The following is a 55198-nucleotide window of genomic DNA, read 5'->3' on the forward strand; positions in this document are numbered from 1 at the left end:
GTACTGGTGACGAATGGCGTGGCTGCCGTCGCGCAGGGTCACGTCGGAGATGTAGATTTTCTTGGTTTGCGTCATGGTGTGTCGTCTCCTCAGGCTGCCACGGCGAGCGTCGCCAGCATGCGCTCGGCCATATGCTCGGCGGTGCGCAGTCCGGCGCTGGTCATGATGTCGAGGTTGCCGGCATAAGCGGGCAGATAGTGGGCCGCCCCCTCAACCTCCAGAAAGATCGAGGTTTTCAGGCCCGTGAGGGCGTTGCCCACGCCGGGGATGCGGATCGGAGTGTCGATACGGTCGAACTGCACCTGCTGCTTGAGGCGGTAGCCCGGCACATAGGACTGAACGGCAGCGGCCATCTGTTCTACCGATGCAGCAATGGCGGCCTCGTCGGCCAGCTCGCTCAGGGTGTAGACCGTGTCGCGCATGATCAGGGGCGGCTCGGCCGGGTTCATGATGATGATGGCCTTGCCCTTGGTGGCGCCGCCCACGACTTCGATCGCCTTGGACGTGGTCTCGGTGAACTCGTCGATATTGGCGCGGGTGCCGGGGCCGGCACTCTTGCTGGCGATCGAGGCAATGATTTCGCCGTAGTGCACCTTGGCCACACGAGAGACGGCCGCCACCATGGGGATGGTGGCCTGGCCGCCGCAGGTGACCATGTTCACATTCGGCGCATCCAGATGCATGTCGCCGTTGACCACGGGAATGCAGTACGGGCCGATGGCTGCCGGCGTCAGGTCGATCATGCGGATGCCGGGCTTGAGGCTGCGCAGGAAGGCGTCGTTCTTCACATGTGCGCCCGCGCTGGTGGCATCGAACACAAAGTCGATGTCGGCGAACCCGGGCATGCGCGTGAGGCCTTCCACGCCTTCGTGGGTGGTAGCCACACCCATGCGGGAGGCGCGGGCAAGGCCGTCGGAGTGGGGATCGATGCCGACCATGGCGCCCATCTCGATGTTTTTGCCATGGCGCAGGATCTTGATCATCAGATCCGTGCCGATATTGCCGCTGCCGATGATGGCGGCCTTGAGTTTGCGCGTCATAGCGTTTACCTTCAGAGAAAAATCAGTCGATACCGGCTCCGCTGGACTGGATCAGCGGTGCCCAGCGTGCGATCTCGCTGTGGATGAATTGCTTGAATTGCTCCGGGGTTTGCGGATAGGCCTGCATGCCCTGGCTTTCGAAGCGTTTCTGTATGTCCGGCTCCCGCAAGGCTGCGACCAGCGCACGGTTCAATGTCTGGACCACCGTGGCAGGAGTTCCGCTTCGCACGGCTGCACCGAACCAGACGCCTGCATCGACACCGGACACTCCCAGCTCGGCCAGGGTGGGAACGTCGGGCAGTTGGGGACTGCGTCTTTCAGAGGCAATCGCCAGCGCGCGCAGCTTTTTGCTGCGGATCAGCGCTTCGGTCGAGCTCGTGGGATCGAACATGAAGTCGACCCGGTTTGTCATCACGTCCTGCAGTGCCGGCACCGAGCCTTTGTAGGCCACATGAGACATGCCGCCACCGGTTTTGCTGCGAAACAGCTCCCCCAGCAGGTGGCCGATGGAGCCCAGGCCTTGTGATGCAAATGTCAGGCCTTGCTTGCTGCTGCGGGAAAGCGCCACCAGCTCGCTCAGCGTCCTGACAGGACTGGCGGCCGAAACCACGAGCACCAAAGGAGAGGTGACCAGAGACGTTACCGGCTCGAAGTCCTTGACGGGGTCGTAGGAAAACTTGCGAAACAGCGTTGGGTTGATGGCAAACATGGCCGTGCCAGCCACATACACGGTGTGACCATCGGCGGCCTGTTGAAGCACTGCGCTGGCCGCAATCTGCCCTCCTGCACCAGGCTTGTTGTCAACAATCACGGGCTTGCCCAGCTGTTGAGCCACATGCTGACCGATGGCACGGGCCATGACGTCGCTGATGCCGCCGGCGGAAAACGGCAGCACGAGTGTGATGGGCTTGCCGGGAAAGGCCTGCGCTGAGCCGAGGCCGCCGATCGACAGGCTGCCCAAGCCCAGAGCCGACTGCAAAAGAGTTCGACGATGCAACATTGGCAGCCTGCTCACTCGATCGAAGCGCCGCTGGCCTTGACCAGAGGACCCCATTTGGTCATCTCCGACTGCATGAAGCTGCCAAACTGGGCCGGGGTTGACGGGAACGCCTGCATGCCTTGATCGGCAAAACGCTTGACCACTTCAGGGTCCTTCATGGCCTGGTGGATGGCATCGTTCAGACGTTCAACCGCAGCTGCCGGGGTGCCTGTCTTGACCACGGCACCGAACCACACGCCGGCATTCACACCGGGCACGCCAAGCTCGGCCAGGGTGGGTACGTCCGGCATTTGTGGCGAACGCTTGTCGGCCGCAATCGCCAGGGGCTTGAGTTTCTTGCCGGCCACCAGGGGGGCTGTGGTGATGACCGGGTCGAACATGAAGTCCACCTGTCCACCCATCACGTCCTGCAGTGCGGGTGCGGAGCCTTTATAGGCAACATGGTTGAACTTTCCGCCAACCTTGCCACGGAAGGTCTCTCCGAGAAGATGGCCGATGGAGCCCATACCCTGCGAGGCGAAGTTCAGTCCGTCCTTGCGGCTCTTGGCCTGGGCTATGAGTTCCTTGACGCTGGTCAGTGAACTATTGGCAGGCACGACCAGCACCAACGGCGAAGCGATCAGCGAAGTGACGGGACTGAAATCCTTCAGCGGGTCATATGAAAAATTTCGAAACAACGAGGGGTTGATGGCAAACATCTCGGTGGCACCGACATACAGGGTATGACCGTCCGCCGCTTGCTGGCGCACATAGGCCGCCGCAATCTGGCCGCCTCCGCCGGGCCGGTTGTCAACGATGACAGGCTTGCCAAGCTGCTCCCCCATCTTGCTTGCCAGTGCACGCGCCACGGCATCGGTGATGCCTCCGGCCGGGAAGGGAACGACCATGGTCACGGCACGGTTGGGGAAATTCTGCGCGATGGCGGGTGTACCCAGGCAGGCAGCGAGCGAGGCAGCACCGGCTGCGAACAATTGACGTCGATTCCACATGATTTGTCTCCTGAATAATCGTTATGAGCAATGGAAAACGGGGCCGGGAATGCTTTCGAGAAGATTCACCGTTCAAACTGCGCGTACACGGAGCCGACGCCGCTGATGTGGGCTTCGAAGCGATCGCCGGCATTCACTGCGACCATGGGCCCCAGGGCACCGGTCAGCACGAGGTCGCCGGCTCGCAGCGCCTGGCCGAGGCTGGCGAGTCGGCGGGCCAGCCAAACGGCGGCATTCAGGGGGTGGCCCAGGCAGGCTCCACCGGAGCCGGTGGAGACGACATCGCCATTGCGTGTCATCTGCATCTCGCACAGCTTCAGATCCAGTGCGTTGAGCGCAGTCGGTACGGCACCCAGCACGACCAGACCGCTGGACGCGTTGTCGGCCACGGTGTCAATGAAGCGGATGTTCCAGTCGGCAATGCGGCTGCCCACGATCTCGATGGCCGGAAGCACATAGGCGGTGGCGCTGATGACATCCACCAGCGTGGTGTCGGGCCGCTCCAGATCCTTGGCCAGCACCAGCGCCACCTCGGCCTCGACCTTGGGCTGAAGCGTCCGCGACAGGGGCACGACCTCATCGTCGCCGTAGAGCATGTCGGCGAACAGCGTGCCGAAGTCGGGTTGGTCCACGCCCAGCTGCTTTTGCACGGCAAGGGATGTCAGCCCGATCTTGCGACCCACAATCCGGCGGCCCTGACTCTGTGCATACAGCACATTGGCCAGTTGCACGGCATAGGCGCTGTCGTTGTCGGCGATCTCCTCGCGCAGGGGAGCAATGGGGGTGGCGGTGGCTTCCGCGTGGCGCAGGCGTTCGGCCCAGACCTGTATTTGCTTGGTGGTCGGCATGGCAGTCATGAAAGGATGAGGATCAGTGGTGCATGAACATCACGCCATAGCCCGCAATGAGCGATGGAATGGCGCGGTAGGTCCGTACAGGGCAGGGCAGACGGGTGTTGGCAGGCAGGGCGGAGCGCGCCACCAGCCAGGTCTTGGACTCATGGGCAGAGTTGCCGGCCATGGCGCCGATCGAGGCTTCGCTCATTGCACATAAGCCGTCCAGCTGGCCGCTGGCCATGGCGTCCATCCATTGCAGATCCCACTCGGGGTTGAGCGGCTTCATCCAGCTGTCGCCATTGGCCAGAGCCAGACCGGCAGCCTTGACGCGCTCGGTCTTGAGCTCGCGCTCCTGCTCTGTGGGCGTGGAGCGGACGGTGATGCGCTCGCGCACGGCTGGGTCAGGATGGGCCAGTGTCGGCACGGGAGGCTCGTGCGACAGCCCGCCCGAACCAATCAGCAGTGTGCGCTGTGGCAACCGGTCGAGAAAGCTGCCAATGCCTTCTCCCAGTGCCTTGCATCGGGCCATGCGCGCAATACCGGGTTGGGCTACTGCATTCATGAAGATGGGAATGACAGGCGGCGTGTCCATCTCGTCCCCCCACAGAAACTGCAGGGCCTGCGAAAAGCCGTGATCGACCCACATGCGCCGCGACACCGCGATATCGAAATGTTTATCCATCAGGTGCTCGGCCAGCGCTATGGCCAGTTCTCCAGCCACATTGAGAGGACCGGCTGGAGACAGATAGTCGCCCACGGCCGTTGCCTGGCTGCCGATGCAAAACGGCGGCATCAGCTCATTGAAGAAGCCGTTGTAGTGGTCCGGACCCAGCAGCACGATGAGCTCTGGCGAGAACTCGTGAACGGCCGCGCGCGCCGCAGCAATCGCCTTGTCGATGGCGATCTGATCGTCTGCAGCAACAGGATTGAGACCGAGCAAAGGCGAGTGCGACATGCCAAGAAATGCCCGGCGCGCAGTGGCGATGGCGCTACCACTCATCTTCATGCCTCCAGTGGGGAATGCAGTACCCGGGCCATCTGACGGGTGACAGTGCTGACCTCCTGCGGAGATGCCAGCGCCGCGACAAAGCGGTCCGGGCGCACGAACACCACCGACTTTCCCTGGGCGCTGAACCAGTCCTTGAGGCGGCCTTGTTCGTCGCCAACGGTCAGCACGCCATCGCGCGTGGGCGTTGGATGAAGCAGCTGGCCAGAGGGCATGGCACGAATGAAGCGAGCGCCAAGGCGCTGCCAGAAGTTCAGAGCCTCTTCGTCCATGCCATAGCTGGGGTCCGTACCCCAGGCCAGAATGCAGAAATTCAGTCCGACAAAGTCGTCCAGCAGGCCAGAGTGGCCGTTTGCAGTGGCAACACGAGGCTGAATGAACATCCGGCCTACGGGACTGGACGCCGCCGTCTCCAGGCCATGCACCAGACGCCCCACCAGAGACTCCTTCTTTTCCGCCATCAGGCCCAGAAGGCGGCTCAAGGGAGTGTTGCCCGAGCGGTCCAGCAGACCGGCGAACGGTGTCCTGGCTCCTTGATTGCCGGTGCCCGTGTGGTGCAGCACCACGCCCTGCTCGTAGCGCGGCATGGGTTTGAAGCGCATCTCGGCGAAGTACTGCTTGACGGGCGGCACAGCGTTCAGGGCCAGCATCACCGTGTCGCGTACTTTGGCGGCGGTATGGCTTTCAGGGGCAAAGATGTCGCCTGCCACTTCGGACAAATGGATCATGCTGCGGGCATGGTCGCGGCGTTCCTGTTCGTAGCTATCAAGCAGGCCGCTGCTGGCCTCTCCCCTGATGACCATGGCCAGCTTCCAGGCGAGATTGCTGGCATCTCGCATGCCGCTGTTGTAGCCCTGGCCCTGCCAGACCGGCATGATGTGCGCGGCATCGCCTGCCAGCAAGACTCGTCCGACCCGAAACTGCGCCGCCAGTCGTGCGTTGTGCGTATACACGCGCTTGCGGATGTAGTCGACCTTGTCCGGATCTGCCACGACCTTGCGCATCAGCTGGGCAAGATTCTCCGGCTTTGAGAGCTGCTCTTCGGTCTCCCCAGGCATGACCATGAATTCAAAGCGGCGAATGCCATGCGGCAGGGCTGCAGAGACGTAGGGGCGCTCCGGGTCGCAATGCATGTCGATATGAGGGGTTCCCAGGGGGTCATTGCGTACATCAACCACAATCCATTGATTGGGTTTGGTACGGCCCTCAAAGGGCACGTTCAGCGTGCGACGCACCAGACTATTGCCGCCATCGCTGGCGACCAGGTACTTGGCGCGCAGTGTGCGCTCTACGCCCTCGGAACTCCTGATTGTGGCGGTGACGCCTGCATCGTCCTGGGTAAAGCCGTGAAGCTCCTGACCCAGCAGTACCTGGACCTGTTCAAAGCGCTGTAGCCCCCGGTACAGGATGTCGTCTACCTGAGGCTGGATGAAGGCATTGCGGCGAGACCAACCGTACTCATCGGTGCGAGGCTCGATCGAGGCAAAGCACTGGCCGCTGGCGGTGTAGAAGCGCATCCAGTGATGAGGGGTGATGTGTGCCTGTACTTGATCGGACAGACCTGCTGCCTGCAGCGTGCGCAGCGATTCGTCGTCAATGCCGATGGCTCGGGGGTAGTCAATAATCTGTGGCAGCTTCTCTGCCACGATGACGCGTACACCAGCCAGCCCCAGAGTGTTTGCCAGTGTCAGCCCTACCGGGCCAGCGCCAATGATCAGGACATCGGCATCGTCTTGACTCGCTTGGTTTTCTTGGGGGGCGTTCATTTTCAGTCTCCGTATTGGGTGAGCGCATCGAGTGCTGTTTTGATAATTGTCAAAACACTCGAGGAGTCTGAAAACACTGTGCACCTGGTGCACCTATTGCTAGGTGCATACCCTTGCTGTCACCGCTTGCACCGTCTTCCAATCAGTTGACGCGAGACTCGTAAGGTGGGCGTCGGGATGGTGCAGGGCAAAGCTGCGCGCGGTTGCGCATCGAGTCGGGAATATTCATTGAGCGCAGCAGCACAGCACCCTGCGATTGCGCCGTATGGCCTGCGGTATTCATACTTGGGCATTCCCAGGAAATCTTCACTTTTGAGCACAGTCCCATGAATGACTACAAGGATGTACGCAGCTTGTCGCGAGGGCTGGCTCTGCTGCAGGCCATGAATAGAGCCCCTGGCGGCATCGCTTCAACCACGGCACTGGCACAGGCATGCGATATTCATCGCACCACCGTCAAGCGATTGATGGAGACCTTGCGGGCGGAGGGTTTCGTGCGCAGGGGTGAGAAAGACGGACAGTACTACCTGACTTTTGCAGTGCGCAGCCTTAGCGAAGGGCTTGTCGATGATGCCTGGGTTGAGCAGGTCGCACTACCGCTGATGCGTGCTGCTGTGCCCGAGCTGCTTTGGCCTTGCGATCTGGGGACCGTGGAAGGCGGCTTTATGGTGGTGCGTGAAAGCACGCACCGTTTCAGCCGGTTGTCTCAGCATCGCGGCATGATTGGAGAAAAATTGCCGCTGTTCTTCACGGCGATGGGACGAGCCTATCTGGCGTCTTGCACCAAAGATGAGAAGGAAGGCTTGCTCTCGTTGCTCGCTCAGCGTGACGATGCCACTGGTGCCATGGCAAGGGATAGAGCATCGGTAGAGCGTTTGATTGAAGAGACGCGCCAGCGAGGATATGGCATCAGCGATGGTGATTGGCATCAGCAAGCGCCGTTTGGAGCAGTCGCAGTGCCCTTGAAGTGTGGACGTCGTTTGATCGGAGGTCTGAATCTGGTCTTCCCGAAGTCTGCTGTCGCCAGGGAGGAGTTGCTTGCCCGCTATCTTCCCCGATTGAAGAAGCTGGCTGTGCGCATGGGCAAGGATGTGGCGCCTTGGCTGGACTAGATGTTCAACCGGGAAGGTCTGGTTTTCGTGGGACTTCATATCTTTTCAGGCCGCTCTCGAGTCTTCGTGCGAAGCAACTGCCTGCTTCGGGTATCCCTATAGTTGTTGTACCTTCATCCAGAACCAGTCATCCCGCAGATATTCACGGCTGACCGCTTCAGGCAGGTTGAAGCGTCAAAGCGAATGGCAGCTGATGTTGACATCAGACATTGAGCGCAGCAAAGACAGATTCGACAGTCGATAGATGACGAGCGATCTACGAAAAGCGGCTCAGTTTCAAGTGCGTCGAAGTCCCGAGTAGAAGCAGGTCTACCGAGGCGCTGTCTCTTTGGCGGCGCGAGAGAAAAAATTCCGAGGGACTGTCGCCATCTAGAACATCAGCTTCGGGGAGTAGTCTGTGCTGCTCGCAAGGCGTAGGCTTCATTGTTTCACGAATGAGATTCATTCTCAATCATGGATACAATCCACGTCTTCATCATGTCCAGCGATCCTCAAAGTATCTTCATTGCCCACCGCCGGGAATTGCTGGCCTGGCTTACCTACCGCGTGCACGATATGCATGTGGCTCAGGACATGCTGCAGGAGATTTTCCTGCGCTTCATCGAGGTCACGGCGGTTGCGCCTGTGCAGGATGCCCGGGCGTATCTGTTCCAGATGGCGCGCAATATGCTCGTCGACATGGCTCGCCAGCAGGAGGCGCGCAAGACCGCAGCGGTTGCGCCAGAGGAGCTGGTGCACATAGCGGACACCGCGCCCGGCCCGGATCAGTCGGTGGCTGGCCGCCAGCGTCTGCTACAACTGGCTGAGGCTCTGCAGGAGCTGTCGCCGCTTACTCAGGACATCTTCATGCGCGTGCGGGTGCAGGAGCAAAGTTATCAGCAGGTGGCGGATGCGCTGGAGATCTCCACCAGCTCGGTGCAGAAGCATCTGGCGCGGGCCTTGGCCCATGCCATGGCGCGCTTGCCGCTTCACTGAAGCTTTGCAGTGTGTCAGAGCTCCAGATGCTTGTCTTGGATGAAAATTACTGGTTTGCCAATGCTTGAACGTCTTCCCATCATGCACTCCAATCGTTTGCATTCAGACAGCAGTTTTTTGTGAATCCTTCATCTCAATCCACATCCCTGCACGATGCAGCTGAAGACATCCGCCTGCAGGCTGCCGCCTGGCTGGTACGTCGTGCGGACGAGGGCTGGCTGCCTGAGGATGAACAGGCCTTGCAGCTTTGGCTGAATGCGGATGCTTCAAATCGCCAGGCTTATGCCCATGCCCAGCGCATCTGGGCCGAACTGGGGGCGCTGGGACAGTCGGGGCTGCTTCCAGAGCAGGGCGCAGAAATGGTTTCGGAGACAAAGCCGTTGCTGCAAGGAACCGTGCAGCGACGCATGCTGTGGAAAGGTGCCGGGGCAGCAGTACTTGCTGCAGGCGCCTTGTGGGTGGGGGCCGGCAGCCAGATCATGCTGGCTTTTGAGGCTGACTACCGCACCGGGGTGGGAGAGCGTCGCGAAGTAGCGCTGCCCGATGGCAGCCGCGTGCACCTGGGTGGCGACAGCGCCGTGGCCGTGCGATACGACACGCGGCAGCGACATGTGGCTTTGCTTCGCGGCGAAGCCTTGTTCGATGCGAAGCCCGTGGATGTGTCCGGTGGGCGCGATGCGGAGAAGCGATCTTTTGTGGTTGCCGCGGCCGACGGGCGTACTCGTGCTCTGGGCACCCGCTTCATCGTCGAGCGATTGGACGAAAGAACTCAAGTGACCGGTGTGTTCCACCAGGTGGAGGTGTCGCTGGACCATGCGCCACAGGATGCCGTGGTGCTATCGCCAGGCCAACGCGTCATTTATGACGGGCGGGGCATGACGCCTGTGCAGGATTTGAGCGAGGATGCCGGCCAGTCCTGGGAGCGTGGACTGCTGGTCTTCGAGCGCATGACGCTGGCCGATGTGGTGGATCGTCTCAATCGCTATCACTCGAGCCGCATTGTGGTGCGTGACCAGGTGCTGGCGCAGCGGCGCGTCAGCGGCGTCTTTCTGCAATCCGATGCGCCAGGGGCCGTGCAGGCCATCGCTCAGGAACTGGGGGCGCAGCTGTTGCAACTGCCAGGGTTGGTAGTGCTCTTTTGATTTATTGAAAATAATTTTGATTCGTATTTACTGAATCTTGCGCATCAACCGTCTTCTCTGAAGAGAGGCATCGCAGGCTGCATCCAGGAATTGGGTGCTGCGTCTGCCATGCGGTCACAGAACTTCAGAGGACGCCATGAACCGATGGGCAACAGGGGCCGAAAGTGCTCTGCCGAAGACATACAGTCGCCAATTCAATGAATGTGCCAAGGGACGCCGTACGTCCATAGCCATAGCCATAAGCATGGCCTTGATGGGGCAGGCCTGGGCTGACGAAAATCCGGCCCTGCCTGCTGCGTCAGCACAGGACAATGCCGCTCAGGCGCGCGTGGATTTCGATCTTCCCAGAGGAGACCTTGGTCAGGCGCTGGTGGCTCTCGGGGCGGCGGCCGGACTGCGTCTGGTCTTCGATCCGCAAAAGTTGCAAGGTCTGTCTGCTCCGGCCGTACGGGGTGTGATGACGCCGGGCGAGGCACTGACCCGATTATTGCGCGACAGCGGTTTTGCGCCGGTGTTTGCGGGCAATGGGGTGGTAAGGCTGAAGCCTGTGTCTGGAACCAAGGCAGACGCAGCTGCTGCACTGGATGCAGAGGAGGGGGAGCCACCAGGCCGCGTCATGCCAACCGTGCTGGTTCTGGCCGATGCCGAACGGGATGAGAAGGACCGGCAGTACCGCACGGCAGGATCCAGCAATGTGCTCAAGCGCGAAGACATCGAACGCTTTCGCGGAACCTCGGTGGGCGATATCTTCCAGGGCACTCCCGGTGTGCTGATTGGCGAGAACCGCAACAGCGGCGGCCTGGATGTGAACATCCGCGGCATGCAGGGGCAGGGGCGTGTGCCTGTGCTCGTCGATGGTGCACGCCAGGAAACGACGGTCTACCGTGGCTATGCGGGCGTCGCTTCGCGCTCCTATATCGACCCTGATCTGATCGGCGGAATACAGATCGAAAAAGGGCCTGTCATGGGCGCGCAGGGAACCGGTGCGGTGGGGGGACTGGTCAGCGCCCGCACCCTGAATGCCGATGACATCGTGCGCCCCGGCCAGACCTTTGGCATTCGTCTGCGCGGCAGCCTGATCGGTAACAACAGCGGCTCGGCACCTGCGCCGGGGACCAAGGCAGGCTTCAATACCGGGGGCAGTTCCAGCAACGGAACGGGAGGCGTCTATCGCACCAACTGCGTGATTGCCAGCCTGTGTGACGGCCCCTTCAACATTGCCAATGTGGTGCCACCTGCCGAGAGCATGAACCGGCCCGGTCTGATGCAGCCCAAGAGCTGGGCGGGAAGCATTGCGCTGGCCAAGCGTTTCGAGAAGGCCGATATCGTCGCGGCCTACGCCCGCCGCAGTCAGGGCAATTATTACGCGGGTACCAAGGGGCCAGTGCCCTCGCTGGATCTTTCGGAAACCTATAACCGCGGCTTCTATACCGAGGTCGTTCCCAAGGTGGTAGGGGCCACGCGTTTTCGTGGTGGCGAGCGCATTGTCAACACCAATCACGAGAACGAGTCGGTCCTGCTCAAGACGCGCTTGTACCTGCCCAACGATCAGGAGCTTGAAGTCGGCTATATGCGCTACACCAGCACCTATGGCGAGCTGATGCCGTCCCAGCTGCTGTGGCTGGGTCAGGTGGCCCAGACTTCCAACAGCAAGGTGACCGCAGACACCTATACCCTGCGTCACCGCTGGAACCCCGAGAACAATGACTGGCTGAACCTGACCAGCAATCTCTGGCACACCAACACGGACAGCCTGAATCAGAACTACTCGGAAGAGACCGTCAACGAGATGTTCGGCGCCGGCTCCGAAAACTACAAGCGCTGGGGCTTCGACGTCAGCAACAGCATGCGCTTTGCCAGCGCCGGCGGCATCAAGCTGGACTACGGACTTGCCGCGCAGCTGGAGAAAGTCAACGGCGTTGCCACTGGCAATATGCTTAGCTCCGGGGGACGTCTGGGGCGGCGCACCGAATGGAGCCTGTTCACCGATCTTCAGTGGAAGCCTCTGCCCAGCCTGACACTGGGAGCAGGGCTGCGCCATACCCGCTTCGAGTCGCGCGATGACAAGCCCATGCTGGTCAGCCCCGACAGCGCTTACTGCGTGGACAGCAAGGGCACGGGCAGCTGTGATCCGCTGATGATGAACAGCCGCAACAACGGCACATCGCCCATGTTCAGCGCCCTATGGGATGTCACGCCCAGCGTGCAGCTGTATGCACGCCATGCACGTGCCATGCGCATGCCCAGCCTGTTCGAGACCACGGCGGGCTACTCCGTCTCTCCCTCGCAGGACATCCACCTCAAGCCGGAGCGCACGCTCAATCGCGAGATCGGCATCAACTTCCTCAAGGATGGGGTCTGGCGCAGCAGCGACAAGCTGCGCGCCAAGCTGGCTTACTTCAGCAACACCACCAAGGACTATCTCACCCGCACCTTCCCCAACACCTGGGAAGAAGGCTCCGGCCGCCAGTTCTTCACCCTGCGCAATATCGAAAGCGTGAGCTTCGAAGGTTTCGAGGTCTCGGGCTCCTACGACATGGGGCCGGTCTTCATGGAGGCCAGCGGCACGCGCTATACCTTCATCGAGACCTGCCACTTTGGCAGTTTCCGGCGCTACACCTGCACCGACTACGGCATCGCCAACAGCTATGTCAACAACATGATTCCGCCCAAATGGCACGCCAGTGCCCTGCTGGGTGCGCGTCTGCTCGAGCGCAAGCTCACCGTCGGAGTGCGCGGCACCTTCATGGGCAAGCGCAATCCGACACCGGAGTTCAACAACGAAACCGCCCAGGGCTTCAACCAGGTCGTGCCGTGGCACTCGTATGTGCTCTGGGATGTCTTTGCCAGCTACAAGCTCAGCGACCGCGTGAACGTGGACTTCAACGTGGACAACGTGACGGATCGCTATTACCTGGATGCCCTGAGCCTGGGCATGGTTCCGGCGCCCGGGCGCACGGCACGCCTGAGCGTGACCCTGCAGTTCTGAGCGCGCATGGCACGCCTGTCGGCGTGCCTGCCTTCGATTCTTTCGCAGCATCAGCCTGCTTTATTGCAAAGGAAATTTCAGCCATGAAATTCTTGTCTCGCCATGTCCTTTGGGGTCTTGGCCTTTCCATGTTCCTGGCCGCCTGTGGCGGCGGAGGAGGCGGAGGTGATGACGGCGGCGGCACGGGTAGCCTCAACCGTCCCACGGCCCGTATCACGGCCTCCGCTGCCACGGCAAGCGCAGGCGACACAGTCACTTTCGACGGCTCTGCGAGCACGCCAGCCAATGGCAGCACACTGACCTATCAATGGAAAGTCACGGAGCGCCCTGCTGGCAGCACGGCCGCGCTGGCGACACCGACCGCCGCTAGCACCAGCTTCACGCCCGATCTGCCTGGCAACTACAGTATCAGCCTCGGTGTGAGCGATGTCGTGACCTCGAGCAACGAGGTCAGCGTCAAGCTGGAAGTGCGCAACCCCAACCCGGTGGCCGTGGTGCTGCCCGAGCTCGCGCAGCTGGTCAACACCACGGTGCAGCTTGACGGCACGGCCAGCCAGCCGCCCGCAGGAGGTAGCGCCGCTGACCTTCGCTTCAACTGGACGCTGGTGGAGAAGCCGGATGGCAGCAAGGCCGCACTGGACAACCCTCATCTGTCCCAGCCGCGCTTTTTGCCCGATGTGGTGGGCCTTTATCGCGCCACGCTGGTGGTCACGCATGGCAGCAAGAGCAGCCAGCCGGTGACGGTCAGGATCAACGCCAACCAGATGCACACGGCTCCGGTGGCCAAGGCCGGCTCCAATATCGACAATGCGGTGCGCGGTCAGCGCGTGCAGCTCGACGGCTCGGCCAGCACCCATGCGGAGGGCAGCAGCCTGCAATACCGCTGGTTCTTCGCTCCTGCCGGCCGGCCCTGGGGCTCGCAGGCCGTAATCGAGGGCAGCAATACGGCCAGGCCGACGCTGACGCCTGATTTCGCCGGCACCTACCGCTTGACGCTGGTGGTGTATGACGGCACGACCACGGCTTTCAGCGGGATTCAGATCAAGGTCAAGAAGCCGGACGGCGCGCCCAACACCAAGCCGGTAGCCGTCATTTCCCGTCCTTTCGGCAAGTCTTTCGAAGCGGAACTGGGCACCTCCATCATCCCCACCGGGGCCTATTCGCAGGACAAGGACGAGGACACGCTGACGCGTGAATGGACGCTGGTGTCTGCCCCGGCCGGCTTTGATGCCGCCAGCAAATTCAACCCTACCTGGGGCAATTTCACCGGCACGCATTACGGCAACTACGTGGTGCAGCTGCGCGTGAACGACGGCAAGGAGTGGAGCGAGCCGGTGACGCAGGTATTTACCGTGCTCAATGGTGCCAATCGTCCGCCGGTGGCCAAGGCCGCAGTCATGGGAGGTGCGAGCGCCATTGGCGTGGGCACCACGGTCACGTTGACAGGCGAGGCCAGTACCGACCCCGACAACAACCGCATGAGCTATGCCTGGACCCTGCTGGACAAGCCCGATGGCAGCATGGCCAAGCTCAGCAATGCGGCAGCCATGAACCCCAGCTTCGTCGCCGACAAACCAGGTCCGTACTCCTTCTCGCTGGTCGTGACCGATGAGCATGGGGCGCCCAGCTCTGATGGCGTCTCCACCCTGGACACGCAGCTCAGCGTGATCGTCAAGACCAGGAACAATGCGCCCATCGCGCGTCTGGCAGCAGATGCGCTCTACACCCTGGAGCAGCCTCTGGTCATCGGGCAGACCGGCAGGCAGCTGCGCTTTGGCGATTCGCCGGACGCTGCCGATATCTGGAACAGCTTCCTGTTCAACGGCAATGGCTATGACCCGGATGGCGACACGCTGACCTATCTGTGGACTCTGTCGCGTGAACCTGCCGGCAGCAAGCTGCAGGCGCCTGAAGGCATCTATATGTGCGGAAACACCGGCAGCAACCAGTGGCCTGGCGCGACTGTCTCCACGTTTGCCAGCTGGATCGAGAAGGGACTGGCCCTGCGTCAATGGACCTGCCCTGACCGTATCGGCATTGCGCCCACAGTGGCTGGTGCCTATGAGCTGCAGCTGGCGATCAGCGACGGCATGGCCTTTGCCGGTCCTTTTGCCATGACGCTGCACGCCGCGGAGCGTCAGAACTATCCCAGCCTGCTGCTTGAATACCTGGGTTCGCCCACAAATTCGGGCACGCTGGGCGAGCAATCGCATCCCAACCGCCTGCCACAGCAATTGTTCCCCTATGCGTCCGTGCAGAACGCCTCATTCCCCATCTGGCCGCATGAGCTGACAGGCGGTGTGCCGATGGCGGTGCAGCGCTATCGCCTGACGGCCTTCGGCGGCGACTACACCATCGCCGATCTGGCTGCGACTTCGGTACAGAGCGGCTATGCACTGAGCTTCCAGGGTCTGAGCAACGCTCAGGTGATTCGCAAGGGCCAGACGGTGGAATTCAGCCTGGTGATGCAGGTGCCGTCTCCCGTGCCTGTTGCGGCCGATCTGAACAAGGCCAGCGAAGGCATGCAATGGTCCTTCCGCATTGCCGAGAAGAGCGGCTGGACCTTCAGCCACAAACCCTTTATTTACCCCTATTGATGAAGGCGCAGGCGGGCACCGGACCTGGAGCAGGCGGTGCCCGCCTTTATGACGGAAAGCGAAATGTCCCATGGATACATCGACGATAGAAGCCGAGGGGCTGAGTGCTCTGCTGCGTTCTGCCTCACACGCCAGCCACGGCACGCTGGACAGGCGCATCATGGCTGCAAAGCCTTTTTCCAGCCGTGAGCGCTATGCGCAATTTCTGCAGGTGCAATATCGCTTTCACCGCGATGTGGCTGCATTGTTTGACCACCCGGAGCTCAATCGCCTACTGCCTGGTCTGGCCGGGCGTCAGCGGCTGAATGCGGTCATCCAGGACCTGAGCGATCTGGAACAGGCCCTGCCGCAGGATCTGGACGCGCCGGTGTTCGCGCCGGGTGCTGCCGTGGACCTTGCCACGGCCCTGGGCTGGCTGTATGTGGAGGAGGGCTCCAACCTGGGGGCGGCCTTTCTGCTCAAGGCGGCTGCAGCGCTGGAGCTGAATGCCGGCTTCGGCGCGCGTCATCTGGCACCGCATGTGCAGGGACGAGCCTTGAGCTGGAAGGCCTTCAGCGCACAACTCGATGCCGTGCCGCTGGACGATACCGCCAAGGGGCGTGCGGCAGAAGCCGCGCGAGCTGCGTTTCTGACGGTGCATGGCTATGTACAAACGCATTGCGAAATTCATGTCTAGGCCGACGCGGCTGCCGTCCTGGACCGTGCTGGTGTCCCTGGTGCCGCTGGCGCTGCTGATCAGCGCGGCTGCAAGCCCGCCATTGCTGGCTCAGACCGCGCAGTGGCAGGGCCTTTACGACAAGGCACTGCGCCAGCAGAACGAAAAAGCGTATGAACCCGCCGAGCAAACTGCGCGCCAGGCACTGGAGCTGGCAGAGCAGCAACGCCAGGGGCAGCGGCCCTATATGGCCAGCAGTCTGAATCTGCTCGGACTGATCCAGCAGGCCCGTGGCCACAACGCCGAAGCCGAGCAGTCTCTGCTCAAGGCGCTGGAGCTGAATCAGGCCAGCCTTGGCACGCATGCCAACACCGCATCCGTGGCCTGGAATCTGGGCAATGTGCAAAAGGCCATGCAGCAACCGCGCGAGGCAGTGCAGAGCTATCGGCGGGCTCTCGAAGTGGCGCAGGCCCTGCCGGCAGATGCCGTCTCGCTGGCGCTGCGCGAAAAAGCGCTGCAGGCCCTGGGTGATCTGCATGCGAGCCTGGGCGAGCATGACCAGGCGCAAGCCTATCTGCAGCAACTGTCGGCCCTGCCGGTCGATGCTGCGGCCCAGGCCGATGTGACGACCCGCGTGCAAGCCCTGTTGGCCCTGGCGCACAGCCAGGAGCAGCAAGGTCGCTTGCAGCCAGCGCAGCAGGCCTTGGACCAGGCAATGGCGCTGCAGCAGCAGTCAGGTGACGGCAGCAGGAGTCTGGTACCGGTGTTGCTGGCCCGGGCCAGGCTGCACCACCGAGAGGGTGACGATGCGAAGGCTGCCGCGCAGTACGAGCATGCCAGGGAAGTGCTGATGCAGCACGATCCGCAAGCCCTGGTTCTGGCCCAGGTGCTGAACGAGCTGGGCCTGTGGCGGGCGCAGAACAAGGACTATGCGCAAGCCCATGCTTTGTTCGAGCAGGCGCAGGCCATTGCCGACCGGCATGCACCCGATGTGCTGTGGCAGGCGCATCTTCTGGCCAGCCGTGCGCGCATGGCCGAAGCCCTTCGCTACGAGGAGCAGGCGCAGACGCTATATGCCCAATCGCTGGCGCTGTACCGACAGCAGGAAAATCCCGAGGCCCGGGTGGGCGAGGCAGGCGTGCTCAACGGCCTTGCCGGCTTGGCATACCGCAAGCGTCGTTTTCAGGAGGCGCAGCCCATGTTCATCAAGGCCTTGGGTTTGATGGAGCAGGCGCTGGGCGGCAGCGATGCACGCCTGCTGCCGCTGCTGGATAACCTTGCCGCCTTGCACCGCAGTCTGGGCCGGCCCGGCGAGTCGGAGCATGCGCGCCGGGCTGCGACATTGCGCCGGGAGCTGGACCTGGACGGCTAGTGCTGCTTCGGGCTTGTATGCGCAGCCCCGAGGCCCGGTGCCGGCCCTTGTTCAGGCTGCTGCATCGTGACGGTGCAGCAGATCCAGGAACATCTGTGCCGAGCGGCTGATGGGCCTGTCCTTGCGCACCAGGCTGCCGTAGGCCTCCAGACTGTGTTTGGTCCGATACGGCAGGATATGCAGCATGCCGTGGGCAGCATGAAGATCTGCCACCGTGCGCGGAATCACGCCCACCATGTTCGAGCTTCGCACCAGATTGATGGTGGTGAGTATGGAGCCGGTTTCGATCAGGCCGCGCGGCAGCGGCAGACTGTGCTCGCGGAACTCCTGCTCGATCAAGCTGCGCATGGGGCTGCCGGGCGGTTGCATCACCCAGCCATGTCCCTGCAAGGCCTGCAGACCGGGCCTCTGCAGCGACAGCAGAGGGTGCTCCTTGCGCACGATAAAGGCCAGTTGCTCGTCGTCGATCGGGCAAAAGCGGCAATCGCTGCCGGCTTCATTGGTCATGCGCCCGACGACCACCTCCAGCACTCCCTCACGCAGCTGCGCCAGCAGGCGATCGCTGGTGTCCACGGCCACTTCCAGCTCCAGCAGGGGCAGTTGCTTTTTCAGCTCCAGCAGGGCCTGGGTGAGCCGCCCGGGCGATGCGGCCATGATGCTGCCCACGGCCAGCCGTCCGGAGCTTCCCTGGCGCAGCTCGCCCAGTTCGCGATTCAGGGCCTCGATATTGCCGCGCAGCGAACGGAAATATTCCAGCACCCGCTCTCCTGCCGCATTGCGCTGCAGCCGCCGGCCCACGCGCTCGAACAGCGGCTGGCCCAGTGCATCTTCGAGCTCCTGCAGCATTTTGGTGGCGGCCGGCTGGGTCAGACCGAGCTCTGCCGCTGCCGCGCGCAAGGTCTGGCGCTCGTCGATGGCCAGTATCAAAGCCACCTGGCGCATGCGTAGCCGGTTCAGCAGCTGTGGCGTGTTGTCGCGTTTGTCGATCGATCCCATGGCATGGCTTCTTATTGCTTCAGGTTATCGATTAATCAATAACTTTCAATTTACGCATATCAGCGCCTTCCCTAGCATCGGGCTGCAATCGAATAAAAAAGCCAAGGAGACAAATGTGCAAAGACGTCATCTACTTTCCATAGCCGCTGTGTGCGGCGCCGCCGTGCTGCCCTGGCAGGTCCAGGCACAGGCACAGGACTCTGCGAACTGGCCCGTCAAGCCCGTGCGCATGCTGGTGGGCTCTGCGCCCGGAGGCGGCACCGATGCCATGGCCCGCGCCGTGGCCGACAGGCTGGGGCCGCTGCTCAAGCAGCCGGTGATCGTGGAGAACCGGCCCGGCGTCTCCAACACGCTGGCCGTGGACATGACGGCCAAGGCCACGGACGGCCACACCATGGTCATGGGCGTGGTCACGGCCCATGCCATCGCGCCGCATCTGCTCAAGCTGGGGTACGACAACAACCGGGATCTGGTTCCCGTGGCCTTTGTCGGCTCCGTGCCCAATGTGCTGGTGGTGGGCAACTCCGTTGCCGCCAACACGGTGGCGGAGCTGGTGGCCATGGCCAAGAAGAATCCCGGTCAGATCAATTTCGCCAGCAGTGGCACGGGCAGCACCCAGCATATCGCTGCCGAGGTGTTCAAGGATGCCGCCGGCATTCAGATCACCCACGTGCCCTACAAGGGCAGCGCCGCGGCCCTGGTCGATCTGGTCAGCGGCCAGGTGCAGATGAGCTTCGACACCATGCCCTCGGTCATAGGTCAGATCAAGGCCGGAAAGCTGCGCGCGCTGGCGGTCACTTCGCCCCAGCGCAACCAGCAGCTGCCCCAGGTGCCGACCATGGCCGAAGCGGGTCTGCGCAATGTGGAAATCAGCGCCTGGTACGGCATCTACATGCCCGCCTCCACGCCCAAGGCAGTGCAGCAAAAAGTGCATGACGAGGTCAACAAGGTCATCGCCATGCCCGAGACCAAGACCCGTCTCGAAGCCGTGGGTGCCGAGCTGCGGCCCATGGCCCAGGCCGACTTCGGCAGTTTTCACCTCGCCGAGTACAAGCGCTTCGGCGACATCATTCGCAAGAACAACATCAAGCTGGACTGAGCATGAGCAAGGCTTCTCTTCCCGTTGTCGCCCTGACCCTTGGCGATCCTTCCGGCATCGGCGCCGAACTCATCGCACGTTTGCTGGCCAGGCCGCAAGCCACCGAGCAGGCGAACCTGGTGCTGGTGGGCGATCCCTGGCTCTGGGAGCAGGGCCAGCGCATCGCCGGTTTGCAAGTGGCAACCGTTCCGCTGACCGGCCTGTCGGCTGCGCGCGAGCGTGCCGATACGCGACTGCCGGCCTTTGTGGCCGTGGACACCGTTGCCCAGGCCGATGTGGTGCAGGGGCAGGTGGGGGCGGCAGGCGGCCGCTCGGTGCTGCAGGTGCTCGACCAGTGCATGGATGCGGCCCTGGCCGGCGATATCGACGCCATCTGCTTTGCACCCTTGAACAAGCAGGCCATGAAGCTGGGCGGCCTGCGCCATGAGGACGAGCTGCACCACTTTGCCGAGTACCTGGGCGTGACCGGCTACTTCTGCGAGTTCAACACGCTGGGCGATCTCTGGACCTCGCGCATTTCCTCGCATGTGCCGCTCAAGGATGTGGCCGGCTATCTGAGTCAGGAGCGCATCAGCCAGGCGGCCGAGCTGATCTACAACGCCTTGCGCGCCAGCGGCCTGGCTGCTCCCAAGGTGGCGATTGCCGGCTTCAATCCACATAACGGCGACGGCGGAACCTGCGGCCGCGAGGAAATCGACATCATCGCGCCCGCCGTGCAGGCCCTGCAGGCGCGCGACTGGCCCAGCGATGCGCCGTTCCACGGCCCGTTCCCGGCCGACACCATCTTCCTCAAGGCCCAGGCCGGCGAGTACCAGGCCATCGTGACCATGTACCACGACCAGGGCCAGATCGCCATCAAGCTGCTGGGCTTCTCGCGCGGGGTGACGGTGCAGGGCGGCCTGCCGATCCCCATCACCACGCCGGCCCACGGCACGGCCTACGACATCGCGGGCCAGGGCAAGGCCAATGTGGAAGCCACCTGGCAGGCGCTGCAGATTGCCGCGCGCATGGGGGCCGCCCACCGCGATCGCCAGGCTGCCCCAGCCGTCTGAGCCCATTTTCCGGGCGGCTTGGGCCGCCTGTCCTACTCACTCTTTGCTTCCGAGGTCTGTATGAAGATCAAGTCCGTCCGCGCCCGTGTCTATGAATGGAAGGGCAAGACCGTTCCGCCCCAGGGCAACTTCTGCTCCAACGCCATGGATCTGGTGTACTCCAACACCGAGTCCATGAGCACCTTCCGCTTCCATTCGTGGACCGTGGTCGAGATCGAAACCGATGACGGCATCATCGGTCTGGGCAATGTGGCCCTGGCACCAAGGATAGCCAAGGCCATCATCGACGAGTACCTGGCGCCCCTGGTCATCGGTCAGGACCCCTGGGACTACGAATACCTGTGGCAGCGCATGTACCGCGCCACCCATGCCTGGGGCCGCAAGGGCGTGACCATGGCCGCCATCTCGGCCGTGGACCTGGCCATCTGGGACATTCTGGGCAAGAGCGTGAACAAGCCCGTGTTCAAGCTGCTGGGCGGGCGCACCAAGGAAAAGATTCCCTGCTACTACAGCAAGCTCTACCGCACCGACCTGAAGGAGATGCAGGACGAGGCACAGAAATTCCTGGATCAGGGTTTCAAGGCCTTCAAGATGCGCTTTGGCTACGGGCCCGCCCATCTGCAAGAAGGTGTGAAGGAGAACCTCAAGTCCGTCGAAGCCATCCGTGAAGTGATCGGCTACGACACCGACCTGATGCTGGAGTGCTATATGGGCTGGAACCTGGAATACGCCAAGCGCATGCTGCCCAAGCTGGCGAAGTTCGAGCCGCGCTGGCTGGAAGAGCCCGTGATCGCCGACGACATCGACGGCTACGCCGAGCTGAGCGCCATGAACATCATCCCCATCTCGGGCGGCGAGCACGAGTTTTCACTCTACGGCTTCAAGCAGCTGCTGGACAGGAAGGCCGTCTCCGTCGTGCAGTACGACACCAACCGCGTGGGCGGCATCACGGCGGCGCACAAGATCAACGCCCTGTGCGAGGCCTATTCGGTGCCCGTGATCCCGCATGCCGGCCAGATGCACAACTACCACCTGACCATGAGCACCCTGGCTTCGCCCATGGCCGAGTACTTCCCCATCTTCGACGTGGAAGTGGGCAACGAGCTGTTCTGGTACATCTTCGACGGCGAACCAGTTGCCGACAACGGCTTCCTGCAGTTGCGCGACGACGTGCCGGGCCTGGGCCTCACGCTCAAGACCGAGTACCTCGACCAGTTCCACATCATCGATTGAGGAGACGCAGCATGCCAGCACTCTCCAATCCCCGTTACCGGGGCATCTTCCCCGTCGTGCCCACCACCTTTCACGAGGACGGCACGCTGAACCTGACCAGCCAGAAGCGCTGTCTGGACTTCATGATCGACTCGGGCGTGGACGGCCTGTGCATCCTTGCCAACTTCTCCGAGCAGTTCCTGGTCTCGGACGATGAGCGCGAAGTCCTCACGCGCACGGCGCTGGAGCATGTGGCCGGCCGGGTGCCCGTGATCGTGACCACGACTCACACCAGTACCAAGGTCTGCGCCGAGCGCAGCCGCCGCGCACAGGACATGGGCGCTGCCATGGTCATGGTCATGCCGCCTTACCACGGTGCCACCTTCCGCTTTGGCGAAGCCCAGGTGCAGGCCTTCTACCAGGGCGTGTCCGACGCCATCGACATCCCCATCATGGTCCAGGACGCACCGGCCGCGGGCACGCCGCTGTCGCCCGCCTTTCTGGCCCGCATGGCCAGGGAGATAGCACAGGTCAGCTACTTCAAGATGGAAACCGCAGGCGCCGCCACCAAGCTGCGCGAGTTGATCGCACTGGGCGGCGAAGCCATCGAAGGCCCCTGGGACGGCGAGGAGGCCATTACCCTGCTGGCCGATCTGGAGGCCGGCGCCACGGGCGCCATGACAGGCGGCGGCTTTGCCGACGGCATTCGCCCCATCATCGAGGCGCACCGCGCAGGCGACAAGGACAAGGCCTTCGAGCAATACCAGCGCTGGCTGCCGCTGATCAACCACGAAAACCGCCAGGCCGGTTTCCTGGCTGCCAAGGCGCTGATGAAGGAGGGCGGTGTCATCACCTGCGATGCACCGCGCTCGCCCTGGCCGCCCATGCATCCCGAGGTGCGGCGCCAGTTGCTGGACATTGCACGCCGGCTGGACCCGCTGGTGCTGCGCTGGGCCCGTTGAGACGACTATGAATACAGGAGCTGGTTGCGCTTGTTTATTCGAGAATTCAGATATTTTTCATGCTGAGTTCTATGAATAGCGAGCGCAACAAGCTCCTCTATCAAGAGCATATCCATGACCCCACATCTCAACCTGATCAACGGCCAGTGGACGGCTGCTGACAGTTATTCCCCCAACACCAACCCCAGCGACCTGTCCGATTTGATCGGCGCGTACGCCCAGGGCGGCGCATCCGACGTGCAGGCCGCCGTGGCGGCCGCTGCTGCCGCGTTTCCCGCCTGGTCCACCTCGGGCATCCAGGCGCGTTCCGACGCTCTGGACAAGATAGGCACGGAAATCCTCGCGCGCAAGGCGGAGCTGGGCGAGCTGCTGGCCCGCGAAGAAGGCAAGACCCTGCCCGAAGCCATTGGCGAAGTCGGCCGCGCCGGCCAGATCTTCAAGTTCTTTGCCGGTGAGTGCCTGCGCCTGACGGGCGAGACCGTGCCTTCGGTGCGCCCCGGCATCGGCGTGGAAATCACGCGCGAGCCCATCGGGGTGGTCGGCCTGATCACGCCCTGGAACTTCCCCATCGCCATCCCGGCCTGGAAGATCGCCCCGGCCCTGGCCTTCGGCAACTGCGTGGTCTTGAAGCCCGCCGACCTGGTGCCCGGCAGCGCCTGGGCCCTGGCCGACATCATCCACCGCTCGGGCATCCCCGCCGGCGTCTTCAACCTGGTCATGGGCCCGGGCCGCGTGATCGGTGAAGCCCTGGTGAACCATGCCGATGTGGCGGCCATCAGCTTCACGGGCTCGACGGGCGTGGGCCGCGGCATCGCGGCAGCCTGCGTGGCTTCGGGCAAGAAGGTGCAGCTGGAGATGGGCGGCAAGAACCCCCAGATCGTGCTGGACGATGCTGATCTCGCCCAGGCGGTGGAGCTGTCGGCCCAGAGCGGCTTCTACTCCACCGGCCAGCGTTGCACGGCCTCCAGCCGCCTGATCGTCACCGACAAGATCTACCCGGCCTTCATCGAGGCCCTGCAGGCGCGCATGGCCCGAATCAAGGTGGGCGATGCACGCGCCGCCGGTACCGACATGGGCCCCGTGGTCAGCCAGGCCCAGCTGGAGCAGGACCTGTCGTACGTGGAAATCGCCAAGGCTGAAGGCGCCCGCCTGGCCGCTGGCGGAGCCCGCGTCGCCTGCCACACGGGCAGCGGCAAGCAGGGCTTTTACATGGCGCCCACGCTGTTCGTGGACACCGAAGCCGGCATGCGCATCAACCGCGAGGAAGTCTTCGGCCCCGTGGCCAGCGTGATCCGCGTCAAGGACTACGAAGAAGCCTTGGCCGTGTCCAACGACACGCCGTTTGGTTTGTCGGCCGGCATTGCCACCACCAGCCTCAAGCACGCCACGCACTTCAAGCGCCACAGCCAGGCCGGCATGGTCATGGTCAACCTGCCCACGGCGGGGGTGGACTACCACGTGCCGTTTGGCGGGCGCAAGGGCTCAAGCTACGGCCCGCGCGAGCAGGGTCGCTATGCTCAGGAGTTCTACACCACGGTGAAGACGGCTTATACGCTGGCGTGAGCGAGATCGTTGATTGCTGCTTCTCTTTGCCGGGCCTGGTGCCCGGCTTTTTCATGGCGCGGTGACGATCAGCCCAGCAGCGCTGCCTTGATGGTCTTGACGCCGTCGGCGTTGTCCCAGACCCCTTCTTCCAGCGCGTCGTGAATGGTCTTGTCCAGAGCGGCAGCCAGTTGCTCGCGCGTCTGGGCGGCCTGGGGGCTGGCGTCCAGCACGATGCGCAAGGCGGTGGACAGTGCCGTGATCTGGGCTGTGAGATTGACGACGGTGGTGTTGGAGCTCATGAATTGGTCCTTGAAATGTCGATGAACAGGGCAGCTGGCATGGCGCGCAGTGCGGGGTGCCCAGCTGTCAACGGCCTTCAGTGTCGCGCGGGTGGATACTGCTGTTAACGTATCAACAATGAGCAGCGGCCGCCGGCTTGGGCGATCAGGAAGTGCCCGAGCGCTTTCGGGCAAAGCGCCGGCAGCTACTGTTTTTTTGATAGTTCTATAAGACAGGAGAGACAAGAGCATGCGTCTGAAGAGAGTCTGTATTTACGGTGCCGGGGCCATTGGCGGCTGGCTGGGCGTGGCGCTGGCCAGGGCGGGCTGCGAGCTGAGCGCCGTGGCGCGAGGCCAGACGCTGGCTGCGCTGCAGCACAACGGCCTGACGCTGGTGCATGGCCAGGAGCGCGAGACCGTGGCCGTCAATGCGCAGCAGGACCCGGCCGCCCTGGGCGTGCAGGATGTGGTGGTGATTGCCGTCAAGGCGCCGTCCATGCCCGATGTGGCGCGTGCCGTCGCACCGCTGCTCGGCCCGCAGACCCTGGTGCTGACCGCCATGAACGGCGTGCCCTGGTGGTTTCTGGCCGGTGGCGTGGATGCCGGCCTGCGCGGCCTGCAGCTCAGGGCCGTGGATCCGCAGGGCGAGATCGCGCGCGCCATTCCCACTGGGCAGGTGCTCGGCTCGGTGGTGCATGCCAGCTGCTCGCTTGACGCGCCGGGTGTGGTGCGCCGGCATTTCGGCAACAGCCTCATCGTTGGTGAGCCAACGGCCCTGCCTGGCGATGCACCCACGCCGCGCCTGCTGGCACTGACCGAGCTGCTGCGCGCGGGCGGCATCGAGGTCAGACTCAGCGACAACATCCAGTGCGATGCCTGGTACAAGCTCTGGGGCAATATGACCATGAACCCCGTCAGTGCGATCACGGGCGCGACCACGGACAGGATTCTGGGCGATGAGCTGGTGCGCAACTTCATCACGGCCGTGATGCTGGAGGCCCGGGAAATCGGCGCGCGCATCGGCCTGCCGATTGCCGACAGCCCGCAGGACCGTCATCAGGTCACGCTCAAGCTCGGCAGCTTCAAGACCTCCATGCTCCAGGATGTGGAAGCCGGCAAGCCGGTGGAGCTGGATGCCCTGGTGGGAGCGGTGCGCGAGATGGGCGCCATGTGCGGCATGAGCACGCCATTCACCGATGCGCTGCTGGGGCTGACGCGGCTGCGCGCCCAGCAACTGGGTTTGTATCCGTTGTAACGCTTGGCGGCTCGTGACGGTCTTGGGCCTAGACTAGCCGGCATGAGCACCACATCTACCCAGACCGCACCTCTCAAGTCCGCCCCTGCGCAGGACAGTCATTGGGCCACGCTGTGCGTGGTGACCACCACAGTGGGGCACTCGGCCGAGGCCGAGGACATGGCGCGGGCTCTGGTCTCGGCCAAGGCTGCGGCCTGCGTGCAGACCGAGCGCATCACCTCGTATTACGAGTGGGACGGCGTGCTGCAGACCGCTCCCGAATGGCGCCTGATCTGCAAGACCCTGCCCGAGGCACTGCCGCGGCTGACCGCGCTGCTGCGCAGCCATCACAGCTATGAGGTGCCCCAGATCACCATGCGCACCGAGCGCTGCCTGAACGACTATGCCAAGTGGATCAAGCAGCAGGTGCAGCTCTGAAGCCTGAATAAAAAAGGAGCGCCTTGCGCGCTCCTTCATTGGGTTTCAGTACTTAATCTATCTGAAATCTTTATAGATAAAGCGCTGACAGCTATGGTTCTTGTGCTTCAGGACAGCAGGGCCTGGGCGAACTCGCGTGCGCTGAAGGTTTCCAGATCCTCGATCTTCTCGCCCACGCCGATGAAGTAGACAGGCACAGGGCGCTCCTGCGCAATCGCGGCCAGCACGCCGCCCTTGGCCGTGCCATCGAGCTTGGTGACGATCAGGCCCGTGAGCTGCAGCGCATCGTCGAAGGCGCGCACCTGGGTCAGTGCGTTCTGGCCGGTATTGCCGTCAATCACCAGCAGTACCTCGTGCGGCGCCGTGCCGTCGGCCTTGCTCACCACGCGCTTGATCTTCTTGAGCTCTTCCATCAGATGCAGCTGTGTGGGCAGGCGTCCGGCCGTATCAACCAGCACCACATCCTTTTTGCGCGCCTTGCCTGCGGAGACGGCATCGAAGCTCACGGCGGCGGGGTCGCCACCGTCCTGGCTGATGATCTCCACGGTGTTGCGATTGGCCCAGACGCCCAGCTGCTCACGCGCGGCGGCGCGGAAGGTGTCGGCGGCGGCCAGCAGCACGGACTGCTCGCCGTCGGCCAGATGCTTGGTCAGCTTGCCGATGGAGGTGGTCTTGCCCGCACCGTTGACGCCAGCCACCATGATGACCGTCGGTGTGTGCTCGCCGATGGTCAGCGGCTTTTCCAGGGGCCTCAGCAAATCGGTCAGCGCATCGGCCAGCAGCGCCTTGACGGCAGCGGGCTCGGTGGTCTTGGTTTCCTTGACGCGGCGCTTCAGGTCTTCCAGCAGATGCTGGGTGGCCTTGACGCCGGTGTCGGCCATCAGCAGCGCGTCCTCCAGCTCTTCGTAGAGCCTGTCGTCGATCTGCGTGCCGGTAAAGACGGTGGCGATGCTGGAGCCGGTCTTGCGCAGACCGGCTTTCAGGCGCTCCATCCAGCTTTGACGGGAATCTGGGGCTTGCGGCTTTGCGGTAGGCTCGGGGGCTGCTACAAAATCCTGAGTGGCAGGCTGATCGTCGCCGGCCTTGGCCGTCGCGCCGCCGCCAAAGGGCTTGCGCCACCAGGAGCTGCTGCCGTTTTCGGCAGGCGTATCCTGTGGAGCTGGCCTGGTTTGAGCAGCAGCAGCGGGCGCCGCAGCTGCCTCGGCAGCGGGCGTGGTGTTCACCGCATCGGGTGAATTGGGCTTTTTCTTGAAAAAACTGAACATTGGCGGGTTTTTAGAATCACATCATTCTATGAAACATGTACGCGCACTCCCTGTACTGGGCTTAATGGCCTGTTTGAGCGCTGGGGCAGCCTTGGCTGCGCCGGGCGCATCGTCGCAACCTGTGCCTGCTGCTGCCACGGCGGCCGCGCCCCAAGTGCAGCAGTTCACGCTGAAGAACGGCATGCAGCTGATCGTGCAGCCCGACCGGCGCGCGCCCACGGCCGTGCACATGGTCTGGGTGCGTGTGGGCTCCATGGACGAGGTCGACGGCACCACGGGCGTGGCCCATGCGCTGGAGCACATGATGTTCAAGGGTTCCAAAAGCGTCAAGCCCGGAGACTTCTCGCGTCGCGTGGCTGCGCTGGGTGGCCAGGAAAACGCGTTCACCTGGCGTGACTACACCGGCTACTACCAGCAGATTCCGTCCAACCGTCTGGAAGATGTGATGAAGCTGGAATCCGACCGTTTTGCCAACAACCAGTGGCCGGACTCCGAATTCAAGAAGGAAATCGAGGTCATCAAGGAAGAGCGCCGCATGCGCACCGACGACCAGCCGCGCGCCATGTTGATGGAGCAGTTGATGGCGGCCACCTTCATGGCCTCGCCCTATCGCCGGCCCGTGGTGGGCTGGATGAGCGATCTGAACTCCATGACGCCCGGCGATGTGCGCGACTTCCACAAGCGCTGGTATGTGCCGGCCAACGCGGCTGTGGTGGTGGTGGGGGACGTGAACGTCAACCAGGTACGTGCCTGGGCCGAGAAGTATTACGGCAGCATTCCCGCGCGTGCCCTGCCACAGCGCAAGCCGCAGACCGAACCCAAGCAGATCGGCGTGCGCCGTATCGAGGTCAAGCAGCCTGCCGAGCAGGCCTTTATCGCCATGGCCTATCGCACGCCCACGCTGAAGAGCGTGGAAAAGCTGCAGCCCGAGGACAAGGACGCGCTGGCGCTGCTGGTGCTGTCTGCAGTGCTCGACGGTTATGACGGCGCTCGCCTGGAGCGCGCCCTGGTGCAGGGCGAAGGCCAGGCCAACGGCCGTGTGGCCGACAGTGCCGGCAGCTCGGCCAGCATTTTGGGGCGCGGGCCCAGCCTGTTCATGCTGACCGGCGTGCCGGCCCAGGGCAAGACCGTGGCCGATGTGGAGGCTGCGCTGCGTGCCCAGATCAAGAAGGTGGCTGATGAGGGCGTGCAGGCTGACGAGCTGGAGCGCGTCAAGACGCAGTGGATGGCCTCCAACGTCTACGAGCGTGATTCCGTCATGGGCCAGGCCCAGAACCTGGGCAACTACTGGATCCAGAACATGCCGCTGGATGCCGAGGACAAGCTGCTGGCCGAACTGCGCAAAGTCACCTCTGACGATGTGAAGGCCGTGGCCGCCAAATATTTTGGCGACGACCAGCTCACTGTCGGCACCCTGGTGCCTCAGCCGCTGCCGGCGGGTAGCAAGCCCCAGCGCCCCATGTCGGGCAAGGCGGATGCAGATAAATCCATGCACTGAGCGCAGCGGAGAAACCTATGAAAACTATGAAAAAGATAGCTGCTGGCGCCTTTGTGGTAAGCGCTGGAATGGGTTTTTTAACCCAATCTGCCTGGGCCTTGCTGCCGATAGAGCATTGGACCCAGCCCAGTGGCGCCCAGGTCTGGCTGGTGCAAAGTCCCGGCATTCCCATGGTGGATGTGCAGGTGGACTTCGACGCCGGCAGCCGCCGAGATCCCGAGGACAAGGTGGGCCTGGCGACAGCCGTGGCCATGATGTCCTCCAAGGGCGTCAAGGCGGCAGGCGATGCGCCTGCGCTGGATGAAAACGGACTGGGTCAGGCCTGGGCCGACCTGGGCGCCAGCTTTGGCGCCAGCGCGGGGCGCGACAGCTTCAGCTACGGCCTGCGCACTCTGACCGAGCCCAACCTGCAGCAAAAGGCCGTGGCCCTGGCGGCGCGCCAGATCGCGTCGCCAAGCTGGCCGGAAGCCGTGTGGCAGCGTGACCGAGAACGCTGGAGCGCCTCCATCAAGGAGGCCGATACGCGTCCCGGCACCGTGGCCTCCAAGGCCTTCCGCAAGGCTGTATTCGGCAGCTCGCCCTATGGCTATCAGACCACGGTCGACAGCCTGGGCCGGATCGATGTTTCGGCCATGCAGGACTTTCACCGCAAGCTGATTGCCGCCTGCCGCGCCAAGGTCAGCGTGGTGGGGGCGGTCAATCGTCAGCAGGCCGATGCCATAGTCAAGCAGTTGCTGGGGCCGCTGCAGGCCACCAATGGCAACGACTGCCAGCCGCTGCCTGCCGTGGGCAAGGTGCAGGACCTGCAGCAAGCCAAGGTCGAGAACATTCCGTTCGAGTCGGCCCAGGCCCAGGTGCTGATCGGCCAGCCCGGCATTGCGCGCCACAACCCTGATTTTCTCGCCGTGATGGTGGGCAACCACATTCTGGGCGGCGGCGGCTTCACCTCCAGGCTGATGGAAGAGGTGCGTGAAAAGCGGGGCCTGACCTATGGTGTCTCCAGCGACTTCTCGCCGGGCCTGGATCGCGGCGCCTTCATCATCGGCCTGCAGACCCGCCCCGATCAGGCGGCCGAGGCGCTCAAGGTCTCGCAGGACGTGTTGCGCAAATTCATAGCCGAAGGTCCTAGCGACAAGGAACTCAAGGCGGCCAAGGCCAATCTGATCGGCGGCTTTGCCCTGCGCATAGACAGCAATCGCAAGCTGCTGGGCAATGTGGCCAACATCGCCTGGAATGGCCTGCCTCTCGATTATCTGGAGCACTGGACCGATCGCGTTCAGGCTCTGACCACCAAGGACGTGAAGGAGGCGATGCAGCGCATGGTTCAGCCCGAGCGTATGGTCACCATCACTCTCGGAGCCAAGCCATGAGCCGCAGTGCCATCAAGCTACACACCCCCGCAGGCCGCAAGGCGCTGGACAAGATGATTCACGAGTCCGAGCGCAAGGCGCAGGAGCTGGCGGCCAGCCGTCCGGCCCGCCCCGGAGCCAAGGCCACCCAGCCAGCCGCAGCCAAGCCGGCAGCCACGGGGGCCGGTGAAATCCGCATCATCGGCGGGCAATGGCGTCGCACGCGCCTGGCCGTGGCGCAAAAGCCCGGTCTGCGGCCCACGCCCGATCGCGTGCGCGAGACCCTGTTCAACTGGCTGGGCCAGGACCTGAGCAACTGGAAATGTGTCGATGCCTTTTCGGGCACGGGGGCGCTGGGTTTCGAGGCTGCATCGCGCGGCGCGACCAGCGTCATCATGAACGAGCAGGATGCGGCCCTGGTGCAGCAACTGCAGCGTCTTCAGCAAAAGCTCGATGCCAGGATGGTCAAGGTGCAGCGCGGTGATGCCCTGAGCTGCCTGAAGACCGTGGCGGGCCAGGATCTGATCTTGCTGGACCCGCCATTCAGCCAGATCGAGCTGTTCGAGCCCGCGCTCAAGGCCGCCACAGCGGCCTTGAACGACGGCGGTTTCATTTACCTGGAAGCTCCCGAAGCCTGGGCCGAGGACCGCCTGCTGGAAATGGGGCTGGAGCTGCATCGCTATCTGAAGGCCGGCGCCGTCCATGCGCATCTGCTGAAGAAGCAGTAAAGCCTTGCTGCCCGAACCGGGAGCTGCTGGCGCTTCGAGCAGAGGCGCCAGCAGCTCTTTTTTGCATGGGGCAGCGCTGTGCAGGCCTGAATGCATAATCTCTTTACGCTGCACTGCAGCAGCCCTCACCCTCATCAAGACCCGCAGGAGAGAGATAAGCCATGAGCCAGGACCTGATTGCTGTTTACCCCGGAACCTTTGACCCGATCACGCTGGGGCATGAAGATGTGGTGCGCCGGGCTGCACAGCTGTTTGGCAAGGTCATCGTGGCCGTGGCGGCAGGCCATCACAAAAAGACGTTGTTCACGCTGGAGGAGCGCATTGCCATGGTGCGCGAGTCCTGTGCCAATTATCCGCAGGTGGAGGTGGAGAGCTTTGACGGGCTGCTGGCGCATTTTGTGCTCGCACGCGGCGCCAAGGCCATGGTGCGAGGCCTGCGCGCGGTAACGGACTTCGACTATGAGTTCCAGCTTGCCGGCATGAATCGCACGCTGATGCCCGAAGTGGAAACCGTATTCCTCACGCCCAGCGATCGCTATCAGTTCATCAGCTCCACCTTCGTGCGCGAGATTGCCACGCTCAATGGCGATGTGGACAAGTTTGTCTCCAAGGGCGTACATGAGCGCCTGATGCTCAAGGTCGGCCGCAAGGCCTGAGCTTTCAGCCGCCCTGGCCCGGCAGCCTGCTGCGATAGCTGCTGATGGCCTCGTGGACAAAGCGCAGCTTGTCCCAGGCCGGACCGGAAATGGCAAACGGATAGGCATCGCCATGGCCCAGGCTGCGATTGAGGCTGTTGTGCAGCAGCGTGAGCGGCACCCACTGCGACTGCATCACTGAAAAGTCGGGCGGCACCGGCCCCAGCGGGTTTTGAATGAGTTGCTGGCCCGTGCTGGGGATGTCCGGTACGGTGATGCAGGTGCCGTAGCTGGCTGCGGTCTCCAGCAAGTCCACCATGTGCAGATAGTGAGCCCAGGTTTCGGCCCAGTCCTCCCAGGGGTGTGAGGTGGCATAGGCGCTGATGAACTGGCCGCGCCAGCTGTTGTCCAGCGGGTCCTTGCCGTAGTGGCGCTGCAGCGCCTGGGCATAGTCCTGATTCTCATAGCCAAACAATGCCCTGAAGCGCTCCAGATGCTCGCTGTTGGCGATCAGCTGATCCCAGTAGAAATGTCCCGATTCGTGACGCAGATGTCCTATCAGCGTGCGATAGGGCTCGTGCAAGGCCTGGCGGCGTTTGGCGCGCTCGTCGTCGTCTGCCTCGACGACGTTGAGCGTGATCATGCCGCTGGCGTGGCCGGTCATGACGGGATTCTGGCCGGGCAGGTCTGCGAGCAGGGAAAAGCGCGGCTCGGCCACGCGGTGCCCATGGGGGTCCAGCAGGCCCAGCCTGGCCAGGGTGTAGAACAGTCTGCGCTTGGCGACCTCGATCTTGGCCCAGCGCAGCTCATTGGCGGGATCGCTGCCGTCGGGTAGCCATTCGGTCTGTCGGCAGGAAACGCACAGCGGCTGCGGGTCTGAAGCCTCGATCGCAAAATTGCACAGGCTGATGTTGTGGCGGTGGGCGCAGGGGCGATAGCGTGCGTCGGGGGCCTCGGCCGGCGCAAGAATGCCGACGCGCAGCTGATCGGGCAGGAATGCCTGGCTGGCGCCGCAATGCACGCATTGCAGGCTTTCAAAATAGATCAGGTGCCCGCAGGCCTCGCAGTTGAAAACTTGCATTCGAACACTTTAATGGCGAAGTCAGCCGCCTGGGTGTAGGAAAAAACAAAGCCAGCTCAAAAGCTGGCTTTGTGGCGGGAAGTGAGGCTCTCAGAAAGAGTCTTGCTTCATGCACGCACCATCAGGGTCTGACCACGATGCTATTGCGCACGTCGCGCACATGCTTGGTTGTGCGGGCAATTTCGCCGGCTCGGGCTTTTTCTGCTTCGGATTTGGCGAAGCCCGACAGCTGCACAGTGCCGTTCATGGTTTCGACACTGATGGCGGTTGCAGAGACATTCTTGTCTTCGGCCATCTTGGCCTTCACCGCAGTGGTGATGCCGGCGTCATCCACATAGGAGCCCACAGTCTGCTGGTCACGAGCCACCGAACAGGCCGTGGTACCCAGCACGGTCGTCGCAGCGACCAGACTGAAAGCCAAAGCACGAGTCAGATTCTTCATATGGTTTTCCCTTGGTTTTGAAAAGGCGCAAAGAACGCCTGCGAAAAACGGCTCAGCGTGAATTCCTGCTCACTTCCTGCGCGAGCGGCCCAGAAAGAAGGCCGTCGCCAGGGCCGCGCCGGTCGCGGCAGCGATCAGCACGGAACGCCCGGGTTGTTCGGACACATACTTGGTGGTCGCATCAGCGGCGGTGTTGAACTGACGGCGTGCGCGGTGCGAGCTGTCGGCCCAGAAGTTGATGCTGCGCTCGGCCAGATCCTGAGCCCGGTTGGCCAGGTTGTCGATCAGCGGGTTTTCGCTGTCCTCGACATTGCGCATGTGACGCCCGGTAGAGTCGATGGCCTCGGAAGCCGTGCGGCGAGAGCGGCGTGCGGTGTCCTCGACCTTGTCGGCGATGTCTTCGGCCACATCCCGTGCTTCATTCACCATTTTCTGGGCAGCCTGCTTGCCGGAGTCCACTGCATCTTCTGCTGCATCGGCCATCTTGTGCGCAGCATTCTGGGCGGATTGGGCTGCGTGCTTTGCCGTGTCCCTGACGTCAGCAGCCACATCCTTGGCGGCGCCCTTGAGATCTTCAACCGTGTCCTTGGCGTCTTTTACGGCTTGGCTCATTGTTTGGAACTCCCTGAAATCTAGAAATTTTCGTGACAGCGTGCAGTAACGCCAGTCTGCGGAACTCTGCCTGCAGGAGGCAGAAGTTGAGGGTGATCATGGCGAATACTGGTGGTTTGTGCAATGTGAACGAACAAAGTTCTACACATTCGGTGCCTTTGCTATTTCTTCACCAGGCCCATCAGGAAGGTGATGACGGCCATGACCAGAAAGACGAAAAACAGAATCTTGGCAATACCTACGGCGCTGGCCGCAATCCCGCCGAAACCGAAAACTGCAGCGATCAAGGCAATCACCAGAAAGACAATGGCGTAGTGCAACATGGTTTTCTCCTTTCGAATGCAGACCGACAGGCATTGCCGTGCGGCCATGTATTGACTGTAGAGAACTGAGCAGCCCAAGCTTGACGGTGAGCTTCTGTCACCAGGGTCGGGGTATTTAGGGACAGTCATGTAGGACTGCGTTGACCCGCGCACCGAGTTCAGGTGTTTGCCACTGTCAAAGGAATGACTGCCGAGATGGTGGTTCCCTTGCCGGGCTGGGATGCCACGGTAAGCCTGCCGCCAACGGCTTCGACACGGTGTTTCATGCCTGCCAGACCATGGGAGTTGGGGCGCATGCTGGCCGGCTCGAAGCCTTGACCATCGTCCTGAATCTGCACGGCCACATAGGTGGGATAGTTGTGAACCGTCACGATGACATGGCTGGCCCTGGCGTATTTTCCGATGTTGGTGAGGGACTCCTGTACGACGCGATAGACCGTCAGCTGCGTGGATTCAGGCAGGTCCACTTGCTCCAGGCTGCATTCCACATCGATGCTGCTTCGTTCACCGAATTCTCGGGTCAGGATTTCCAGCGCGGTGGTCAGGCCCAGGTTGGACAGAGAAGAGGGGCGCAGGTCCTCAATGATGCGGCGTTTGAGTGCAATGCCGCTGTTGAGCGTCTCGATCAGATGGGTGATGCGTTCGGAGACGTCGGGTGTCGATGTATCGATCTTGGACTTGAGGCGCGCAACGTCCAGTTTCGCGGCTGTCAGCAGCGAGCCCAGCTCGTCGTGCAACTCGCGTGCCAGGTGCGCTCGCTCATCCTCGCGTACCTGCTGCAAATGGGTTGCCAGCTCGGTGAGGGCCGCAGTGCGGTCGCGAACGACTTCCTCCAGGCGATTGCGCTCGTCGCGCTGGATCTCCTGCTCGCGCAGATGTGAGTGCTGCAGCGCATTGGCCTGCCGCAGATACATGAAGAAGCCCAGAATCCCCAGTGCGGTCACTGTCGCAATGCCCAGGCGTGACAGACCCAGCGTTTGTTCGATATCCGCAAGATTGGACTTGACGCGCTGGTCGATGCTGTCCATCAGGGTTTTGATGTGGCCCCGTATGGCATCCATGTTTTCCATGCCAACGTCGGTAAACATCACAAAGCGCCACGCTTCATCGTTGCCCTGGCGATAAAGGCGCAGGCTCAGCTCCATTTCGCTGGTCTTGCGCTCGACCTGGCGGGCCAGCGGAGTAAAGGTTGCCAGCTCTTTGGGATCCATGATGAAGATGCCGCGCAGGTCATCCATGCTGCTGCTGATAGCGGCGGAGGCAGAGTTGTAGGGCTCGAGATAGCGCTCCTCTCCTGTCAGCAGGTAGCCGCGCAGGCCGGTTTCCGCATCCAGCATTTGCTGCATCAGCAAATTGAGCTTTGCTCTGGTGGCTTGCGTCTTGGTGAGCGTGTCCAGAGCTTGCAACGAGCGCTTATAGCCTGCTTCATTAATGCTTACCATTAAGACTGCCGCAATGACTGCGATCGTCAGGCTGACTGCAATTTTGCGGATATTGGTCCAACGCATCTACATCCTCTCACCTACAAGGCAATTACCTGATATTCTGCATAACCGTAGCGTCAACGACTGACATCATAGTGCGGGTCTTAAAGTGTGATGCGCCCTGGAGATGAGCGCAGTTTCATGAAAAGAGGTGTTCATGATAAAAGTAGGCATAGTGGATGACCATGCGATTGTTCGCTCGGGATTACGCCAATTCCTGTCGGAACATGTAGATCTGAGGGTCGTGGGAGAAGCGGGCAATGGGCGGGAGGCCATTGACCTGGTTCGGGAGCATGAAATTGACGTGCTGCTGATGGACTTGTCCATGCCGGGGCAAAGCGGCATAGATGCCTTGGCCATGCTCAGAGCCAAGGCACCTGACATGGGAATCCTGATACTAAGTGGATACCCTGAGGAGCATTACGCAATCAACTTGATTCGTCAGGGGGCTAGCGGATATCTCAACAAGGAGTGCGACCCTCAGGATATTGCAGAGGCCATCCGGACGGTGGCTCTGGGAAGGCGCTACCTGACACCGGCAGTTGCAGATCTTTTGGCCCAGCAACTCAACCGCAAGGATGACGTTCCGGCACACGAGCAATTGTCGGAGCGTGAGTTTCAGGTGTTCCTGAAGCTTGCGCGCGGCGAGACGGCTGGAGACATTGCCAAATCGCTTTCGTTGAGCGTGAAAACAGTGAGTACTTACCGGACAAGACTCATGGAAAAAATGGGCCTTTCCTCAAATAGCGACTTGACATACTATGCGTTGAAAAATCGACTGATCGATTAATGGATGCTCAAATAAAAAAGGCTTGAAATATTCAAGCCTTTTTTATTTTGCGTTATTTTCAAGATTTACTGGTATTCAAATCAATACAGAAATCGATAAGTGAATCTATTTCGTTGGATTTGTCAAATACGGCATCTGCGCTGAGTTCAAGGCAGCGCTGTCGTATATCGGCCGTCGCGTAATTGCTCAACACGAGCAGCTTTTTCTGCTGTGGTCGATGTTGAAGGCTTGTGACGATGCCCAGACCGCTGCCCTCGCGCAGGAACAGGTCCACGATGACCAGATCCCAGGCGTCAGGGTTGTGGCTGAGCCAGCGTACAGCATCGGCTTCGGTCTCTGCCACCCCTACCGCTTCCACATCGGCAAGCTCCGCCATCGTCGCAATCAGGTTGTCGCGAATCGTGGGATTGTCTTCAACAAAAAAAGTACGCAGTTTCACGACGGTAGCAAGCTGATGAGGTGGACGCCAAGGATCAAGCGGTGAGAGTCATTTCAATTCTCAATGTGGAAAATCAATTACGGCCCATGAAAAAATCATTGTATTGTTATTTTTTGTAATTTGTGTTCGGCGTTCCGCAGATATCACAGGTTTTAACCCTAGCAATTTTCATCCTACTCCACTCCATGGAACGTGCATCAAGCATTTGAAGTTGTCCGACAGAAGATCGGCCAAAACCGACAATCAGCTTCAGTGCCTCTGCTGCCTGCTGGGTGCCGATCAGTCCGACCAGCGGAGCAAAGACACCCATGGTTGAGCACTGAACCTCTTCGAATTCAGCCTCCGGCGGAAAGACGCATGCATAGCATGGGCTGTCGGGGTTGCGTGGATCAATGACCATCAGCTGGCCATCGACACGGATGGCCGCTCCTTCGACCAGGGGTACGCCGTGGCGTACGCAAGCCGCATTGATGGTCTGGCGGGTCTTGTAGTTGTCGGTGCAGTCGAGCACGATGCTGGCCTCGGGCAACAGTTCGTCGAGCAGGGTCTCGGTTGCACGCTGCTGGATGCAGCGGATCTCGATCCCGGGATTGATGGCGTGTACGGCCGTGCGGATCGATTCCACCTTGGGCATGCCTATGCGTTCGGTCGTGTGGGCAATCTGGCGCTGCAGATTGGTCATGTCCACGACGTCGTTGTCGACGATGGTGATGCGCCCCACACCTGCCGAGCCCAGATAAAGTGCGGCAGGCGAGCCCAAGCCGCCGGCTCCAATGATCACTGCATGCGCCGCCAGAATGCGCTCCTGGCCTTCGATGCCGATTTCGTCGAGCATGATGTGACGGGAATAGCGTAGCAATTGATCGTCATTCATCGGTTTGCTTCCATGGTTCCAAGAAAAAAGCCGGGCAAGCCCGGCTGATTTTGAGCGGGTCCCATAACCCGGTGCTTATTTTTTGCTCTTGTCGGATTCGCCTTTTTCGGGCGCTTTCTTGTCAGCGGGCTTTTTGTCTGCAGCCGTCGCGTCTCCGGGCTTCTCTTCGATTTTGCGCTCCGTCAGGGTTTTGCTGACCTTGACGGGTTGGCCCTTGAGCTTGTTCAGTGCCTGTTGCAGCTGAAAGTCCTTTTCAGACCCGAACTCCGGCAGGCGGCGTTCGGCGGCCGGCTTCTTGGCTTCCTCTTCCAGGCGTTTGCGGGCTTCCTCGCGGGCCTTTTCAAGTGAATCGTTCTTGACCTCCGCACCCTGTCCGCTGGACAAATGCTTTTCAAGGTCTGCTTCACGCATGCTCAATGCAGCAAACAGATCGCCATCAGCAGTCTCATCCACCATCACATCGGGCACGATACCCTTGGCCTGAATGGATTTTCCGCTAGGTGTGTAGTAGCGCGCCGTCGTCAGCTTGAGAGCCGTATCGGGCCCCAGAGGGCGCACGGTTTGCACCGACCCCTTGCCAAAGGACTGGCTGCCCATGACGGTAGCGCGCTTGTGATCTTGCAGAGCTCCGGCCACGATTTCGCTGGCCGAGGCCGAGCCTTCGTTGACCAGCACCACCAGAGGCAACTTTTTGAGGGCCGCAGGCAGGCGTTGCAAGGGGTCGCCAAAACCGCGCTGGGCGTAGAACTCGGGCGATGCCTTGTAGACGGCCTTGCTTTCGGCCAGCTGGCCGTTGGTGGAAACCACGGGCACATCGGGGGGCAGGAAGGCCGCAGAGATGGCTACGGCCGCATCCAGCAAACCGCCGGGATCGTTGCGCAGGTCCAGCACCAGGCCCTTGAGATTGGGCTCCTGCTTGTAGATTTCCTCGACCTTGCGCACAAAGTCGTCCACGGTGCGCTCCTGGAACTGGCTCAGGCGGATCCAGGCGTAGCCGGGCTCGATCACCTTGCCCTTGACCGATTGGGTCTTGATCTCTTCACGGGTGATGGTGACGGGGAAGCTGCGGCTTTCATCCTTGCGCAGGATGTTCAGGCGCACCTTGGTATTGGGTTCACCGCGCATGCGCTTGACAGCGTCATTGAGCGTCAGGCCCTTGACGGCCGTGTCGTCGATCTTGGTGATCAGGTCACCGGTCTTGAGGCCGGCGCGGAAAGCGGGCGAGCCTTCGATGGGAGAGACGATCTTGATCAGCCCGTCTTCCATGGTGATCTCGATGCCGACGCCAACGAACTTGCCGGAAGTGCCTTCCTTGAATTCTTTGTAGGTCTTCTTGTCGAAGTACTGGGAGTGAGGGTCCAGGCTGGAGACCATGCCGGAGATGGCGTCGGTGATCAGCTTCTTGTCGCTGACCTGCTCCACGTAATCGGTCTTGATCAGGCCGAAGACGGCCGACAACTGCTGGATTTCTTCAAGTGGCAGAGGTGTCACACCCCCGCGAGCCAGCGTCTGCAGGGATACGGTGGTCAACGCACCGGCGACCACGCCCACAGAGATCCAGCCTGCAATTTTGATTTTTTGACCCATAGCACCCCTTAAACCATTCGCAATATACACCTTGGACGGTGGAAGGCCTATGAGGTTCCATAGGCCTTTTGCCGTATCAGCCCGGTTCAGACTGGACCGGCGGTGAATAGGTCTCAGGCCTTGCCCTGGGCCGCAACTGCCGCTGCAGCCTTGGCTGCGGCTTCGGCGTCGCCCAGATAGTAATGGCGGATGGGCTTGAGATCGGCGTCCAGTTCATAGACCAGAGGAATGCCGTTGGGCACGTTCACGCCCACGATCTGGTCGTCGGCGATGTTGTCCAGATACTTGATCAGGGCGCGGATGGAGTTGCCGTGAGCAGCAACCACCACGCGCTTGCCGGCCTTGATGGCGGGGGCGATGGACTCGTCCCAGAACGGCACAACGCGGGCAACCGTGTCCTTGAGGCACTCGGTCAGCGGGATCTGCTCGGGCTGCAGTTTGGCGTAGCGCACATCGCTGCGTTCGCTGCGGGGGTCGGTGGCTTCCAGGGCGGGAGGCGGCACGTCGTAGCTGCGGCGCCAGACCAGCACTTGTTCGTCGCCATACTGCTTGGCCATATCGGCCTTGTTCAGACCCTGCAGACTGCCGTAGTGGCGTTCGTTGAGACGCCAGCTATGCACCACGGGCAGCCAGGTGCGGTCCATTTCATCCTGCACATGCCACAGGGTACGGATGGCGCGCTTGAGCACGCTGGTATAGGCCACATCGAAGTCATAGCCTTCTGCCTTGAGCAGTTGGCCGGCCTTCTTGGCCTGTTCGACGCCGGTGGCAGTCAGATCCACATCGGTCCAGCCGGTGAAGCGGTTTTCAAGGTTCCAGGTGGATTCACCGTGGCGGATCAGAACGAGCTTGTACATGGATTCTCTCAAAGTAGCAAAGCAGTAATGACACAAAGTCAAAAGCGTGCATTTTAGAGGCTGGGCTTTGTCCGGGCTCGAGGCAAGGTAAGCCGGGCCGATCCGGCGCCTGCCGGCCCGCTATTCCTGTAGCGAGCTTCGGGGATTGTGCGCAGCGCCCACTTGCGGCCCAGGGCGCGTCAACCGGGGCGATGGGCTTGCGGGCTGCAGGTTTGTGGCCCGCTGCTGCGGCCCGCAGGCTGGCCTGCCTCTAAAATCGTTCGGTTTGCCATCCCAAGGAATGACGTGAAATTCATCATTGATAACTGGTATTTGATCCTGATTGCCGTGGCTTCGGGTGTGATGCTGCTGCTGCCCGCACTGCGTGGGGCCACAGGTGGTTCGCTGTCGGCAGCGGCTGCTGTGCACCTGATCAACCGCGAAAAAGCCGTGGTGCTGGACGTCTGCGAGCCCGAAGAGTTTGCCGCCGGCCATGTCAACGGCGCCAGGAACCTGCCGCTGAGCCAGTTGGAAGAAAAGCTGCCCACCACCGTCAAGAACAAGCAGCTGCCCGTGGTGCTGGTCTGTGCAACGGGCGCCCGCGCCGCGCGCGCCGAGGCCGTGGCCAAGAAGCTGGGTTACGAAAAGGCCCAGGCACTGGCTGGCGGCATGAAGGCCTGGCGCGATGCCGGCCTGCCGGTTGAAAAAGCCTGATCCGGCCCCAACTGAGAACCCTGACGCATGCAGCGCTGCATGCGGCATTGCAAAAACACCAAGGAAGTTGCCCATGCAAGCCGTGAAGATGTACACCACCGCCGTCTGCCCCTATTGCATCCGTGCCAAGCAGATTCTCCAATCCAAGGGCGTGGAGCAGATCGAAGAGGTGCGCATCGACTTCGATACCGCAGCCCGCGATCACATGATGAAGACCACGGGCCGCCGCACCGTGCCCCAGATCTTTATTGGCGAGACCCATGTGGGCGGCTGCGACGATCTGATGGCGCTGGATGCCAAGGGCGGTCTGCTGCCTCTGCTGCAAGGCTGACGCATCTGCGCCGCCCATGTTGTCCCAAGACATGAATTTGCACTTTGTGCCGGCTGCCAGGATGCAGCCATGGGCGGCCACTGCATAATGCCAAGTGCTATTTTCTGGGAAATGCCTGCTGTGAGGATAGCTGCGTGCTGATCCTGCGTGCAGGCATTTTCATTTCCCTCTCAAGATTTTTCTGAAAGACCAAGCTCATCATGGCCGAACAAGACAACAGCCCCGTGTTCCAGATCCAGCGCGTGTATCTGAAGGACCTGTCCCTGGAGCAGCCCAACTCTCCCGCCATCCTGCTGGAGCAGGAGCAGCCCAGCGTGGACATCCAGCTGGGCGTGGAAGCTACCCCCGTGGCTGAAGGCGTCTACGAAGTGGCCGTGACCGCCACGGTTCAGACCAAGATTCAAGACAAGACCGTGTTCTTGGTCGAAGCCAAGCAGGCCGGCATCTTCGAAATCCGCAACGTGCCTGAAGACCAGATGGGCGGCGTGATCGGCATTGCCTGCCCCCAGATCATCTACCCCTATCTGCGCGGCAACGTGGCCGACGTGGTGACCCGCGCCGGCTTCCCTCCCGTGCACCTGGCCGAAATCAACTTCCAGGCCATGTACGAGCAGCAGCAAGCGGCTGCCGCAGCACAGGCCGAAGGCCAGCTGCCCCAGTAAGCTGACGGCAATTGCTGATTCCTGCGATGTGCAAGAATCGGCAGCCAGGCAAAAAGAGGCCCTAGAGGCCTCTTTGTCTTGTGGGTTGTGCGCAAACTGCTATCAAAATTCAGGTATGAAAATTCTTGTCATCGGCGCTGGCGCCTGGGGTACGGCCATGGCCATCAGCGCGGCCACCCATAAGGACCAGGATCGCGTCAGCCTCTGGGCGCGGGATCCGGCGCAGGCGCAGCTCATGCAGGCCGAGCGTGCCAACAGCCGCTATCTGCCCGGCATCCGCTTTCCGGATGCGCTCACGGTGGTCGGTGGCGATGTGATGGACCATGTGGCGGATGCCGATCTGATCGTGCTGGGCACGCCCATGGCGGCGCTGCGCCAGTGGCTGGGCCAGCTCAAGGATTGCCGCCGGCCCGTGGTCTGGCTGTGCAAGGGCTTCGAGGCCGTGGCAGCGGATGCTCCAGCCGGCAGCTATGGGCTGATGGCGCATGAAGTCTGCCAGCAGGTGGCTCCGCAGCTGCAAAGCGGTGCCCTCAGCGGCCCCAGCTTTGCGGCCGAGGTGGCACGCCAGCAGCCTACGGCTTTGGTGGCAGCCAGCGCCCATGAGGGCGTGAGCGAGCTGCTGGTGTCGGCCTTTCACGGCGAGGCCATGCGCGTCTATGCCAATAACGACATCGTGGGCGTGGAAGTGGGCGGAGCCGTCAAGAATGTGCTGGCCATTGCCACGGGTCTTTGCGATGGTCTGCAGCTGGGGCTGAACGCGCGCGCAGCCCTGGTCACGCGCGGCCTGGCCGAGATGACGCGTCTGGGAGTGGCGCTGGGCGCGCGCGCCGAGACCTTCATGGGCCTGTCCGGCCTTGGCGATCTGGTGCTGACTGCGACCGGCGATCTCTCGCGCAACCGCAAGGTGGGTCTGTTGCTGGCCGAAGGCAAGAGCCTGGAGCAGGCCGTGACATCGCTGGGCCATGTGGCCGAGGGCGTGTACAGCGCCCGCACCGTGCTCGCCCGGGCACGTCAGGTCGGCGTGGAAATGCCCATCACCGAAACCGTGGTGGCCCTGCTGGACGGCCAGTTGCCGGTCACCGAAGCCGTGCAGCACCTGATGGTGCGTGATCCGCGCGGCGAATAAGGTAATAAGGCAATAAAACGATAGCTGTAAGCGCTTGATATTCATAGATTTCAGATATTTTTATATCTGAAAGTCAATGGATATAAGCGGTAGTAGCTATTGTTTTCTATGACGCCGGTCGTTGGATTCAGGCCCGCTACTTCGTCTCTCTGATGCTGAGCCAGGCACTCGCCGCCCCGCACAGCGCAATGACGAGCATGCCCAGCACGGCCCATTGGTCGGGGATATGGCCATAGACCAGCCAGCCGGCCAGCAGCGCGCAGGGAATCTGGCTGTAGAGAAACGGCGTGATGGTCGCAGGCTCGGCTTTTTCATAGGCCTTGAGCAGCATCAGATGTCCGACGGCGCTGCCTGCGCCCATGGCAATCGCGGCCAGCCAGAGCGCGGCGCTGTCCGGCAACTGCCAGACCCAGGGCAGGGCCATGCAGGTCAGGCTCAGGGCCAGCAGGCTGGTGTAGATCTGTGTGGTCAGTGGGCGCTCCTTGCCCGCCATGCGGCTGCTCAGAATCTGATAGGCGGTGTTGGCCAGCAGCTGCAGCGCAGGCCAGACCAGGGCCCAGCCGCTGAACTGGCCGCCGCCCGGCCGCAGGATGACCAGCGTGCCCGCAAAGCCCAGCGCCACCAGCACCCAGCGCAAGGGGCTGACCTGCTGCCCCAGCCAGAGCGCGGCCAGCAAGGTCAGGGCCAGCGGCGTCAGCGCCACGATGGCCGTGAACTCCGCCAGCGGCAGATAGCGCAGGCTGAGCATGGCCAGCGCATTGCTCAGGCAAAACAGAATGGCGCGCAGAAACTGAAAACCCGGGCGCCGGGTGCGAAAGATGTCCAGTCCATGGCGAGCCACGCCAAAGCCCACGGTCAGCGCCGACTGCAGCGCATAGCGCAGCCACAGAGCCATCAGCAGCGGCAGCAGGGCGCCCGCATATTTGGAGCCCGTATCGAGTATCGAAAAACAGGCGCAGGCCAGCACCGTGAAGCCGATGCCCGTCAGCGTATGGCGATGAACTGAAGGGGCGGAGTGCTGTGACATGGAAGAACTTGCCGGGCACTGGGCGGTGCCTGGAGAAAGCAGATTTCAGACCATTTTTGGCCTGAAGCCCCTGATGAATAAACGCTAGCTGCTATTAAAAGTAAAGAGCAGCTTGAGAGCAGGGCGCGACTTAAGGATAAGGGGCAGCAAGCAAGGGCCTAGCCGGCCGCGCCGCCCCGCAGCTAGGGCTGCCCCAGCGATGCTGTCGTCCCCCTCCCTTAGCGCGCAGCGCGTAAAGAGAGGGGCGCCCGGCCAGGGGAAGGCGCGGGGCCGCCCAGGCAAGCGGCTCAGGGGGAGTTACAAGCCAATCTCCAGAGCCAGCAGTTCTTCCACCGTCTGGCGACGGCGAATCAGCTGGCTCTGCGCGCCATCGACCAGCACTTCGGCGGCCAGCGGGCGGGTGTTGTAGTTGCTGGACATGGAGCTGCCATAGGCGCCCGTGTCGTGAATCACCAGCAGGTCGCCCACGCTGGCGCCGGCCAGCGAGCGGGGCAGCACCACGCCGCCGTCGCCCTGGGTGAAGACATCGCCCGATTCGCACAGCGGGCCGGCCACCACGCTGTCCTGCGCGGGCAGGCTCTGGCCGTCGCGGCGCAGCACTTCCATGCCGTGGTAGCTGCCGTACATGCTGGGGCGCATCAGCTCGTTGAAGCCGGTATCGACCAGCACGAAGTGGTTGCTGCCCGCATTCTTCGTGGCGCGCACGGTGCCCAGCAGCACGCCGGATTCGGCCACCAGGAAGCGGCCGGGCTCGAGCTCCAGTCCCAGACTGTGGCCTACGATGCCTTCTGCCTGCTTGCGCGCCGCATCCCACAGGCCGTGGTAGTGGTTGGTGTCGATGGTGGCATCGCCAGCACGATAGGGGATGGACAGGCCACCGCCGGCGGAAATCGCATGCAGGTCCACGCCCGCTGCCTTGGTGCGCTCGACCAGCTTGACCATGGCGCCGCAGACTTCCTGCAGATGGCCGTAGTCCACGCCCGAGCCGATATGCATATGCAGGCCGGCCAGCACCAGGCCGCCGGCCTTGATGGCGTCCAGTGCGGCTTCGAGTTCGCTGTGCCAGATGCCGTGCTTGCTGTGCTCGCCGCCGGTGTTGGTCTTGTTGCTGTGGCCGTGGCCGAAGCCGGGGTTGATGCGCAGCCAGACATGGTGGCCCTTGGAGACGGCAGCCAGCTGGTGCAGCATGTCGATGGAGCCCGCATTCACGGGAACCTTGTGCTCCACCACGGTGGCCAGCGTCGCCTCATCCATCACGTCGGCCGTGAAGACGATGTCGGCAGGCTCGCCAAAGCCGGGCTTGAAGCCCGCTGCCAGCGCACGCAGGACTTCGCCGCGCGAGACCGCATCCACCTTCACGCCCTGCTCGCGCATGAGCTTGAGGATGTGGATGTTGGAGCAGGCCTTCTGGGCAAAGCGCACGGTGTCGAAAGCCTTGAGCTGGGCAATGCGCTCGCGAATGGTGGCGGCGTCATACACCCACAGCGGCGTGCCGTACTGGTCTGCCAGGTTCCAGAGCTGTGCGGGAGAGAAGGGGTTTGCCATGGCGGTCTCTTGAAAGGGAATAGTTCTGCGCATCATGCATGCGGCTATCTATTCAGTCCAATAGCTTGATTTTTGAAGATCATTCAATATTGATATGCTTTGCGCATGACCGATTCAGAAGCTTCTCAGCGCATCACCCATCGCCATATCGAGGTGTTCCGTGCCGTCATGACGGCCGGCAGCGTCACCGGCGCGGCGCAGTTGCTCTATACCTCCCAGCCCACAGTGAGCCGCGAGCTGGCGCGCATGGAGCAACTGCTTGGCTATGCGCTGTTCGAGCGTGTGCAGGGCCGGCTGCGTGCCAATGCGCGGGCCTTGCTGCTCTGGGACGAGGTGCGGCGCAGCTGGCAGGGCCTGGAGCGCGTGATCGACCGTGCCGTGGAGCTGGGGCGTCCGCAAGGGGCGAGCATCAGCGTGCTGTGCCTGCCGGCACTCAGCCACGCCTTGCTGCCGGGCGCGCTGGCGCGTCTGCATGCCAGTCACGGCGCAGTGGCCGTGAGCGTGAGCACCCAGGAGGCGCCGCTGCTGCAGGAGTGGATGGCGGCCCAGCGCTTCGATCTGGGCCTGTCCGAGCTGGCCGATGCACCGCCGGGCACGCGCAGCCAGCCCTTGCCGGCCATGGACGAAGTGGCCGTGCTGCCAGCCAACCACCCGCTGGCGCAGAAGGCGCTGCTGGGCGAGAGGGACTTTGAAGGCGAATCCTTCATCAGCCTGGCGAGGGACGATCCCTACCGGGCCCAGATCGATGCGGTGTTTGCCCGCGCCGGCGTGCAGCGCCGGCTGAGCCTGGAGACCGCCAGCGCCGTGGCCGTCTGCTCCATGGTCCAGCATGGCCTGGGTCTGGCCATCGTCAACCCGCTGACAGCGCGGGCCTGCGCCGGCCCGCAACTGGTGGTGCGGCCGCTGGCGTTCTCGATCGCGTTTCAGGTGCATATGCTGCTGCCGCTGCACCGACCCGCCGATGCGGGCCTGCCCTGGCTGACGGCGGCACTGGAGCAGGAGGCCCTCAGCCTGCTTGGACACAGGCCATGAATTCGGCGATAGGGCCTTCGCAGGTGAGCTTGCGCAAACTTCTATGTTGCAGTGCACAATAAAGCGCCTGAATGCTAGGAGTTACACATGCCTGAATCCGCCATCCCTCACCGCACCGCCAGCGAGCTGCTGGACATCAGCATGGCCGTGCCTCAGGTTATCAACCACCGGCTCACGCGCATGGCGCTCAGCGGTCCGGTGCTCTCTGCGCGCGATCAGAAGGAGTTCACGCGCATGGTGGTGGAAAAGCAGGTTGCCTTCAGCCAGGCCTGGCTGACCATGGGGGCCGAAATGTTCAAGGTGCAGCAGCAACTGTGTCTGGCCTGGATGCGCAACCCCTGGACCATGGGCCAGAAGCTGCCCGTGGCGGCCGACAAGGTGGCGGCCAGAAGCCTGGCGCCGATTCGCCGCAAGGCCGTGGCCAATGCCAAGCGCCTGTCGCAGACCAGCCTGAAATAAGCGGCCACCGACCGCCAAACCTAGACCCTGATGCGTTCTATGAGCCGTTGACTGGCGTCATCCAGCCCCTTGAGTTCCACGCGGCAGCCATGCTGGCGCAGGCGCTCCATCACCTTGTCCAGCGCGCCCACGGCGGTGATGTCCCAGAAATGCGCGCCACTGACATCGATGCGGGCCCGCCTGCCGGCCGCGGCACGCACGTCGAAGGCTTCGATCAGCGCATCGGCCGAGGCAAAAAACACCTGGCCGCTCACCGTCCAGGTATAGAGATCGCCGGCCTCGTCCAGGCTGCCCCGGACCTGCAGCATATTGGCCACCTTGAAGGTGAAGAACACGCCCGAGAGCAGCACGCCGGCCACCACGCCGGCGGCCAGATTGTGGGTGGCGATGGTGATGATCACCGTCACCAGCATCACCGAGCTGGACAGACGCGGGTGGCGCACCAGATTGCCCAGCGACTTCCAGTCGAAGGTCGAGACCGACACCATGACCATGATGGCCACCAGAGCAATCACCGGCACCCGGGACACCCAAGGCTTGAGAGCGACCATCAGAATCAGCAGAAACACCCCGGCAAACAGGGTGGACAGACGACCGCGGCCACCGTATTTCACATTGCCCACGGCCTGGCCGATCATGCCGCAGCCCGCGATGCCGCCGAACAGGCTGGCCGAGACATTGGCCATGCCCAGGCCCGTGCATTCGCGGCTCTTGTTGCTGGGCGTGCCCGTGAGGTCGTCCACCACGGCTGCCGTGAGCACCGACTCCAGCAGGCCCACCATGGCAATGGCCAGGGCCGGCAGGGCGATGATGCGCAGCGTCTCCAGACTCGCTGGGATTTCAGGCAGGGCCAGCAGCGGCAGGCTGTCCGGCAGATGGCCCAGATCGGCCACGGTCTTGAGCGGTAGACCCATGAAGCTGCCCATCAGGGTCAGCACCAGCACGCAGATCAGTGGCGACGGAATGGCGCCCAGCGCCTTGAGCTGCAGTATCTGTCCCAGCCAGGGCAGGCCGTAGATCAGGGCCAGGCCCAGGGCCAGCATGGCCCAGGTGGCGGTGTTGGCGCCATGCAGATGCGGCAGCTGGGCTGAAAAGATCAGAATGGCCAGCGCATTGACGAAGCCCGTGCGCACCGAACTGGAGACAAAGCGCACCAGAGAGCCCATCTTGCACAGGCCGAAAGCGATCTGCATGACGCCGGCCAGCAGGCCTGCTGCCAGCAGATATTGCAGACCATGCGAGGCGACCAGCGGAGCCGCCACCAGGGCCACCGAGCCGGCCGCTGCCGAGACCATGGCCGGGCGCGCGCCGAACACGGCAATCACGATGCTGATGATGAAGGAGGCATACAGCCCCACGGCCGGGTCCACGCCCGCGACAAAGGAAAAGGCAATGACCTCGGGAATCAGCGCAAACGTGGCGACGGCGCCGGCCAGCAGCTCGCGCGGTACGCTGGGCGCCCATTCGGCACGCCATCGGCTCAGGGAAAAATTGGGGTTCATATCGCAGCAGCAAGTGAGGCGCTGCCTATGCAGGGCAGACAGCGCCGGTGGGCGATGTTAAGCAGTGCCCAGCACTTTTGCTGCGTGAGGGTCAGCCTGGGCGCTTGAAGCACACCATCTTGGGCCTGAAGCGCTGCAGCACCTCGCCGCGCTGGTTTTTGGTGTGGGAGAGCACGCGCACCAGGGCCCGGTTGGGTTTGGACTGGGAGGGAATGATCTCCACGATTTCGGACTCCACCTGCAGCACGTCGCCGGGGCGCGTGGGCTGGGGCCAGGCCAGCTCCTCCATGCCGCCGCCGATCACGCCGTCGGCCAGGGGAATGCTTTGCGTCACCAGCAGCATGCTGATGGAGGCCGTATGCCAGCCGCTGGCGGCCAGGCCCTGGAAGAAGGTGTGCTTGGCAGCTTCGGGGTCGAGGTGAAAGACCTGGGGATCGAACTGCCTGGCATAGGCAATGATTTGTGCCTCATCCAGCGGGTAGCCCTCGCTGACGAACTTCTGGCCTACGTACAGGTCATCCAGATACAGTTTCTCGCTCATTGGCGTCCTCTTTCATGCCGGTGTATGGGGTGGCCGACAGTATGCGCGGCGGCGGCCCTGGCCGCTGTTGCCAAGGTGCCATAGCGCTATGCTTGGACGCATGAATTTCGAGTTTGAAGATTCCGAGATCGCCGCAATCAGCCTGCAGAGCGGCGTGCTGCAGATCCGCTTTTCCGCCGCCCGTCTGTATGACGGCGACAGAGCCGGGGCCGGGGAGGGGCTGTGGCAGCCTGTGCTATTGATATGCAAGCAAACTGCGCAGACCGACAAAGAGTCGGACGCGGATTTGACGCGAATTCTGGCCGCAGCGGGCCGTGTCCGGCAAGCGCAGCTGCATATTGCTGGTCAGCGCCTGCGCAGCCTGCCCCTGCCTTTTGACAGCGATGCCGGTTTTGTGCTGGAGCTCGAAATGGGCGACGGCCTGTTTTGCCGGCTCAAGGGACAGGGGCTTGCGCTGCAGGCTCTGCCCGGTCGGTCATCGACGGACTCCTACCAGTGCTGAGAGTGCTCCTCGCCTCTGCATTGCTCTTGATGCTTGATATGTGAGCGGTTTGAATCAGAACCAAGAGTCAGAGGCCTGATCCTGGGCTGGCCGCGCCGCAGCGGGTGTGCCGCCCGCTGCCCGAGTGCCCCCGCCGCCAAGCACCTCAGAGAGGCCTAAGAGAGGCCTAAGAGAGGCCTAAGAGGGCCTAGAACTCCAGGTTGTCTATGAGCCGGGTGCTGCCCAGGCGTGCCGCGCCCAGGGCCACCAGATCGCCGCTGCGCGCATCGGCAGGCGCTTGCAGATCGCTGCGCTGGCGCACGCTCAGATAGTCGGGCTCCCAGCCCTTGGCACGCAGCGCGGCCATGGCCTGCGCTTCGAGATCGGCCAGATTGCCGCCCAGGCGCGCGGCATCGGCCAGGGCCTTGAGCGCCTGCGACAGCGCCATGGCCTGCACACGCTGCTCATCGCTGAGGTAGCCGTTGCGCGAGCTCAGTGCCAGGCCGCTGTCGGCGCGCGCAGTGGCGCAGCCGATGATCTCTATGGGCAGGGCGAACTGCTGCACCATGCGGCGGATCACCATCAGCTGCTGGTAGTCCTTCTGCCCGAAAACGGCCGTGCCGCCGCCCGTGGTGGCGAACACGGCCTGGAACAACTTCATGACCACGGTGCAGACGCCGGTGAAGAAGCCGGGGCGGAAGTGCCCCTCCAGAATATCTGCCAGCTGCGCATCGGGCTGGACCTTGAAGGTCTGCGGCTCGGGGTAGAGGTCTTTCTCCCTGGGGGCGAAGACGATGTCGCAGCCCTCGGCTTGCAGCTTGGCGCAGTCGGCATCGAAGGTGCGCGGGTAGCTGTCGAAGTCTTCGTGAGGCAGAAACTGCAGGCGGTTCACGAAGATGCTGGCCACGGTCACGTCGCCATGCTGGCGGGCCTGGCGCACCAGGCTGAGATGGCCTTCGTGCAGATTGCCCATGGTGGGTACAAAAGCAGGGCGGCCGCGACCAGTCAGGGCGGCGCGCAGGTCGGCGATGGTGTGAACGATTTGCATGACTCAAACAGTGGGGAAAACAAATAGGACTTACGCAAACAAGAATGCAACAACGGCCTGCCTTCTGAGGCAGTCGCCCGGCCCGAGCCCGTTTTGCGTAAGTCGTGACAAAAACAAAGGCCCAGGTTCACCAGGCATGCAGCGCATTGTCGGGGAAGCTGCCATTCTTGACGGCTTGCACATAGGCTTCCATGGCACCCTTGACACTGCCCGCATCGGCCATGAAGTTGTGCACGAACTTGGCCATCTTGCCCAGGTTCACGCCCAGCATGTCGTGCAGCACCAGAACCTGGCCGGCCGTGCCACTGCCCGCGCCAATGCCGATGGTGTGGCACAGCGGCAGCTCCTCTGTCAGCTGTGCGGACAAGGCGGCGGGCACCATCTCCAGCACCAGCATGGCGGCTCCGGCATCCTGCAGCTCCAGCGCATGCTGGCGCAGCGTGGCCGCTGCCTGCTCGTCCTTGCCCTGGACGCGATAGCCGCCCAGGGCATGCACGGTCTGCGGCGTCAGTCCCAGGTGGGCACAGACGGGCACGCCGCGATCGACGAGAAAGCGCACGGTGGGAGCGGTCCAGCCGCCGCCTTCGAGCTTGACCATATGGGCACCGGCCTGCATCAGCTCGCAGGCACTGCGCATGGCCTGCTCGGGACTTTCGGCATAGCTGCCGTAGGGCATGTCGGCAATCACCCAGGCCGTGGCCTGGGCGCGGTGCAGGCCCCGCGTGACGCTGGCCGTGTGATAGGCCATATCCTGAAGCGTCACCCCCACGGTGCTGTGCAGGCCCTGGCAGACCATGCCCAGCGAGTCGCCGACCAGAATGCACTCCACACCGGCCGCATCGGCCACGGCGGCAAACGTGGCGTCATAGGCCGTGAGCATGGTGATTTTTTCACCGGCCGCGCGCATCTGAGCCAGACGCGGCAGGCTGACGGGTCGGCGCTGGGGCTGGGGCGAAGAGGGGGGAATGGTGCCGTAAGGCGTGCCGCTGGCGGTCATGGGATGTCTCCTGGTCTTGTCTATGGCTGGACCCCGCAGAAAAGCCTGCAGGCAAATTTGCCCGCGAGTCTATGCGATGCTGCGCTGCAGCGCCACGTTGAAAAAGGTATGGCTGCTGTCGGCCACCTTACTATGCTGTGTGGTCATGCATTGCATGGCCCTGCGTTCTGCGGCCTTCCATTTCTTTTTGCACAAGGTTGTTCATGTCCATGGTCGAGCCTCAGCTGTCGTCGGTTTCTTCCCCAGTTTCAGCCGTGGCCTGGCAGGGGCTGCGCAGCGTGAGCTGGCTGGAGTCGCTTTCCGACGAGAGGCTGTCCGTGCTGGCGGGGCAATGCCTTTGGCACCGGCTGGAGTCGGGACAGGTGCTGCACGGGGCCTATACCGATCAACGCATGTACATGCTGATCAACGGCCGGCTCAGTGTCGGCAGCTACAGCGCCAGCGGGCGGTCCATGATTCTGGGTTATCTGGAGCCCGGTTTCTTTTTTGGCGCGTTCGCGCCGCAGCCGCCGGTTCGCCATGTCTCCGTGCAGGTGCAGGCCACGCATGAGAGCCTGGTTGCATCGCTATCGAATGCGGAGCTAGAGGCGCTGATCATGAGTGATGTTCTGGTCATGCGGGCGGTGGTTCAGCGGCTCAGCGAACTGGCAGGGGTGCTGGCGCGGCGTGTGGTCAGTCTGGGAACCCTCACAGTGCGGGGCCGTCTGCATGCCCAGTTGCTGGAGCGCGCCGAGATGGCGGGCGTCGAGAACGACGAGGCGCTGCTGTCGCCTGCTCCGCGTCAGAACGATCTGGCCCTGATGCTGGGCACCAGCCGCGAAGAGGTCGCACGCGAGATGTCGCGACTCACGCGTCTGGGTCTGCTCAGACGGGAAGGGCGCAATCTGCGTCTTTGCCGTGTCGACGGCCTGCGGCTACTGCTCGAAGAAGCGCATTGATTTTTTATAATGTGGAATGAGTTTTTGCGTGAGAAAACGCACAGACGGCGCGTGGGGGCCGGGCGCATAGTTCAGACGTGCAGCACGCGGCAGGTCTTCTTCCCGCTGCTGCGCCGTTGAAAGGATTGAAAATGCGCTCCCTCACCCGTTTGTTGACCGCAGCCGTGCTGACCGCCAGCGCTGCGGTTGCCATGGCTCAAGACCTCCCCCAAACTTCCGTAACCTCCAGCAAAAGTCGTGCCGAAGTGATGGCCGACCTTGAGATGTACCAGCGCGCCGGCCTTGGCTATATGCCCACGCCAGCGGCTTATGTCGAAACAGAATTCAGCAGCGAGTACCGCAAGGCCTATGCCGAATATCAGCGTCTGCTGGCCAGCCCCGCCTACACGGCTGCCGTAGCCAAGTACCAGTCGCAACTGGGCGGCAAGTAACAGAGTTCTCTCTTAGCCACCCGACAGAGGTGGCCCATTGGTGGATGCGCGCTGAGGGATTCCTTCAGCGCGTTTTTTTATGCCGGCAATGCCAGGCTGATGGATATAGCAAGTTTGATAGCATTCGGCGCATATCGATAGTGCGCTTGCAGGTGATCTGACTTGAAAACCGTTCTTGATTTCACCGCTCCCTGGCAGGCGGGTGCTGCCCGTCTGCGGCATGGCTTTGGCGAGCCCGAGCGCATATTGCAAGCCCATGCTCCCGAGGATGTACCGGCCGTGCTGGAGGCCGTGCAGCAGGCGGCCGAACAGGGGCTGTGGTGCGTGGGCTGGCTGGCCTACGAGGCGGCCGCAGCCTTCGACCGGGCCTATGCCCAGGCCGTGCATGCAGCGGCAGCAGGCCAGCCGCTGGCCTGGTTCGGCCTGTACCGCGCGCCGCTGGCAGGCCCTATGCAGACCCGGCCGGTGCAGGCCGCAGCGGTGCATTGGCAAACGGCGCTCAGCCGCGCGCAGTTCGATGCCCATGTGGCGCGTATCCATGCGGCGATTGCGGCGGGCGACTGCTATCAGATCAATTACACAGCCCCTCTGTCTGCCGAGCTTGCGCCGACGCAAGAGCCGGATGCTTCCGCATTGGCCCAGGCGCTGTTCGCAAGGCTGCAGCAGGCCCAGCCAGGAGGCTATGCAGCATTGGTCGATTGCGGCGGCATGCAGGTGCTGTCGCTGTCTCCGGAGCTGTTTTTCGACTGGGACGGCGAGCGGATTCTGACTCGCCCGATGAAGGGCACGGCGGCGCGCGGCAAGACCCCTGAAGCCGATGCACGTGCTGCTCAAACCATGCGCGAATCGGCCAAGGAGCGGGCCGAGAACGTGATGATCGTGGATTTGCTGCGCAATGATCTGTCACGCATAGCCGTGCCGCACAGCGTGAAAGTGCCGCAGCTGTTTCAGGTTCAGGCGCTGCCTGCCGTCTGGCAGATGACTTCGGATGTGGTGGCACGCACACGCTCGGATGTGCGGCTGGTGGATGTATTCGGGGCGCTGTTTCCTTGCGGCTCGATTACCGGGGCGCCCAAGCGCCAGGCCATGCGCCTGATTCGCGAGCTGGAGCCCGAGCCCCGAGGCGTCTACTGCGGCGCTCTGGGCGTGGTGCGACCCGGGGCTGAGTCGGGGCGTATTCACGCAACATTCAATGTTCCCATTCGCACAGTGGTGCTCAGGAACGGGCGCCTGAGCTGCGGCATAGGCAGCGGCATCACGGCCAGCGCCAATGCGGCCGACGAATGGATGGAATGGCAACACAAGCAGACTTTTCTGAAGGTGCTTGAGCAAGGCGTTTGAGCATGAATACGAATCTTGAAATCCTCGAAACCCTGGCACTCAAGGATGGCCGTTGGCAGAACTGGGCTTTGCACTGGGCCCGTTTGCAGATCACGGCGCAGCATTTCCGCTATCCGCTGATGCAGATGCAGCTGGAGTCCGATATGGAGCGCATGGCCAGGCAGACGCATTCCATGGGCGACTGGCGCGTGCGGCTGGCGCTTTCGGTCACCGGTGAGGTGCAGATCACGGCCGAGCCCTTGCCGCCCTCGGTCCAGCCCGTCGCGCTGCAGCTGGCGCATCAACCCATTGCAAACGCGGTGGCGCATAGCGATGTGGTGCGTTTCAAAACCTCGGTACGTCAGCATTACGACGCTTTCAAGCCCCAGGGTGCCGGCATTTTCGATATCGTGCTTTTCAATGAGGACGGTCAGATCACCGAAGGCACGCGCGGCAATATTGCCGTGCAGCTCGATGGGCGCTGGGTCACCCCGCCGCTGCAATGCGGGCTGCTGCCAGGTGTGGGGCGGGCACTGGCCCTGTCCCAGGGCCGGCTGACAGAGCAGGTGGTGACGCTGCAAGAGGCAAGCCATGCCAGCGGCTGGGCCTTTATCAATAGCCTGCGTGGCTGGCTGGATGCTCGTTTGATCGCATAGGCCTGGTTTGATATCGTGCGGGTGTAAGCAACCTGGAGGAGTCTGAGCCATGGATGACGATGACTTTGATGCTCTGTATCTGGATCTGATGAAGGAATTCCTGGCTACTGCCACGCCCCTTCAGTGGCTGGCCGTGGTCACCACGATGAA

General features: G+C 62.5%; 55 protein-coding genes (1 of these 55 cut by a window edge). 31 read left to right on the forward strand and 24 right to left on the reverse strand.

Features of this window, described 5'->3' with window-relative positions; translation table 11 throughout:
- Positions 1-89 precede the first annotated feature (89 nt).
- From DFO48_RS20360 to DFO48_RS20385, 6 genes are all read right to left on the reverse strand, one after another.
- Positions 90-1040, reverse strand: a complete 951-nt coding sequence (locus DFO48_RS20360; protein WP_114864592.1) for an acetaldehyde dehydrogenase (acetylating) — start codon at positions 1038-1040, stop codon at positions 90-92.
- Between the two features lie 22 nt (positions 1041-1062).
- Entirely contained in the window at positions 1063-2040 is a 978-nt protein-coding gene (locus DFO48_RS20365) for a tripartite tricarboxylate transporter substrate binding protein (RefSeq protein WP_233506478.1), read from the reverse strand.
- An 11-nt stretch (positions 2041-2051) separates the two neighbouring features.
- Positions 2052-3029, reverse strand: coding sequence for a tripartite tricarboxylate transporter substrate binding protein (locus tag DFO48_RS20370; protein ID WP_003079094.1), 978 nt, complete (start codon positions 3027-3029; stop codon positions 2052-2054).
- Between the two features lie 65 nt (positions 3030-3094).
- Positions 3095-3886: a 2-keto-4-pentenoate hydratase gene (mhpD, locus tag DFO48_RS20375; RefSeq protein WP_003079096.1), complete on the reverse strand. Its 792-nt coding sequence runs from the start codon at positions 3884-3886 to the stop codon at positions 3095-3097.
- Between the two features lie 13 nt (positions 3887-3899).
- Entirely contained in the window at positions 3900-4865 is a 966-nt protein-coding gene (locus tag DFO48_RS20380) for a 3-carboxyethylcatechol 2,3-dioxygenase (RefSeq protein ID WP_233506479.1), read from the reverse strand.
- A 2-nt stretch (positions 4866-4867) separates the two neighbouring features.
- Positions 4868-6637 carry a bifunctional 3-(3-hydroxy-phenyl)propionate/3-hydroxycinnamic acid hydroxylase gene (locus DFO48_RS20385; RefSeq protein ID WP_114864593.1) on the reverse strand — a complete coding sequence of 590 codons (1770 nt, stop codon included), beginning with the start codon at positions 6635-6637 and terminating at the stop codon, positions 4868-4870.
- Between the two features lie 326 nt (positions 6638-6963).
- Here DFO48_RS20385 and DFO48_RS20390 point away from each other — a divergent pair, with 326 nt between their 5' ends.
- From DFO48_RS20390 to DFO48_RS20420, 7 genes are all read left to right on the forward strand, one after another.
- Positions 6964-7749 carry a DNA-binding transcriptional regulator gene (locus DFO48_RS20390; RefSeq protein WP_003071383.1) on the forward strand — a complete coding sequence of 262 codons (786 nt, stop codon included), beginning with the start codon at positions 6964-6966 and terminating at the stop codon, positions 7747-7749.
- 453 nt (positions 7750-8202) lie between these two features.
- The gene (locus tag DFO48_RS20395) at positions 8203-8724 is read left to right on the forward strand and encodes an RNA polymerase sigma factor (protein ID WP_114864594.1); all 522 of its coding nucleotides are present in this window, start codon (positions 8203-8205) and stop codon (positions 8722-8724) included.
- Positions 8725-8843: 119 nt separating this feature from the next.
- Positions 8844-9866 (forward strand): FecR domain-containing protein, encoded by a 1023-nt coding sequence (locus DFO48_RS20400; protein WP_114864595.1) that lies wholly within the window; start codon positions 8844-8846, stop codon positions 9864-9866.
- 244 nt (positions 9867-10110) lie between these two features.
- A complete protein-coding gene (locus DFO48_RS20405; protein ID WP_114864596.1) occupies positions 10111-12855 on the forward strand; it encodes a TonB-dependent receptor in 2745 nt (914 codons plus the stop codon).
- 83 nt (positions 12856-12938) lie between these two features.
- The gene (locus DFO48_RS20410; protein WP_114864597.1) at positions 12939-15452 is read left to right on the forward strand and encodes a PKD domain-containing protein; all 2514 of its coding nucleotides are present in this window, start codon (positions 12939-12941) and stop codon (positions 15450-15452) included.
- A gap of 70 nt (positions 15453-15522) precedes the next feature.
- Positions 15523-16128 (forward strand): biliverdin-producing heme oxygenase, encoded by a 606-nt coding sequence (locus tag DFO48_RS20415; protein ID WP_114864598.1) that lies wholly within the window; start codon positions 15523-15525, stop codon positions 16126-16128.
- The gene (locus DFO48_RS20420; protein WP_158545684.1) at positions 16121-17479 is read left to right on the forward strand and encodes a tetratricopeptide repeat protein; all 1359 of its coding nucleotides are present in this window, start codon (positions 16121-16123) and stop codon (positions 17477-17479) included. The genes DFO48_RS20415 and DFO48_RS20420 overlap by 8 nt, the downstream gene beginning before the upstream one ends.
- A gap of 51 nt (positions 17480-17530) precedes the next feature.
- Here the strand turns inward: DFO48_RS20420 and DFO48_RS20425 are convergent, their stop codons facing one another.
- Positions 17531-18475 (reverse strand): LysR family transcriptional regulator, encoded by a 945-nt coding sequence (locus DFO48_RS20425; RefSeq protein ID WP_003079103.1) that lies wholly within the window; start codon positions 18473-18475, stop codon positions 17531-17533.
- Between the two features lie 115 nt (positions 18476-18590).
- Between DFO48_RS20425 and DFO48_RS20430 the strand changes: the two genes are divergently transcribed.
- The 5 genes from DFO48_RS20430 to DFO48_RS20450 all read left to right on the forward strand — a co-directional run bounded on the left by DFO48_RS20430 (position 18591) and on the right by DFO48_RS20450 (position 24363).
- A complete protein-coding gene (locus DFO48_RS20430) occupies positions 18591-19574 on the forward strand; it encodes a tripartite tricarboxylate transporter substrate binding protein (RefSeq protein ID WP_114864600.1) in 984 nt (327 codons plus the stop codon).
- 2 nt (positions 19575-19576) lie between these two features.
- A complete protein-coding gene (locus tag DFO48_RS20435; RefSeq protein WP_114864601.1) occupies positions 19577-20626 on the forward strand; it encodes a 4-hydroxythreonine-4-phosphate dehydrogenase PdxA in 1050 nt (349 codons plus the stop codon).
- A gap of 60 nt (positions 20627-20686) precedes the next feature.
- Positions 20687-21859 (forward strand): L-rhamnonate dehydratase, encoded by a 1173-nt coding sequence (locus DFO48_RS20440; RefSeq protein ID WP_114864602.1) that lies wholly within the window; start codon positions 20687-20689, stop codon positions 21857-21859.
- Positions 21860-21870: 11 nt separating this feature from the next.
- Positions 21871-22800 (forward strand): dihydrodipicolinate synthase family protein, encoded by a 930-nt coding sequence (locus DFO48_RS20445; RefSeq protein ID WP_114864603.1) that lies wholly within the window; start codon positions 21871-21873, stop codon positions 22798-22800.
- Between the two features lie 114 nt (positions 22801-22914).
- The gene (locus DFO48_RS20450; protein WP_114864604.1) at positions 22915-24363 is read left to right on the forward strand and encodes an aldehyde dehydrogenase family protein; all 1449 of its coding nucleotides are present in this window, start codon (positions 22915-22917) and stop codon (positions 24361-24363) included.
- A gap of 68 nt (positions 24364-24431) precedes the next feature.
- On the opposite strand, the gene DFO48_RS20455 is transcribed toward DFO48_RS20450, so the two are convergent.
- The gene (locus DFO48_RS20455; protein WP_003074515.1) at positions 24432-24644 is read right to left on the reverse strand and encodes a hypothetical protein; all 213 of its coding nucleotides are present in this window, start codon (positions 24642-24644) and stop codon (positions 24432-24434) included.
- A 229-nt stretch (positions 24645-24873) separates the two neighbouring features.
- Here DFO48_RS20455 and DFO48_RS20460 point away from each other — a divergent pair, with 229 nt between their 5' ends.
- Positions 24874-25878: a 2-dehydropantoate 2-reductase gene (locus tag DFO48_RS20460; protein ID WP_114864605.1), complete on the forward strand. Its 1005-nt coding sequence runs from the start codon at positions 24874-24876 to the stop codon at positions 25876-25878.
- A gap of 42 nt (positions 25879-25920) precedes the next feature.
- Entirely contained in the window at positions 25921-26295 is a 375-nt protein-coding gene (gene cutA, locus DFO48_RS20465) for a divalent-cation tolerance protein CutA (protein WP_003074517.1), read from the forward strand.
- A 107-nt stretch (positions 26296-26402) separates the two neighbouring features.
- Here the strand turns inward: cutA and ftsY are convergent, their stop codons facing one another.
- Positions 26403-27560 (reverse strand): signal recognition particle-docking protein FtsY, encoded by a 1158-nt coding sequence (gene ftsY / locus DFO48_RS20470; protein WP_003074518.1) that lies wholly within the window; start codon positions 27558-27560, stop codon positions 26403-26405.
- 64 nt (positions 27561-27624) lie between these two features.
- Here ftsY and DFO48_RS20475 point away from each other — a divergent pair, with 64 nt between their 5' ends.
- The 4 genes from DFO48_RS20475 to coaD all read left to right on the forward strand — a co-directional run bounded on the left by DFO48_RS20475 (position 27625) and on the right by coaD (position 31791).
- Complete coding sequence (locus DFO48_RS20475; RefSeq protein ID WP_114864606.1) at positions 27625-29058, forward strand: pitrilysin family protein; 1434 nt, start codon at positions 27625-27627, stop codon at positions 29056-29058.
- 17 nt (positions 29059-29075) lie between these two features.
- Positions 29076-30428 carry a pitrilysin family protein gene (locus DFO48_RS20480; RefSeq protein ID WP_114864607.1) on the forward strand — a complete coding sequence of 451 codons (1353 nt, stop codon included), beginning with the start codon at positions 29076-29078 and terminating at the stop codon, positions 30426-30428.
- Complete coding sequence (gene rsmD, locus DFO48_RS20485) at positions 30425-31135, forward strand: 16S rRNA (guanine(966)-N(2))-methyltransferase RsmD (protein WP_114864608.1); 711 nt, start codon at positions 30425-30427, stop codon at positions 31133-31135. Before DFO48_RS20480 ends, rsmD begins: the two co-directional genes overlap by 4 nt.
- Positions 31136-31296: 161 nt before the next feature.
- The gene (coaD, locus tag DFO48_RS20490; protein ID WP_003074524.1) at positions 31297-31791 is read left to right on the forward strand and encodes a pantetheine-phosphate adenylyltransferase; all 495 of its coding nucleotides are present in this window, start codon (positions 31297-31299) and stop codon (positions 31789-31791) included.
- A 4-nt stretch (positions 31792-31795) separates the two neighbouring features.
- On the opposite strand, the gene DFO48_RS20495 is transcribed toward coaD, so the two are convergent.
- From DFO48_RS20495 to DFO48_RS20515, 5 genes are all read right to left on the reverse strand, one after another.
- Positions 31796-32851 carry a putative zinc-binding metallopeptidase gene (locus DFO48_RS20495; protein ID WP_003074526.1) on the reverse strand — a complete coding sequence of 352 codons (1056 nt, stop codon included), beginning with the start codon at positions 32849-32851 and terminating at the stop codon, positions 31796-31798.
- Between the two features lie 121 nt (positions 32852-32972).
- On the reverse strand, positions 32973-33293 hold the full coding sequence (locus tag DFO48_RS20500; protein WP_003074528.1) for a BON domain-containing protein: 321 nt from the start codon (positions 33291-33293) through the stop codon (positions 32973-32975).
- 69 nt (positions 33294-33362) lie between these two features.
- Complete coding sequence (locus tag DFO48_RS20505; RefSeq protein ID WP_114864609.1) at positions 33363-33905, reverse strand: hypothetical protein; 543 nt, start codon at positions 33903-33905, stop codon at positions 33363-33365.
- A 161-nt stretch (positions 33906-34066) separates the two neighbouring features.
- Entirely contained in the window at positions 34067-34228 is a 162-nt protein-coding gene (locus DFO48_RS20510; protein ID WP_003051882.1) for a DUF1328 domain-containing protein, read from the reverse strand.
- A 158-nt stretch (positions 34229-34386) separates the two neighbouring features.
- Entirely contained in the window at positions 34387-35736 is a 1350-nt protein-coding gene (locus DFO48_RS20515; protein ID WP_114864610.1) for a CHASE3 domain-containing protein, read from the reverse strand.
- A gap of 133 nt (positions 35737-35869) precedes the next feature.
- Here DFO48_RS20515 and DFO48_RS20520 point away from each other — a divergent pair, with 133 nt between their 5' ends.
- Positions 35870-36502: a response regulator transcription factor gene (locus DFO48_RS20520; RefSeq protein WP_003051886.1), complete on the forward strand. Its 633-nt coding sequence runs from the start codon at positions 35870-35872 to the stop codon at positions 36500-36502.
- A gap of 58 nt (positions 36503-36560) precedes the next feature.
- Here DFO48_RS20520 and DFO48_RS20525 read toward each other — a convergent pair whose 3' ends face one another.
- The 4 genes from DFO48_RS20525 to gpmA all read right to left on the reverse strand — a co-directional run bounded on the left by DFO48_RS20525 (position 36561) and on the right by gpmA (position 40259).
- Positions 36561-36941, reverse strand: coding sequence for a response regulator (locus DFO48_RS20525; protein WP_003072645.1), 381 nt, complete (start codon positions 36939-36941; stop codon positions 36561-36563).
- Positions 36942-37047: 106 nt separating this feature from the next.
- A complete protein-coding gene (locus DFO48_RS20530) occupies positions 37048-37815 on the reverse strand; it encodes a HesA/MoeB/ThiF family protein (RefSeq protein ID WP_003072647.1) in 768 nt (255 codons plus the stop codon).
- A gap of 75 nt (positions 37816-37890) precedes the next feature.
- Positions 37891-39402 carry a S41 family peptidase gene (locus DFO48_RS20535; RefSeq protein ID WP_003072649.1) on the reverse strand — a complete coding sequence of 504 codons (1512 nt, stop codon included), beginning with the start codon at positions 39400-39402 and terminating at the stop codon, positions 37891-37893.
- Between the two features lie 113 nt (positions 39403-39515).
- Positions 39516-40259 (reverse strand): 2,3-diphosphoglycerate-dependent phosphoglycerate mutase, encoded by a 744-nt coding sequence (gpmA, locus tag DFO48_RS20540; RefSeq protein ID WP_114864611.1) that lies wholly within the window; start codon positions 40257-40259, stop codon positions 39516-39518.
- Positions 40260-40544: 285 nt separating this feature from the next.
- On the opposite strand from gpmA, the gene DFO48_RS20545 reads away from it, so the two are divergent.
- From DFO48_RS20545 to DFO48_RS20560, 4 genes are all read left to right on the forward strand, one after another.
- Complete coding sequence (locus DFO48_RS20545) at positions 40545-40952, forward strand: rhodanese-like domain-containing protein (RefSeq protein WP_003051897.1); 408 nt, start codon at positions 40545-40547, stop codon at positions 40950-40952.
- A 73-nt stretch (positions 40953-41025) separates the two neighbouring features.
- Positions 41026-41283, forward strand: coding sequence for a glutaredoxin 3 (gene grxC, locus DFO48_RS20550; RefSeq protein ID WP_003072654.1), 258 nt, complete (start codon positions 41026-41028; stop codon positions 41281-41283).
- A gap of 200 nt (positions 41284-41483) precedes the next feature.
- The gene (gene secB / locus DFO48_RS20555) at positions 41484-41945 is read left to right on the forward strand and encodes a protein-export chaperone SecB (protein WP_003066740.1); all 462 of its coding nucleotides are present in this window, start codon (positions 41484-41486) and stop codon (positions 41943-41945) included.
- A 115-nt stretch (positions 41946-42060) separates the two neighbouring features.
- Positions 42061-43071 (forward strand): NAD(P)H-dependent glycerol-3-phosphate dehydrogenase, encoded by a 1011-nt coding sequence (locus DFO48_RS20560; protein WP_003072656.1) that lies wholly within the window; start codon positions 42061-42063, stop codon positions 43069-43071.
- A gap of 136 nt (positions 43072-43207) precedes the next feature.
- On the opposite strand, the gene DFO48_RS20565 is transcribed toward DFO48_RS20560, so the two are convergent.
- Both DFO48_RS20565 and lysA read right to left on the reverse strand, forming a co-directional pair.
- A complete protein-coding gene (locus DFO48_RS20565; RefSeq protein ID WP_114864612.1) occupies positions 43208-44098 on the reverse strand; it encodes a DMT family transporter in 891 nt (296 codons plus the stop codon).
- Between the two features lie 297 nt (positions 44099-44395).
- The gene (gene lysA, locus DFO48_RS20570) at positions 44396-45643 is read right to left on the reverse strand and encodes a diaminopimelate decarboxylase (RefSeq protein ID WP_114864677.1); all 1248 of its coding nucleotides are present in this window, start codon (positions 45641-45643) and stop codon (positions 44396-44398) included.
- 105 nt (positions 45644-45748) lie between these two features.
- Here lysA and DFO48_RS20575 point away from each other — a divergent pair, with 105 nt between their 5' ends.
- Entirely contained in the window at positions 45749-46675 is a 927-nt protein-coding gene (locus DFO48_RS20575) for a LysR family transcriptional regulator (RefSeq protein ID WP_003072660.1), read from the forward strand.
- Positions 46676-46762: 87 nt separating this feature from the next.
- Positions 46763-47134, forward strand: a complete 372-nt coding sequence (locus tag DFO48_RS20580; RefSeq protein WP_003072662.1) for a polyhydroxyalkanoate granule-associated phasin — start codon at positions 46763-46765, stop codon at positions 47132-47134.
- 20 nt (positions 47135-47154) lie between these two features.
- On the opposite strand, the gene DFO48_RS20585 is transcribed toward DFO48_RS20580, so the two are convergent.
- Both DFO48_RS20585 and DFO48_RS20590 read right to left on the reverse strand, forming a co-directional pair.
- Positions 47155-48636 (reverse strand): SulP family inorganic anion transporter, encoded by a 1482-nt coding sequence (locus tag DFO48_RS20585; RefSeq protein ID WP_114864613.1) that lies wholly within the window; start codon positions 48634-48636, stop codon positions 47155-47157.
- A 91-nt stretch (positions 48637-48727) separates the two neighbouring features.
- Entirely contained in the window at positions 48728-49177 is a 450-nt protein-coding gene (locus tag DFO48_RS20590) for a MaoC family dehydratase (RefSeq protein WP_003072667.1), read from the reverse strand.
- A 100-nt stretch (positions 49178-49277) separates the two neighbouring features.
- Between DFO48_RS20590 and DFO48_RS20595 the strand changes: the two genes are divergently transcribed.
- Positions 49278-49679: a hypothetical protein gene (locus DFO48_RS20595; RefSeq protein ID WP_114864614.1), complete on the forward strand. Its 402-nt coding sequence runs from the start codon at positions 49278-49280 to the stop codon at positions 49677-49679.
- A 187-nt stretch (positions 49680-49866) separates the two neighbouring features.
- On the opposite strand, the gene panC is transcribed toward DFO48_RS20595, so the two are convergent.
- Together panC and panB are read right to left on the reverse strand one after the other, a co-directional pair.
- Positions 49867-50706, reverse strand: a complete 840-nt coding sequence (gene panC / locus DFO48_RS20600) for a pantoate--beta-alanine ligase (protein ID WP_114864615.1) — start codon at positions 50704-50706, stop codon at positions 49867-49869.
- Positions 50707-50833: 127 nt separating this feature from the next.
- A complete protein-coding gene (panB, locus tag DFO48_RS20605) occupies positions 50834-51703 on the reverse strand; it encodes a 3-methyl-2-oxobutanoate hydroxymethyltransferase (RefSeq protein ID WP_003072672.1) in 870 nt (289 codons plus the stop codon).
- 203 nt (positions 51704-51906) lie between these two features.
- On the opposite strand from panB, the gene DFO48_RS20610 reads away from it, so the two are divergent.
- The 5 genes from DFO48_RS20610 to DFO48_RS20630 all read left to right on the forward strand — a co-directional run.
- Positions 51907-52641: a Crp/Fnr family transcriptional regulator gene (locus tag DFO48_RS20610; RefSeq protein ID WP_114864678.1), complete on the forward strand. Its 735-nt coding sequence runs from the start codon at positions 51907-51909 to the stop codon at positions 52639-52641.
- A gap of 131 nt (positions 52642-52772) precedes the next feature.
- On the forward strand, positions 52773-53072 hold the full coding sequence (locus DFO48_RS20615) for a DUF4148 domain-containing protein (protein WP_003072678.1): 300 nt from the start codon (positions 52773-52775) through the stop codon (positions 53070-53072).
- A gap of 162 nt (positions 53073-53234) precedes the next feature.
- Positions 53235-54413 carry an aminodeoxychorismate synthase component I gene (gene pabB / locus DFO48_RS20620; protein WP_114864616.1) on the forward strand — a complete coding sequence of 393 codons (1179 nt, stop codon included), beginning with the start codon at positions 53235-53237 and terminating at the stop codon, positions 54411-54413.
- A 2-nt stretch (positions 54414-54415) separates the two neighbouring features.
- Positions 54416-55048 (forward strand): aminotransferase class IV, encoded by a 633-nt coding sequence (locus DFO48_RS20625; protein ID WP_003072683.1) that lies wholly within the window; start codon positions 54416-54418, stop codon positions 55046-55048.
- A gap of 49 nt (positions 55049-55097) precedes the next feature.
- Positions 55098-55198: the start of a DUF4274 domain-containing protein gene (locus DFO48_RS20630; protein ID WP_003065778.1), read on the forward strand. 472 nt of this gene lie beyond the right edge of the window; the window shows 101 of its 573 coding nt (coding positions 1-101); its start codon is at positions 55098-55100; the stop codon falls past the right edge of the window.

The sequence above is a fragment of the Comamonas sp. AG1104 genome, assembly GCF_003350425.1.
Lineage (GTDB): Bacteria > Pseudomonadota > Gammaproteobacteria > Burkholderiales > Burkholderiaceae_C > Comamonas > Comamonas testosteroni.

Coding starts and splice junctions, on each gene's coding strand:
- DFO48_RS20360 (WP_114864592.1), bottom strand. CDS start 1,040: ATGACGCGCAAACTCAAGGCCGCCATCATCGGCAGCGGCAATATCGGC.
- DFO48_RS20365 (WP_233506478.1), bottom strand. CDS start 2,040: ATGTTGCATCGTCGAACTCTTTTGCAGTCGGCTCTGGGCTTGGGCAGC.
- DFO48_RS20370 (WP_003079094.1), bottom strand. CDS start 3,029: ATGTGGAATCGACGTCAATTGTTCGCAGCCGGTGCTGCCTCGCTCGCT.
- mhpD (WP_003079096.1), bottom strand. CDS start 3,886: ATGACTGCCATGCCGACCACCAAGCAAATACAGGTCTGGGCCGAACGC.
- DFO48_RS20380 (WP_233506479.1), bottom strand. CDS start 4,865: ATGAGTGGTAGCGCCATCGCCACTGCGCGCCGGGCATTTCTTGGCATG.
- DFO48_RS20385 (WP_114864593.1), bottom strand. CDS start 6,637: ATGAACGCCCCCCAAGAAAACCAAGCGAGTCAAGACGATGCCGATGTC.
- DFO48_RS20390 (WP_003071383.1), top strand. CDS start 6,964: ATGAATGACTACAAGGATGTACGCAGCTTGTCGCGAGGGCTGGCTCTG.
- DFO48_RS20395 (WP_114864594.1), top strand. CDS start 8,203: ATGGATACAATCCACGTCTTCATCATGTCCAGCGATCCTCAAAGTATC.
- DFO48_RS20405 (WP_114864596.1), top strand. CDS start 10,111: ATGGCCTTGATGGGGCAGGCCTGGGCTGACGAAAATCCGGCCCTGCCT.
- DFO48_RS20410 (WP_114864597.1), top strand. CDS start 12,939: ATGAAATTCTTGTCTCGCCATGTCCTTTGGGGTCTTGGCCTTTCCATG.
- DFO48_RS20415 (WP_114864598.1), top strand. CDS start 15,523: ATGGATACATCGACGATAGAAGCCGAGGGGCTGAGTGCTCTGCTGCGT.
- DFO48_RS20420 (WP_158545684.1), top strand. CDS start 16,121: ATGTCTAGGCCGACGCGGCTGCCGTCCTGGACCGTGCTGGTGTCCCTG.
- DFO48_RS20425 (WP_003079103.1), bottom strand. CDS start 18,475: ATGGGATCGATCGACAAACGCGACAACACGCCACAGCTGCTGAACCGG.
- DFO48_RS20435 (WP_114864601.1), top strand. CDS start 19,577: ATGAGCAAGGCTTCTCTTCCCGTTGTCGCCCTGACCCTTGGCGATCCT.
- DFO48_RS20440 (WP_114864602.1), top strand. CDS start 20,687: ATGAAGATCAAGTCCGTCCGCGCCCGTGTCTATGAATGGAAGGGCAAG.
- DFO48_RS20445 (WP_114864603.1), top strand. CDS start 21,871: ATGCCAGCACTCTCCAATCCCCGTTACCGGGGCATCTTCCCCGTCGTG.
- DFO48_RS20450 (WP_114864604.1), top strand. CDS start 22,915: ATGACCCCACATCTCAACCTGATCAACGGCCAGTGGACGGCTGCTGAC.
- DFO48_RS20455 (WP_003074515.1), bottom strand. CDS start 24,644: ATGAGCTCCAACACCACCGTCGTCAATCTCACAGCCCAGATCACGGCA.
- DFO48_RS20460 (WP_114864605.1), top strand. CDS start 24,874: ATGCGTCTGAAGAGAGTCTGTATTTACGGTGCCGGGGCCATTGGCGGC.
- cutA (WP_003074517.1), top strand. CDS start 25,921: ATGAGCACCACATCTACCCAGACCGCACCTCTCAAGTCCGCCCCTGCG.
- ftsY (WP_003074518.1), bottom strand. CDS start 27,560: ATGTTCAGTTTTTTCAAGAAAAAGCCCAATTCACCCGATGCGGTGAAC.
- DFO48_RS20475 (WP_114864606.1), top strand. CDS start 27,625: ATGGCCTGTTTGAGCGCTGGGGCAGCCTTGGCTGCGCCGGGCGCATCG.
- DFO48_RS20480 (WP_114864607.1), top strand. CDS start 29,076: ATGAAAACTATGAAAAAGATAGCTGCTGGCGCCTTTGTGGTAAGCGCT.
- rsmD (WP_114864608.1), top strand. CDS start 30,425: ATGAGCCGCAGTGCCATCAAGCTACACACCCCCGCAGGCCGCAAGGCG.
- coaD (WP_003074524.1), top strand. CDS start 31,297: ATGAGCCAGGACCTGATTGCTGTTTACCCCGGAACCTTTGACCCGATC.
- DFO48_RS20495 (WP_003074526.1), bottom strand. CDS start 32,851: ATGCAAGTTTTCAACTGCGAGGCCTGCGGGCACCTGATCTATTTTGAA.
- DFO48_RS20500 (WP_003074528.1), bottom strand. CDS start 33,293: ATGAAGAATCTGACTCGTGCTTTGGCTTTCAGTCTGGTCGCTGCGACG.
- DFO48_RS20505 (WP_114864609.1), bottom strand. CDS start 33,905: ATGAGCCAAGCCGTAAAAGACGCCAAGGACACGGTTGAAGATCTCAAG.
- DFO48_RS20510 (WP_003051882.1), bottom strand. CDS start 34,228: ATGTTGCACTACGCCATTGTCTTTCTGGTGATTGCCTTGATCGCTGCA.
- DFO48_RS20515 (WP_114864610.1), bottom strand. CDS start 35,736: ATGCGTTGGACCAATATCCGCAAAATTGCAGTCAGCCTGACGATCGCA.
- DFO48_RS20520 (WP_003051886.1), top strand. CDS start 35,870: ATGATAAAAGTAGGCATAGTGGATGACCATGCGATTGTTCGCTCGGGA.
- DFO48_RS20530 (WP_003072647.1), bottom strand. CDS start 37,815: ATGAATGACGATCAATTGCTACGCTATTCCCGTCACATCATGCTCGAC.
- DFO48_RS20535 (WP_003072649.1), bottom strand. CDS start 39,402: ATGGGTCAAAAAATCAAAATTGCAGGCTGGATCTCTGTGGGCGTGGTC.
- gpmA (WP_114864611.1), bottom strand. CDS start 40,259: ATGTACAAGCTCGTTCTGATCCGCCACGGTGAATCCACCTGGAACCTT.
- grxC (WP_003072654.1), top strand. CDS start 41,026: ATGCAAGCCGTGAAGATGTACACCACCGCCGTCTGCCCCTATTGCATC.
- secB (WP_003066740.1), top strand. CDS start 41,484: ATGGCCGAACAAGACAACAGCCCCGTGTTCCAGATCCAGCGCGTGTAT.
- DFO48_RS20560 (WP_003072656.1), top strand. CDS start 42,061: ATGAAAATTCTTGTCATCGGCGCTGGCGCCTGGGGTACGGCCATGGCC.
- DFO48_RS20565 (WP_114864612.1), bottom strand. CDS start 44,098: ATGTCACAGCACTCCGCCCCTTCAGTTCATCGCCATACGCTGACGGGC.
- lysA (WP_114864677.1), bottom strand. CDS start 45,643: ATGGCAAACCCCTTCTCTCCCGCACAGCTCTGGAACCTGGCAGACCAG.
- DFO48_RS20575 (WP_003072660.1), top strand. CDS start 45,749: ATGACCGATTCAGAAGCTTCTCAGCGCATCACCCATCGCCATATCGAG.
- DFO48_RS20580 (WP_003072662.1), top strand. CDS start 46,763: ATGCCTGAATCCGCCATCCCTCACCGCACCGCCAGCGAGCTGCTGGAC.
- DFO48_RS20585 (WP_114864613.1), bottom strand. CDS start 48,636: ATGAACCCCAATTTTTCCCTGAGCCGATGGCGTGCCGAATGGGCGCCC.
- DFO48_RS20590 (WP_003072667.1), bottom strand. CDS start 49,177: ATGAGCGAGAAACTGTATCTGGATGACCTGTACGTAGGCCAGAAGTTC.
- DFO48_RS20595 (WP_114864614.1), top strand. CDS start 49,278: ATGAATTTCGAGTTTGAAGATTCCGAGATCGCCGCAATCAGCCTGCAG.
- panC (WP_114864615.1), bottom strand. CDS start 50,706: ATGCAAATCGTTCACACCATCGCCGACCTGCGCGCCGCCCTGACTGGT.
- panB (WP_003072672.1), bottom strand. CDS start 51,703: ATGACCGCCAGCGGCACGCCTTACGGCACCATTCCCCCCTCTTCGCCC.
- DFO48_RS20610 (WP_114864678.1), top strand. CDS start 51,907: ATGTCCATGGTCGAGCCTCAGCTGTCGTCGGTTTCTTCCCCAGTTTCA.
- DFO48_RS20615 (WP_003072678.1), top strand. CDS start 52,773: ATGCGCTCCCTCACCCGTTTGTTGACCGCAGCCGTGCTGACCGCCAGC.
- DFO48_RS20625 (WP_003072683.1), top strand. CDS start 54,416: ATGAATACGAATCTTGAAATCCTCGAAACCCTGGCACTCAAGGATGGC.